Source organism: Kitasatospora sp. NPDC058190 (assembly GCF_042883685.1).
In the GTDB taxonomy this organism is placed as follows: Bacteria; Actinomycetota; Actinomycetes; order Streptomycetales; family Streptomycetaceae; genus Kitasatospora.
In genome coordinates this window covers 1-57,671 of sequence record NZ_JBHVVI010000045.1, presented here as the reverse complement: position 1 = coordinate 57,671, position 57,671 = coordinate 1, and the positions used below count along the sequence as shown (strand labels likewise).

Genomic DNA, 57,671 nt, shown 5'->3' with positions numbered 1-57,671 from the left:
CGCCCGCGCGCCCGGGGTCAGCGAGGGAGAGACAGCGGAGATGAGGACGGACACGCCGAGCGCCGACACCGGGCAGCACTGCGCGGCCGCACGCCGCGGCCGGCCCCGCAGTGAGGCCGCCGAGCAGGCCATCTTCACCGCCGTCGAGGACATGATGGCCGCCGGCACCACGCTCTCCGAGCTCACCATCGAGGGCATCGCCACCGCGGCCGGCGTCGGCAAGGCCACCATCTACCGGCGCTGGCCCAACAAGGAGGCCCTGCTGGTCGACGTGGTCAGCCGGCTGGAGGTCCCGGTGCCGGAGCCGTCCGGCGGCAGTGCCCGGGACGACCTGATCGAGATGATCGACTACGTCCGCCGGCGCGGCCTCGCCAAGCGCACCCGCTGGGTGCTCAAGGCCGCCCTCGGCCAGATGCAGGCCCTCCCCGAGCTGTACACCGCGTACCGCGAGCGGGTGATCAAGCCCCGCCGGGAGGCCGGGCTCGGCCTGATCCGCCAGGCCGTCGCCGAGGGCATCATCCGTGACGACCTCGACCTGGACCTGCTGGGCGACCTGCTGATGGGCCCGATCCTCTACCGCAGCATCCTGTGGGACGACTCCGACCTGGAGGACCCGGACCTCGCCCGCAAGATGGTCGACGCCCTGCTCGACGGCCTCGCACCCAAGTAGCACCCGAGCAGCGCCCGAGCAGCGCCCGAGTGGATCGTGTCCGGACGTGGCCTGGCTCACCAAACCGGGCCACGCCGGAACCCGCTCCCGGGGACGGGCGTCTGTCCCGGCATAGGCTGAGCCGGGTATCCGATCAAACCGGCACCAGTCCGGCACTCCGCCCGTACCCGCACGGACCGGACGCCGGACCGGCGACGGCACGAACGAGGGAGCCACGGCATGACGCAGGCGGACTTCACCGACCGCATCACGGACGCCGGGGGCACGGGCGCCGCCCCCGGCGGCCGTACCGGCGGCTTCCTCGGCCTGCGGGACTGGGGCCGGGACGGCCGCGGCAGCAGCACCTGGCGGCGCGGACTGGTGGTCGCCCTGCTGGCCGTGCTCACCGCCGTGCTGCTGGCCTTCCACGCCGAGGTGCCCAACGGCGTCGGCAACCTCGGCAGCCTGCTGGAGACCTTCCTGCCCTGGCTGGGCCTGGCCGTCCCGGTGCTGCTGGTGCCCGCGCTGCTGCGCCGCTCCGCCACCGCGCTGCTCGCCCTGCTGCTGCCCGCCGTGCTGTGGGCCAACCTGTTCGGCGGGCAGCTGACCGACAAGAGCGGCGGCAAGGGCGACTGGACGGTGGTCAGCCACAACGTCGCCGCCGACAACACCGACGTGCCGGGCACCGTCCGCGGCCTGGTGGCCGCGGACGCCCAGATCGTCGCCCTGCAGGAGCTGGCCGGCAAGCAGCTGCGGGCGTACGAGACCGGCCTCGCCGACGCCTACCCGTACCACGCGGTGGAGGGGACGGTCGGGCTCTGGTCGAAGTACCCGATCAGCGGGGTCTCCCCGGTGGATCTGAAGATGGGCTGGACCAGGGCGTTCCGGGCCCAGGTGGCCACCCCGCAGGGTCCGGTCGCCGTGTACGTCGCGCACCTGCCGTCGGTCCGGCTCAAGGCCGAGAGCGGTTTCACCGTCGACCAGCGGGACGTCAGCGCCCAGGCGCTCGGGGAGGCGATCCAGGGCGAGCAGCAGAAGAAGGTCCTGCTGCTCGGCGACCTGAACGGCACCATGAACGACCGCAGCCTGGCGCCGGTCACCTCGCAGATGCGCTCGGCCCAGGGCGCCGCCGGGGACGGCTTCGGCTTCAGCTGGCCGTCCGCCTTCCCGATGGCGCGGATCGACCAGATCATGAGCAAGGGCGGGCTCAAGCCGGTGGACTCCCGCACCCTGCCCCGGGACGGCAGCGACCACCTCGCGGTGGCCGCCGCCTACCGGTACTCCTCGTAAGGCCTGTCCGGCAGTTCCCGTCGGCCGCTCATCGTCGGACATGGCCCAGCTCAGCCGCGCCGCCAGCGGTTGGTGATCGGCAGTCGGCGGTCCCGGCCGAAGTTCTTCACCGAGATCTTCGGGCCCGGCGGGTACTGGCGCCGCTTGTACTCGGCGGTGTCGACCAGCCGGACCACCCGGTCCACCACGGCCGGGTCGAAGCCGGCCGCGACGATCGCGTCCCGGCCCTCGTCGCCCTCGATGTAGCGGTCCAGCACGCTGTCCAGCAGGTCGTAGTCGGGCAGCGAGTCGGTGTCCTTCTGGTCCGGCCGCAGCTCGGCGGACGGCGGCTTGCTGATCGTGTTCTCCGGGATCGGCGGCACCTCCCCGCGCCGCTCGGCCTCCTCGTTGCGCCAGCGGGCCAGCCGGAAGATCAGCGACTTGTAGACGTCCTTGATCGGCCCGAACGCGCCCACCGAGTCGCCGTACAGGGTCGAGTAGCCGACCGCCAGCTCGCTCTTGTTGCCGGGCGCGAGCACGATGTGCCCCTCCTGGTTGGAGATCGCCATCAGCAGGGTGCCGCGCAGCCGGGACTGCAGGTTCTCCTCGGCCAGGCCGGTCAGCTCGGTGGCACTCAGGTAGGCGTCGAACATCGGGGCGATGGAGACGGTCCGGAAGTGCAGCCCGGTGCGGCGGGCCAGCTCGGCCGCGTCGTCCCGGGAGTGCTGGGAGGAGTAGCGGCTGGGCATCGAGACGCAGTACACGTTCGAGGGCCCGATCGCGTCCACCGCGATCGAGGCCACCAGCGCCGAGTCGATGCCGCCGGAGAGGCCGATCAGCACCGATGTGAAGCCGTTCTTGGTCACGTAGGCCCGGGTGCCGGCGACCAGCGCCGCCCAGATCTCGGCCTCGTCGGACAGTCGCGGCGCGACCCCGGCGTCGAGCCGCCCGGCGGGGGCCTCGGCCTGCTCGCCGTCCAGCCCGGTGCGGACCAGGTGCAGCCCGTCGCTCAGCAGCAGGCCGTCGGTGTGGTCGCTGCTGGCCGCCGGCAGGTCGAGGTCCAGCACCAGCAGGTGCTCCTCGAACTGCGGGGAGCGGGCGAGGACTTCGCCGTCCGCGCCGACCACGATCGAGTCGCCGTCGAAGACCAGCTCGTCCTGGCCGCCGACCATGTTGACGTACGCCAGGGTGCAGCCCGCCTCGGCCGCGCGGCGCTGGACCAGCTCCAGCCGCTGGTCGTCCTTGTTCCGCTCGTACGGCGAGCCGTTGACCACCAGCAGCAGTCCGGCCTCGGCCTCGCGGGCGGCGGTGACCCGGCCGCCGTCCTGCCAGATGTCCTCGCAGATGGCCAGCGCGACGTCCACCCCGTGCACCCGCAGCACCGGCAGCTGGTCGCCCGGGACGAACCAGCGGTACTCGTCGAAGACGCCGTAGTTGGGCAGGTGGTGCTTGGCGAAGCGGGTGACCACCTCGCCCCGGTGCAGTACGGCGGCGCAGTTCTGCGGCGACCCGGCCGGGCGGCCGAAGCGCGGCGAGGCGTGGTCGGAGCGCCCGAGGTAGCCGACCACCACCGGCACCTCGCCCAGCCCGTCGTCGGCCAGCCGCCCGGCCAGCTCGACCAGCGCACCGCGGGAGGCCTCGACGAACGAGCTGCGCAGGGCGAGGTCCTCGACCGGGTACCCGGTCAGGGCCATCTCGGGGAACGCGACCAGCTGGGCACCGGCCTCGACGGCCTGCCTGGTCCAGCGCACCACCTCATCGCTGTTGCGGGCGATGTCACCGACCCAGGGGTCGATCTGGCACAGGGCGAGACGGAGATTGGGCATGCCCCGAGTGTAATCGTCTAACTGACGCAATGTCCCGCGAGGGGGTCCGGAACCGGGGTCGGCACTGCCGGGCGGCGCGATGATCGGCCATGATGGGGGCAGTCGCCGCGCGAGGTCTTTCGGGGGCCGCCCGGGCGTAACACGAGCGTAAAGAGCAGAGGTGAGACTGTCCCCATGGGCAAGCAGCAGCAGTTCGTGCTTCGGACGCTCGAAGAGCGTGACATCCGGTTCGTCCGGCTGTGGTTCACCGATGTACTTGGGTTCCTGAAGTCGGTCGCGGTGGCGCCGGCCGAACTGGAGCAGGCCTTCGAGGAGGGCATCGGCTTCGACGGCTCGGCGATCGAGGGCTTCGCCCGGGTCTACGAGTCCGACATGATCGCCAAGCCGGACCCGACCACCTTCCAGATCCTGCCGTGGCGTTCGGAGACCCCGGGGACCGCCCGGATGTTCTGCGACATCCTGATGCCGGACGGCTCGCCCTCCTACGCCGATCCCCGGTTCGTGCTCAAGCGCACCCTGGAGAAGGCCTCGGACCTGGGCTTCACCTTCTACACCCACCCCGAGATCGAGTTCTTCCTGCTGAAGAACCTGCCGGGCGACGGCACCCCGCCGATCCCGGCCGACCAGTCCGGCTACTTCGACCACACCCCGCGCGGGGTGGGCCACGACTTCCGCCGCCAGGCGATCACCATGCTGGAGTCGATGGGCATCTCGGTCGAGTTCTCGCACCACGAGGGCGCCCCCGGCCAGCAGGAGATCGACCTGCGCTACGCTGACGCGCTGTCCACCGCCGACAACATCATGACCTTCCGGCTGGTCATGAAGGAGGTCGCGCTGGAGCAGGGCGTGCACGCGAGCTTCATGCCCAAGCCGTTCTCCGAGCACCCGGGCAGCGGCATGCACACCCACGTCTCGCTGTTCGAGGGCGACCGCAACGCCTTCCACGAGTCCGGTGCCGAGTACCAGCTCTCCAAGGTCGGCAGATCCTTCATCGCCGGCCTGCTGCGGCACGCCGCCGAGACCGCCGCCGTCACCAACCAGTGGGTGAACTCCTACAAGCGGATCTGGGGCGGCTCCCAGCGCACCGCCGGCGCCGGCGGCGAGGCCCCCTCGTACATCTGCTGGGGCCACAACAACCGCTCGGCGCTGATCCGGGTGCCGATGTACAAGCCGGGCAAGCAGGGCTCCACCCGGATCGAGGTCCGCTCCCTGGACACCGGTTGCAACCCGTACCTCGCCTACGCCGTCACCCTCGCGGCCGGCCTCAAGGGCATCGAGGAGGGCTACGAGCTCCCGCCCGGCGCCGACGACGACGTGTGGGCGCTGTCCGACTCCGAGCGCCGCGCCCTCGGCATCCAGCCGATGCCGCAGAACCTCGGCGAGGCGATCGACCTGATGCAGCGCAGCGAGCTGGTCGCGGAGACGCTGGGCGAGCACGTCTTCGACTTCTTCCTGCGCAACAAGCGCCAGGAGTGGGAGGAGTACCGCTCCGAGGTCACCCCGTTCGAGCTGCGCAAGAACCTCCAGGTGCTCTGAGCCCGGCTCAAACCCCTTCGGGCCCGTTGTCGTTCGTTCGGACGACGGCGGGCCCGCGGTGCGGCGAGGGCGGGTTCGAACGGCCGAGCCGGTCCACCTGCCGGTCATGCCCGGCACCGCGCCGCGCGGGCGCGTAACCTGCTGGGGGACGGACGGAGGGGCCGATGGCGGCGGAGGAGCAGCGGGCCGGGAGCCGGGTCAGCCGGCCCGAGATCAGGCTGGTCCGGCGCGGGTTCACCGACCCAGCGCAGGCGGTGCGGCTACTGGCGGGCCCCGCACTGGTGGGCCTGGCCGACGACCCGGTGGTGCTGGACGCGCTCGGCGCCACCGCCGACCCCGACCTCGCGCTGCTGGGCCTGGCCCGGCTGCTGGAGGCCGCCGACGAACCCGAGCGGCACACCCTGCGCGACACCCTCACCACCTCCAAGCCGTTGCGCGACCGGCTGTTCGGCGTGCTCGGCGTCTCCACCGCGCTCGGCGACCACCTGGCCCGGCACCCGCACGACTGGCACGCGCTGGTCACCTTCGAGCTGCGCGACATGCACCCCGGCCCGGAGGACTTCCGCCGCGCCCTCGCCGAAGGCGTCCGGGACGACACCCTCAGCCCGGCGAACGCGCTGCGGGTCGCCTACCGCCGTTGCCTGCTGGCCATCGCCGCCCGCGACCTCACCGGTACCACCGACCTCGCCCAGACCGCCGCCGAACTCGCCGACCTGGCCGGCGCCACCCTGCAGACCGCCCTGGACCTCGCCGCCGAGCAGGACCCGGAGGCCGCCGCGGCCTGCCGACTCGCGGTGATCGGCATGGGCAAGTGCGGCGGCCGCGAACTCAACTACGTCTCGGACGTGGACGTCATCTTCGTCGCCGAGCCGCGCGAGGGCGTGGACGAGCACGAGGCGGTCAAGGCCGCCACCCGGCTGGCCGCCGCACTCACCCGGCTCTGCTCGGACACCACCGGCGAGGGCACCATCTGGCCGGTGGACGCCAACCTGCGCCCGGAGGGCCGCAACGGCCCGCTGGTGCGCACCCTGGCCAGCCACCTCGCCTACTACCAGCGCTGGGCCAAGACCTGGGAGTTCCAGGCGCTGCTCAAGGCCCGCCCGGTCGCCGGGGACGCCGAACTCGGCACCGCGTACGTCGAGGCGCTCGCCCCGATGGTCTGGCAGGCGGCCGCCCGGGAGAACTTCGTCACCGACGTGCAGCAGATGCGCCGCCGGGTGATCGACTCCATCCCGGCCACCGAACTGGACCGCCAGCTCAAACTCGGCCCGGGCGGGCTGCGCGACGTCGAGTTCTCCGTCCAGCTGCTCCAGCTGGTGCACGGCCGCACCGATCCGGCGCTGCGCAGCGGCAACACCCTGGAGGCGCTGGCCGCGCTCTCCCGCGGCGGGTACGTCGGCCGGGCGGACGCCGCCTCGCTGGACGCCGCGTACCGCTTCCTGCGCTCGCTGGAGCACCGCATCCAGCTGCACCGGCTGCGCCGCACCCACCTGATGCCCACCGCCGAGGAGGACCAGCGCCGCCTCGCCCGCTCGCTCGCGGCGCTGATCAACGACGACACCCGCTCCGACCCGGTGGCCGCGCTGCAGCGCGAGTGGAAGCGGCACGCGGTGGAGGTCCGGCGGCTGAACGAGAAGCTGTTCTACCGTCCGCTGCTCGACGCCGTCGCCGAGCTGCCGCCCGGCGCCGCCGGGCTGACCCCGGACGCGGCCCGGGCCCGGCTGGAGGCGCTCGGCTACGCCGATCCGGCCGCCGCGCTGCGGCACATCAGCGCGCTCGCCTCCGGCGTGAGCCGCAAGGCGGCGATCCAGCGCACCCTGCTGCCGGTGCTGCTCGGCTGGTTCGCCGACTCGGCCGACCCGGACGCCGGGCTGCTCAACTTCCGCCAGGTCTCCGACGCGCTCGGCCGCACCCCCTGGTACCTGCGGCTGCTGCGGGACGAGAGCGCCGCCGCCGAGCAGCTGGCCCGGGTGCTGTCGGCCGGCCGGCTCGCCCCCGACCTGCTGCTGCGCGCCCCCGAGGCGGTGGCCATGCTGGGCGACCCGCAGGGCCTGGTGCCGCGCGGCCGGGCGGCGCTGCAGTCGGAGATACTGGCCGCCGTCGGCCGGGCCGGGTCCACCGCCGCCGCCGTGGCCGCCGCCCGGTCGGTGCGCCGCCGGGAGCTGTTCCGTACGGCCGCGGCGGACGTGCTCGGCCGGCTCGGGGAGGACCCGGGCGAGGCGCTGGACACCGCGGGGGAGGCGCTGACCGCGCTCAACGGCGCCACCCTCCAGGGCGCGCTGCGCGCCTGTGTGGCCGGCTGGGAGGCCGAGCACGGGGACCTGCCGACCCGGATCGCGGTGATCGCGATGGGCCGCTTCGGCGGTCACGAGCTGGGCTACGGCTCGGACGCCGACGTGCTCTTCGTCCACGAGCCGCTGCTCGGCTCGCTGGAGCAGGAGGCGGCCCGGGCCGCCCAGGCGGTCTGCAACGAGCTGCGGACCCTGCTGGCCGCGCCGTCCACCGAGCCGCCGCTGCTGGTCGACGCCGACCTGCGGCCGGAGGGGCGCAGCGGCCCGCTGGTGCGCACCCTGGCCTCGTACGCCGCCTACTACCGGCGCTGGTCGCACGCCTGGGAGAGCCAGGCGCTGCTGCGGGCCGAGCCGGTGGCCGGGGACGAGGAGCTGGGGGCGCGGTTCCGGCAGCTGATCGACCCGCTGCGCTTCCCGGGCACCGGGGTGCCGGAGCGGGACCTGGTGGAGATCCGCCGGATCAAGGCGCGGATCGAGGCCGAGCGGCTGCCGCGCGGGGCCGATCCGACCACCCACACCAAGATCGGCCGGGGCGGGCTGGCGGACGTGGAGTGGACGGTGCAGCTGCTCCAGCTCCAGCACGGGCACGAGCTGCCGGCCCTGCGCACCACCAGGACCAGGGCCGCGCTGGCGGCCGCCACGGAGGCCGGACTGGTCGAGCCGACGGACGCGGAGGTGCTGGACGCGGCCTGGGTGCTGGCCTCCCGGGTGCGGGCGGCGGTGATGCTGGTGCGCGGGCGGCCGGGGGACAGCTTCCCGGGCGAGGCCCGGGAGCTGGCCGGGGTGGCCCGCTACCTGGGGTACGGCGCCGGGCACAGCGGGGAGCTGGTGGACGACTACCGGCGCACCACCCGGCGGGCCCGGGCGGTGGTGGACCGGCTGTTCTACGGGTCCGGCTGAGCCTTCACGGGCATGTGAAAGGGGCCCCTGCGCGAGGGGCCCCTGTTCGGTACGGCTACCGCCGCGCGGTGCTGACCGCCGGCTCGCTCCACTGCTCCGGGACGGTGATCGGCTCCTCCGCCGCCTTCTCCCGGGTGGGTACCCGGGGCAGCTTGTAGACCCACTCGTGGTACAGCCAGCGGGCCGCGAGGAAGCCCAGCATGAGGCAGATCTCGCCGCCGACGGCGTCCATCCAGAAGTGGTTGGCGGTCGAGATGATGACCAGCAGGGTGGCGGCCGGGTACATCAGACCGAGCGCCCTGACCCACTTCCGGCGGGCCAGGAAGAAGATCGCCAGGCCGCACCACATCGACCAGCCGATGTGCATCGAGGGCATCGCGGCGTACAGGTTGGAGACGTGTGCGGCGGGCCCGGAGGCGAACGAGCCCCAGGTGTGGTGGGTCTGCACGGTGTCGATGAAGCCGCCGTCGGTCATCAGCCGCGGTGGGGCCAGCGGGAAGCCGTAGAAGCCGACCAGGGCGATCAGGGTGGTGACGAACAGCACCGTGCGGGCGGCCGCGTACCGGCCGGGGTGGCTGCGGTAGAGCCAGACCAGGACGCCGATCGTCATGATGAAGTGCAGCGTCGCGTAGTAGTAGTTCATCCCGGTGATGAGCCACCCGACGCTGTCCATGGCGTGGTTGATCGAACGCTCGACCGCGATGCCGAGGTTCTGCTCCAGGTCCCAGATCCAGCGCGCGTGCTTCTGGGCTGTCGCTTCCTGTTCCGGGACGGCGTTGCGCACGATCGAGTACAGCCAGTAGCTGATCCCGATCAGGGCCAGCTCGATCAAGATCCGCGGCCGGGCCGGTGAGCGGCGCTGGTCGCGGATGCGGCCGCGCAGAGCGGCGGTGCGGGACTGGGCGGCACGGGTGGCTCCGTCGGGCAGCCGGGCCGGGGCGGCCGCCGCTGCTTCGGAACCGCCACCGTGGGCCGCGTCGGCGCGCCCGGCGTCGCCTCGCTGGATCTCGGTCGGTTCCCCCATGGTCGGCAAGTCTGCCAGACCGCTCGTAGCCGTCTGCTCATCCTCTGGAAGTGGATTCTTCACCGGCTGTCCCCCTTGAGGGCTAGGGGGCGGATCCCACCGGGGTAGGGGGTGCGATCGGGTCTGGTGGTTACCGGTGGAGCGGACATACGTCCCATTGTCAGGCCGGTGGCCGAAAGGGCGTAACCGGGGTGGTCCGGAGCGCCCGTGGCCTGGATTTTCCCGGCACGAAACGCTTTCTGCATCTTGCTGAAACATATTGCAGGCCGCTAGCTTCCTGGGAAATCGATCGCCCTTCCCCCAAGGGAGCCCCTCAGTGGCCGATACGCCGCTCCGCCCCCGACGGAGCACAGCCCGACGGAGCACCGGCCGCCGCAGACCCGGCCGCACGGCCGTGCTGCTGGCCGCCGCACTGACCGCCGCCACCCTCGGCGGCGCCCCCGCGGCCCTCGCCGCCGCCCCGCCGCCCCCGCCCTCGGACGCCGCTCTGGCGGCCACCGCCGGGCGGCACGACCTCACCCGCGAGCAGTTCTACTTCGTCCTGCCCGACCGCTTCGCCAACGGCGACGCCGCCAACGACACCGGTGGCATCACCGGAGGCCGGCTGGACAACGGCTTCGACCCCGGCGACAAGGGCTTCTACCACGGCGGCGACCTTGCCGGTCTGATCCAGAAGCTCGACTACATCCAGAACCTCGGCACCACCGCGATCTGGATGGCCCCGATCTTCAAGAACAAGCCGGTGCAGGGCAGCGGAGCCGACGCCTCGGCCGGCTACCACGGCTACTGGATCACCGACTTCACCCAGGTCGACCCGCACTTCGGCACCAACGAGCAGCTGAAGGAGCTGATAGCCAAGGCGCACGCGCGCGGCATCAAGGTCTTCTTCGACGTCATCACCAACCACACCGCCGACGTCATCGACGACGCCGAGCAGCAGCACGGCTACCGCTCGGTCGGCGCGTACCCGACCCTCGACGCCGACGGCAACCCGGTCGACGAGACCGCGATCGCCGACGCCCGAGCCCCCTGGCCGAAGATCACCAAGGACTCCTTCCCCTACACCCCGGTCTTCCGCACCCCGGCCGACGCCAAGGCCAAGAACCCGTCCTGGCTCAACGACCCGGCGCTGTACCACAACCGCGGCGACTCGACCTTCGTCGGCGAGTCCGCCACCGAGGGCGACTTCAACGGCCTGGACGACCTGGACACCCAGAACCCCCGGGTGGTGAAGGGCTTCGAGCAGGTCTACCAGCAGTGGGTCAAGGACACCGGTGTGGACGGCTTCCGGATCGACACCGTCAAGCACGTCGACATGGCCTTCTGGCAGCAGTGGGCGCCCGCGCTCAAGGACTTCGCCACCAAGCAGGGCAACAAGAAGTTCTTCATGTTCGGCGAGGTCTACTCCGGCGACCCGGCGGTCACCTCGCCGTACGTCACCAAGGGCAAGCTGCAGGCCACGCTCGACTTCCCGTTCCAGGGCGCGGCCCGCTCCTACGTCTCGCAGGGCGGCCCGGCCAGGAACCTCGCCGACGTCTACGCCCAGGACTACCGCTACACCAGCGCCGACACCGACGCGTACGAGCTGCCGACCTTCCTCGGCAACCACGACATGGGCCGCTTCGGCTCCTTCCTGCTCGCCGACAACCCGGGCGCCGACGACGCCACCCTGCTGAAGAAGGACCGGCTCGGCAGCGAGCTGCAGTTCCTCACCCGCGGCCAGCCCGTCGTCTACTACGGCGACGAGCAGGGCTTCACCGGCGCGGGCGGCGACAAGGACGCCCGGCAGGACATGTTCGCCTCCAGGACCCCCTCCTACAACAGCGACCGGGTGCTCGGCGGCGCCTCCGGCCCGGCCGACCGGTACGGGCAGGGCGGCGAGCTCTACCAGGGCATCGCGGGCCTGGCCAAGCTGCGCCGGGACAACCCGGCGCTGGCCGACGGCGCGCAGATCGAGCGCTACGCGTCCGACGGCGCGGGCGTGTACGCCTTCTCCCGGATCGACGCCGGCCAGCAGGTCGAGTACCTGGTGGCGGTCAACAACGCCACCGAGGCGAAGACCGTCACGCTGGACACCTTCTCGGCGGGGATGGGCTTCGACCCGATCTACCCCTCGGCCGGAGCACGGGTCACCAGCGGCGCGGACCGCAAGGTGACCGTGACCGTCCCGGCACTGTCCTCCGTGGTGCTCAAGGCGGGCGCCAAGCTGGCCGCCGTGAACGCCGCGCCGCAGCTCTCGGTGCAGCCGCCGGCGGACGGCTCGACCGGCCCGGTCACGGTCGGCGCCACGGCGGACGGCGGCGGTTTCAACCGGGTGAGCTTCGCCGCGCAGATCGGCAACGGGCCCTGGCAGACCCTGGGTACGGCCGACACCGGGAAGTCCGGCTCCGACGGCCGGAGGCTCTTCGCCGTCACCCAGGACCTGAGCGCGGTCGCGCCCGGCACGGTCGTGCGGTACAAGGCCGTCGTGCAGGACTCCAGCGGACATCTGCGCTCCGCCACCGCGAGCTTCACCACCGGCACCCCCGCGCCCAAGCCGGTGCCCACCGCCGGCGCCCGCCCGTACGCCGTCGTCCACTACAACCGGCCGGACGGCGACTACGACGGCTGGAACCTCTACGCCTGGGGCGACCTCGCCGACGGCGAGGGCACCCAGTGGCCGGCCGGGCACCCCTTCATCGGGCGGGACGCGTACGGCGCCTTCGCCTACGTGCGGCTGAAGCCCGGGGCCTCGGACGTCGGCTTCATCGTCGAGAAGAACGGCGTCAAGGACGTGGACGCCGACCGGCACATCGACGTCGGCGCCACCGGCGAGGTGTGGCTGAAGCAGGGCGACGCGACCGTCCGCACGGCCGACCCCGGCCCGGCGGACACACCGCCGGCGAACACCGCCGTGATCCACTACAACCGGGCCGACGGGAACTACGACGGCTGGGGCCTGCACGACTGGACCGGCGCCGCCAACCCCACCGACTGGGGCAAGCCGCTGATGCCGGCCCGCCGGGACGCCTTCGGCGCCGTCTTCGAGGTGCCGCTCGCCCCCGGGGCGACCAGCCTCAGCTACATCCTGCACAACGGCAACGACAAGGACCTGCCCGCCGACCAGTCGCTGGACTTCGCCGTCAACGGCAAGGAGGTGTGGATCCTCGGCGGCCGTGAGGGCTACCTGCTGCCGCAGAACCCCGCCGCCTCCTCGCAGCTGGACCTCTCCGGCGCCAAGGCCCAGTGGATCGACGCGAAGACCGTCGTCGTCCCGGCGAACTACGGCGCCACCGACCAGGCCCTGGCCGGCGGCACCAGCGCCCAGCTCGTCTACGACCCCGAGGGCGGCATCCGCGCCGACAAGGGCGTGCTGACCAAGCCGGGCAAGTGGATCCGCCTCAACCCCGTGGCCGGCGGGCTGACCGACGCCCAGAAGGCCGAGTACCCGCACCTGGCGGGCTACCGGGCCTTCACCGTGGACGCCCGGGACACCGCCCGCGTCCCGGCCGCGCTGCGCGGCCAGCTGCTGTTCACCGAACACCTGCCGAGCGGCGCGGTGCTGGCCGGGACGGGCGTCCAGACCCCGGGCGTGCTGGACGACCTGTACGCGCGCCGCACCGGCAAGGTGGACTTCGGTCCGGCGTACTACGACGGCAAGGTCGCGCTCTCGCTGTGGGCGCCCACCGCCCAGGAGGTGTCCGTCCAGGTCTTCGACAGCGCCACCGGGGGCACCCCGAGGACGCTGCCGCTGAAGCTGGACGACGAGACCGGGGTGTGGGAGGTCGTCCGCGACAAGCAGGAGTTGGACGGCAAGTACTACCTGTACCAGGTGAAGGTCTGGGCGCCGTCGGTGCAGCAGCTGGTGGTCAACACCGTCACCGACCCGTACTCGGTGGCGCTGTCCACCGACTCCAAGCGCAGCCTGGTCGCCGACCTGGACGCCAAGGAGCTCAAGCCGCAGGGCTGGGACGACCAGCCCCGCCCGCAGGCCGTCCCGCCCGCGCAACAGCAGATCCAGGAACTGCACGTCCGGGACTTCTCGGTGGAGGACACCACCGTCCCGGAGGCCGAGCGCGGCACCTACCTGGCGTTCACCGAGTCGAACTCGGCCGGGATGCAGCACCTCCGGGACCTCGCCAAGGCCGGGGTGACCACGGTGCACCTGCTGCCGACCTTCGACATCGCCACCATCCACGAGAACCGGGCCGACCAGAAGCTGCCGGCCTGCGACCTCAAGTCCCTGCCGCCGGACAGCCCGAAGCAGCAGGAGTGCGTGGCGGCCGTCGCCGCCGACGACGCGTACAACTGGGGCTACGACCCGCTGCACTACAACGTGCCGGAGGGCTCGTACGCGACCGACCCGAACGGGACGGCGCGCACCGTGCAGTTCCGGCAGATGGTGCAGGCGATGCACGCGGCCGGGCTGCGGGTGGTGCTGGACGTGGTCTACAACCACACCGCCGCCAGCGGCCAGGCCGAGCACTCGGTGCTGGACAAGGTCGTCCCCGGCTACTACCAGCGGCTGGACGCCGACGGCAAGGTGACGGCGGACAGTTGCTGCGCCGACACCGCGCCCGAGCACGCCATGATGAACCGCCTGGTGGTCGACTCGGTGACCCTGTGGGCCCGCGAGTACCAGGTCGACGGCTTCCGCTTCGACCTGATGGGCCTCGACCCGAAGTCCACCATGCTGGACGTGCAGGCCGCGCTGCGGAAGATGACGCCCGAGTCGGACGGCGTGGACGGGAAGAACATCTTCCTCTACGGCGAGGGCTGGAACTTCGGCACCGTCGCCAACAACGCCCGGTTCGAGCAGGCCACCCAGCAGAACATGGCCGGCACCGGCATCGCCACCTTCGACGACCGGATCCGCGACGCCGCCCGCGGCGGCAACTTCATGCTCGGCTCGGCGCCGCAGCAGGGCTTCGCCTCGGGCCTGTACACCGACCCCAACGGCTCGCCCGCGAACGGCAGCCCGGAGGAGCAGAAGGCCCGACTGCTGCACCAGATGGACCAGTTGAAGGTCGGGCTGACCGGCAACCTGGCCGGCTACTCCTTCACCGACAGCTCGGGCAAGGCCGTCACCGGCGCCCAGGTCGACTACAACGGCGCCCCGACCGGGTACGCGGCCAAGCCGGGCGAGGCGGTGGAGTACGTGGACGCCCACGACAACACCGACCTGTTCGACGCGCTCGCGTACAAGCTGCCGACCGGCACCGCGCCCGCCGACCGGGCCCGGATGCAGGCGCTCGGGCTGTCGCTGACCGCGCTCACCCAGGGCGCGGGCTTCGCCCAGGCCGGCAGCGACCTGCTGCGCTCCAAGTCGCTGGACTCCAACGCGTACGACTCCGGCGACTGGTTCAACGCCATCCACTGGAGCCCTGCGGACGGCAACGGCTGGGGCCGCGGCCTGCCGATGGCCAAGGACAACCAGGAGATGTGGCCGACCGCCCGATCCCTGCTGGCCAACCCCAAGTTGACCGTGGGTGCGGCCGACATCCGGGCGACCACCGCGCAGTTCCAGGACTTCCTGCGGATCAAGCAGTCCTCGCCGCTGTTCTCGCTCCCCACCCTGGCCGACGTCCAGCAGCGGCTGTCGTACCCGCTCTCCGGCACGTCCGGCGAGACCCCCGGGGTGATCACCCTGCACCTGGACGGCACCGGGCTGCCGGGCGCGGAGAAGGGCGTCACGGTGGTCTTCAACGCCACGCCCACCACCCAGAGCCAGGTCGTCGCCAAGCTGAAGGGGACCGGCCAGGCGCTGCACCCCGTCCAGGCCGCCGGGGTGGACCAGGTGGTGAAGCAGTCCGGCTTCGACACCGCGACCGGGACCTTCACCGTGCCGGGTCGTACCGTGGCAGTATTCGTCCAGAACTGACCCACTGATTCCGACTGTCCGGTAACTCCCGGGCCCCGCACCGCCGTTACGGCCGGTGCGGGGCCCGGTTCCGTTTCGGCCGGGGAATGGCCGGAATCCGGCGGTGGCACGGCCGGAACTGTGACGTGCCGCACCCGCGCGACGCTGCCGCCTACCGCGCGGTAGGCGGCGGAGGGCTGAGTGCTGGTCAGTCACCTCCGGCTGTGATCGAACTTTGCCAGGACCATGAAAACCGTGTTCAAGACTTGGTTATGCCGTAACACAACTGACGACCCGTTGTGCATACGGTTTCGGTAATGAATCGGCCAATCAGTGGCATGCATCTGTCATTGGCGGCGCGTTTGCTGCCACGATTCCTCCGGCTGCAGACGAGGGGGCCCCACCCCCCGGTGCAGTCGCTCCAGTTGAGGTGCAGCGCCTCCCAACCCTGCAACGAGCCCCTGCAACGCCCGTGAGCACCGCAACCGCACCCCCGTCGCACCCGCCGGGGGCCCCCACTGCGCCGCAACCCCGCGGCCCAGGTTCTCTCCACCGTGCGCGAACCGGCGCCGGTCGGAAAAGGAGTCCGCATGTCCCGTTACGCTCACACCCGGAAGGCGGCGGTCGTCCTGGCCGCCACCACCGCGCTGCTGGTCACCGGCATACCCGTGATCGCCCAGGCCGCCCCGGACGCGCCGGCCGCCGTCGCCGCCCAGCAGACCACCCGGGCCGCGCTGATCGCCTCGGCGAACCAGCAGACCGCCTCCCTCGCCCAGGCCCTCGGCCTGGACGGCAAGGAGAAGCTGGTCACCAAGGACGTCGTCCAGGACACCAACGGCGGTCGCCACCTGCGCTACGAGCGCACCTACGCCGGACTCCCCGTCCTCGGCGGCGACCTGATCGTCCACCAGGACGCGGCCGGCGCCACCAAGAGCGTGACCAAGGCCAGCGAGGCCAACCTCGCGGGCGTCGACACCACCCCGGCCCTGGCCGCCCCGAAGGCCCAGGAGGCCGCGCTCGCCGCCGAGCAGGGCTCGGTCGACTCCGCCCCGCGCCTGGTCGTCTGGGCCGCCGACGGCACCCCGAAGCTCGCCTGGGAGACGGTCATCGCGGGCAAGGAGTCCGACGGCACCCCGAGCAAGCTGCACGTCGTCACCGACGCCAAGACCGGTGACGTGCTCAGCAAGGCCGACGGCATCAAGCGCGGCAGCGGCAACGGCGTGTTCGTCGGCCAGGTGCCGCTGACCACCACCCAGAGCGGCTCGACCTACTCGATGAAGGACGCCACCCGCGGCGGCCAGTACACCACCGACATGAGCAACGGCACCTCCGGCAACGGCACGCTGTTCAGCAAGTCGAGCGACACCTGGGGCAACGGCCTGGCCAGCAACCGCGAGTCGGCCGCCGTCGACGCCCAGTACGGTGCCGCCGCCACCTGGGACTTCTACAAGAACACCTTCGGCCGCAACGGCATCAAGAACGACGGCGTCGGCGCCATGAGCCGGGTCCACTACGACACCGGCTACGTCAACGCCTTCTGGGACGACGGCTGCTTCTGCATGACCTACGGCGACGGCTCGGGCGACACCCACCCGCTCACCGAACTCGACGTCTCCGGCCACGAGATGACCCACGGCGTCACCTCCGCCACCGCCAACCTGAACTACTCGGGCGAGTCCGGCGGTCTCAACGAGGCGACCTCCGACATCATGGGCACGATGGTCGAGTTCTACGCCAACCTGCCCAAGGACGTGCCGGACTACCTGATCGGCGAGTTGATCGACATCAACGGCAACGGCACGCCGCTGCGCTACATGGACAAGCCCTCCAAGGACGGCTCCTCGGCCGACTCCTGGTACTCGGGCGTCGGCAACCTGGACGTGCACTACTCGTCCGGTGTCGCCAACCACTTCTTCTACCTGCTGGCCGAGGGCAGCGGCGCCAAGGTGATCAACGGCGTCAGCTACAACAGCCCGACGGTCAACAACATCACCGTCACCGGCATCGGCCGGGACAAGGCGGCGCAGGTCTGGTACAAGGCGCTGACCGCCTACATGACCTCCACCACCGACTACGCCGCGGCCCGCACCGCGACCCTGAACGCGGCCACCGACCTGTACGGCGCGAACAGTGCCGAGTACAACCAGGTCGCGACCGCCTGGGCCGCCGTCAACGTCGGCTCGCTGCCCAACCCGGGCGGGGTCACCGTCACCAGCCCGGGCAACCAGTCCACCGCGGTGGGCGGCTCGGTCAACCTGCAGATCAAGGCCTCGGGTGGCACCGCGCCGCTGTCGTACAGCGCGAGCGGCCTGCCGGCCGGCCTGGCCATCAACGCCGGCACCGGTGTGATCACCGGCTCGCCGACCGCCGCGGGCAGCTCCAACGTGACGGTCACGGTGAAGGACTCGGCCGGCAAGTCCGGGACCACCAGCTTCACCTGGACGGTCACCGGCGGTGGTGGCGGCGGCTGCACGCCGGCGCAGCTGCTGGGCAACCCGGGCTTCGAGACCGGTTCGGCGGCGCCGTGGACCGCTTCGAGCGGCGTGGTCGACAACAGCGCCTCGCAGGCGGCGCACGGCGGTTCGTGGAAGGCCTGGATGGACGGCTACGGCAGCACCCACACCGACACGGTCTCCCAGACGGTGACGATCCCGGCGGGCTGCAAGGCGACGCTGAGCTTCTGGCTGCACATCGACACCGCCGAGACCGGCTCCACGGCGTACGACAAGCTGACCGTGCAGGTGAACGGCACCACGCTGAAGACCTACTCCAACGTGGACGCCGCGGCCGGCTACCAGCAGCGCACCTTCGACCTCTCGTCCTACGCGGGCCAGACGGTCACCCTGAAGTTCACCGGCACCGAGGACTCCTCGCTGCAGACGAGCTTCGTGGTCGACGACACCTCGATCCAGACCAGCTGACGTCCGGTCGGTAGGCGAAGGCCCGGCAGCCATGGCTGCCGGGCCTTCGCCGCGTCCCGGATACTGATGCGGAAACGTTTCTGTCGGTTGCCTTGACGCTGTCTTTCCATGCCTCTAAGTTCTCTGCAAGTTTCCGGCAAGTTACAGAATTTTCTTGCAGGACCATCCAGAGGTTCATCCCGGCTGCCCCACCCCAGCCACCCCCATGGAGACAACGTGGTCACCACCCCCACCCGCCGGCCCGCCCGCGCGGCCGGTGCGCTCGCCGCCTCGGCGGCGCTCGCGCTCTCGCTCACCGGGAGTCTCGGCACCCCCGCCGCCCACGCCACCCCGCCCGCGAACAACGGCAAGGACGTCACCGCCACCCTCTTCGAGTGGCGCTTCGACTCGGTCGCCCAGGCCTGCACCTCCACCCTCGGCCCGAAGGGCTACGGCTTCGTCGAGGTCTCGCCGCCCCAGGAGCACATCCAGGGTCCGCAGTGGTGGACCTCGTACCAGCCGGTCAGCTACCAGATCGCCGGGCGGCTCGGCGACCGCACCTCCTTCAAGAACATGGTCGACACCTGCCACGCGGCCGGGGTCAAGGTGATCGCGGACGCCGTCGTCAACCACATGACGGCCGGCTCCGGGACGGGCACCGGCGGCACGGTGTACACCAAGTACAACTACCCCGGCACGTACCAGGACCAGGACTTCCACACCTGCCGCCAGCCGATCACCAACTACCAGGACCGCACCAACGTGCAGGACTGCGAACTGGTCAACCTGGCCGACCTGGACACCGGCAGCGCCTACGTCCAGACCACCATCGCGCACTACCTGGACGACCTGGGCTCGCTCGGCGTCGACGGCTACCGGATCGACGCCGCCAAGCACATCGCGGCCAGTGAGCTCGCCGCGATCAAGGCCAGGATGGCCAACCCCAACGCCTACTGGGTGCAGGAGGTCATCTACGGCGCCGGCGAGCCGATCCAGCCCTCCGAGTACACCGGCAACGGCGACGTCGACGAGTTCCGGGTCGGCACCGACCTCAAGCGCGTCTTCACCAGCGACAAGCTCGCCAACCTCAGCGGCTGGGGCGCCTCCTGGGGCTACCTGCCGAGCAACCAGGCGCGCAGCTTCATCGACAACTGGGACACCGAGCGCAACGGCTCCACCCTCAACTACACCTACGGCAACACCTACACGCTGGCCAACGTCTTCCTGCTGGCCTCGACCTACGGCTCGCCCAACATCTACTCGGGCTACAGCTTCACCACCAACGACGACGGCCCGCCCAACGGCGGCACCGTGAACGCCTGCTACCAGGACGGCTGGAACTGCACCCACGCCTGGCGGCAGATCGCCAACATGGTCGGCTTCCGCAACGCGGTCGCGGGCACCGGGGTGACCGACTGGTGGTCCAACGGCAACAACGCGATCGCCTTCGGCCGCGGCAACCGGGGCTACGTCGCGATCAACCACGAGAGCGGCGCGATCACCCAGACCTTCCAGACCGGGCTGCCGGCCGGGACGTACTGCGACGTCCAGCACGGCGACCCGCAGCCGGGCGGCGGCTGCACCGGCCCGACGTACCAGGTGGGCGCCAACGGGCAGTTCACCGCGACGGTCGGCGCGGGCGACGCGGTCGCGCTGTACGTCCAGCCCGGGACGAACGTCTCCGGCGCCTCCTTCAACGTCAACGCGACCACTTCGTACGGCCAGAACATCTATGTGGTCGGCGACATCCCCGCGCTCGGCGGCTGGGACCCGGCCAAGGCGCTGCCGCTCTCCTCGGCCGGCTACCCGGTCTGGTCGCTCGCGCTGTCGCTGCCGGGCGGCACGTCCTTCCAGTACAAGTACGTCCGCAAGGACGCGAGCGGGGCGGTGACCTGGGAGTCCGGGGCCAACCGCACGGCGACCGCGCCCCCCTCGGGGAACGTCACGCTGAACGACAGCTGGCAGTCGTAGCCCCGGGACGCCTCGCGATCCCTCGCGACCCCATGGGACCCCCCGTCAGCCCGGGCTGACGGGGGGTCCCTCGTGTGGGTGCCGCTTCGATTCGAACCCCCCGTGGACGGGGGAGCGCTGACACCATCGCGTATCCGCACGACGAGCAGGGCCCCGGCGGGGTGTCCCGGCCGGGTGCCTCAGCCCCGCCCGATGTACGGCATCGCCGTCGCCATCACGGTGGCGAACTGCACATTGGCCTCCAGCGGCAGCCCGGCCATGTGCCGTACGGTGCGCGCCACATCGGCCACGTCCATGGTCGGCTCGGGCGCGATCCGGCCGTCCGCCTGCCGCACCCCGGCGCTCATCGCGGCCGTCATGTCGGTCGCCGCGTTGCCGATGTCGATCTGGCCGCAGGCGATCCGGTACGGACGGCCGTCCAGCGAGAGCGACTTGGTCAGGCCGGTGATCGCGTGCTTGGTCGCGGTGTAGGCGATCGAGTGCGGGCGCGGGACGTGCGCGGAGATCGAGCCGTTGTTGATGATCCGGCCGCCCCGCGGGTCCTGGGCCCGCATCTGCCGGAACGCGGCCCGGGCGCAGAGGAAGGCGCCGGTCAGGTTGAGGTCGACCACCGCCCGCCAGTCCTCGACCGCCAACTCCTCCACCGGGACGGCCGGGCCGAAGGTGCCGGCGTTGTTGAACAACAGGTCCACCCGGCCGTGGCGTTCGACGGCCGTCGCGAACAGCGCGTCCACCGCCGCCGGGTCGGTGACGTCGGTCGGCACCACCTCGGCCGGGGCGGCGCAGAGCGCGGCCGTCCCTTGCAGCGGCTCGGCGCGGCGGCCGGCCAGCACCACCCGCCAGCCGGCCGCGGCCAGCTCGACCGCCACGGCCCGGCCGACCCCGCTCCCGGCCCCGGTGACGACGGCGACTCCGGCAGCAGGGGCCGTTGCGGCGGTGGCGACGGTGATCTGCTCGGACATGGTGCTCTCCTCGGTGGACGGGTACCGGTGCGGTCGCTCTCCGGGCGTGCTGAGGAGATCGTTCCGGATGTGCGGGCCGCCGTCACTGGTCAAAGCACCCAAAAACCGGACGGCCCGACCGGTGGGCGGCTGTGGCCCCCGTCGTCCGGCCCCCGCCGTCCGGCGGGAGGGGTGAAGGCCTTTACCTGATCGCGAACAAACATTGGATTTCCGGTGGCCACCTCGCAACCGGCCCACCCTGGCCCACGTCATAAGATCGCAGGAAGGTGCGCTTCCGTAAGGGACGTCGCGCCCACCACTCCGGGGACCGCACCAGCACCGCGCCCCCGGGCCTGTCCGGCCCCACCGGGGGGCCGCCGCCCGGTCAGACGGACCGGGCGTGACATCGGTCGGAGAGTTCTCACCGTGCTTAGGCAGTCGTCCCGTTCCCGTGCCGTCCTGACCGGCGCCGCCGTCCTCACCCTGGCCGCCTCGCTCGCGGCCTGCGGGAGTTCCGGCGGCGGGAAGGGGAACGCCTCGGCGGACGGCACCCCGGCAGCGACCGGCGGCGCGGGCAGCCCGACCGCCGGCGCCGCCGTCTCGGCCGTGCCCTCCGCCGTGCAGCCCACCGCGGCCAACGGGGCGGTGCAGATGCCGACCGGCCCGGCCCCCGCCATGAACAAGGTCCGGGACACCGCGGCCGGCCCGATCATGATGACCAAGGTGACCGGCGCCAAGTCCGGTGTCACCGGCCAGGTCTGGGTCTGGCTGCCGCCCGAGTACAACGACCCCAAGTTCGCCAAGACCGGCTTCCCGGTGCTCACCCTCTACGCGGGCGGCCAGAGCAACGGATACAACACCTGGACCGACAACCAGTTGCCGATCCAGGAGGAGGACGAGCGGCTGGTCAAGGAGGGCAAGGCCCACCCGTTCATCATGATCATGCCGGTGCAGAACTTCAACAGCGACGAGAAGAACGCGCTGGACTGCTCCGACATCCCGGGCCAGCCCAAGATGGGCACCTGGATGGCCGAGGACATCCCGGACTGGGTCCGCGCCAGCTTCCGCACCCTGAAGGGCCGCGACAGCTGGGGCGTGATGGGCGCCTCCACCGGCGGCTTCTGCAGCGCCAAGATGGCCCTGCAGCACCCGGACGTCTACAAGGCCGCGGTGCCGATCGACGGCTACTTCATCCCGGACTCCGGGCTGTGGAAGGGCCACGACGCCGAGAAGGCGGCCAACAGCCCCAACCAGCTGATCACCCAGGGCAAGGCCGACGTGAAGATGTACGTCACCGCGGGCGGCGCCAACGGCTACGAGAAGGACGTCGTCAAGAGCTGGGTGGCCAAGGCCGTCCCGCCGGTGTCCATCGAGTACTACGAGCAGCCCGGTGGCAAGCACCTCACCTCGGACTTCAAGAAGATGATCCCGGACACCCTGCAGTGGCTCACCAAGAACCTGGCGGGCCCCGCCTCGGACTGATCCGGGGGGTGGTTCGGCGGGAGGGCTTCGGCCCGTGCGCAGGCCCGTGACCTGCGCGTCAATCGGACATTGATTCGCTTCTGATCGACTGCGAGCACCTTGGCTGGGGCGGCCTTCACGGGCCGCCCCAGCCGTCCTGCCACGTCGTGAAGAGAGCCTCATGCCGATCCACCTGCTGCCCCAGCCCGCTCGCTCCGTGCCCGCGCAGGCGGAGTCCGCTGCCGACTCCCGGGGGACGGACACGTACGGGCGGACCGCGGACGAGGAACCGCTCGTCGCCCGGTTCGCCGGGCTGCGGCTGGTGCACGCCGCACTGCGCCGGGACCTCGCCCGACTGCCCAACGCGCTGCGGCTGCTCCAGCCCGAGGAGGAGCACAAGGGCGAGGCGCTGCTGCGGCACTGGACCTTCATGACCGCGATGCTGACCTGCCACCACGAGCAGCAGGACACCCGGATCTGGCCGATCGTGCGGCGCTTCGCGCCCGAGCTGCGGCTGCTGCTCAACTGGCTGGAGGCCGACCACCACAACCTCGACCACTCCTTCACCCGGGTCACCACGCTGGTCCGGATCGCCAGCCGGGACACCGGCAGCGCCTGGCCGGTGGCGTACGCGATGGAGGACCTGGCGGCCCGGCTGGAGACCCATCTGCGCATCGAGGAGCGGCAGTTGCTGCCCCGGATGGAGCGGGTGGTCACCGACAACTCCCGGCTCGGCGGCCTGGGCGAGCTGCTCGACCTGCTGCGCTCGGCGGACGGCCCGGGCACCGCGGACGCGCTGGCCTGGCTGCTGGACGGGGTGGAGCCGGCGACGGTCGAGCGACTGCTGGCCGAGTGCGACGACGACGTGGCCCGCAACTGGCCGCACTGGCAGGCGACCTACCAGCGCTGCACGGCGCCGCTGTGGGGGCCGTCGGGTGACCTGGGCGGGGGAGCCGTCGGCGGCGGGCCGGTCGGCGGCAACCTGAGCATCTTCGGCGAGGGCCCCGGCGGCCCGGGGAGCGTCGTCGACTGACCCGCGGCTGTTTTCGCGGGCCGTTGATCTACGCGCGTGGCACTGGCCTCGGGCATATGACGACATCCGGTCGGTGTGCCCAACTCCTCTGCCCCATGGGGGATCGTGCTCCCGGCGCCCACTCCGGCAGGCGGTTGAGCCACTCCAGCGGAGCGACGATCCGCTCCGCCTCCCTCGCATCCATCATTGACGATCCACCGGAGTCGTCCCCGCCGGTGCGCCACCGCCCGCCGGTGACCGGGTCAGTGCGCGGCGAGCCGGAACTCCAGGTTGCCGAACCGCACCTGGTCGCCCGGCCGGACCGGCACCCCACCCGCTATCCGCCGCCCGTTCACGTGCGTGCCGTTGGTCGAACCGAGGTCGTAGAGCACCCAGCCGCCGTTCTCGTGCCGCAGCTGCGCGTGGTGCCGGGAGACCGAGGCGTCGTGCAGCCGCAGCCCCGAGCCGGGGATCCGTCCGATCGTCAACTGACCGGCCCCGGAGTGCGGGAGGCTCAGCCCGGGCAGTCGCTCGGTGCGCCAGGCCCGGTTCAGCCGGTCGCCGAAGCCGGACACCCGGCCGACCACCCGCAGTACGAAGCGCTCCACCGGCCCGCCGGTGGGCAGCCCGGTCACCGCCGCGTCCAACTCCGCGCGGCTGGTGGCCTGGAGGACGATCTCCATCCGGCCGAGGAAGGTGTCGTGCGACAGCCGGCCGCTGCCCGCGCCCTCGCGCAGCACCCCGAGCGCCGCTTCCCGTTCGGCGTCGGAGGGCCGGGCTTGGCCGGTGGGGAGCTCAGGCTGCGTCATGGCCCGATTGTCGGATCGACCGGCTCGGACTGTCCAGATCGCGCCGTGCTCCGGCGCTCGGTTCGTACGTCACTGCACTCCAGACGCCCGGACCGGGGACGCGGTTCCAGTTCCCCGGACGGGCCGTCAGGCCTTGCGGGCGGCCGCGAGGATCTTCTCCGTGGTGTGCAGGAACCGGGAGGTGACCGACCCCCGGTAGCCCTTGCCGAACATGTCCTTGGTGACCCACTTGCCGTCCTGGAGGTGGACCACGACGTACGCGGCCCCGGGATCGGCACCGAGCACCTCGACGTCGCCCTTCGCCGAGCGGTGCGGCAGGGCGATTTCGGCCGGCAGCGGCTCGGAGAGGAAGGCGACCACCAGCCGCACGTCCGGCGTCACCTCGACGCCCCGGAACGGCTCGGCGGCGAGCAGCCCGGCCACCTCGTCGACCGTCCGCAGCATGACCGGCACCGGGTAGCCGAGCGCCCGCTCCAGGTGCTCCTCGATCCGCCGGGTCAGCGCGGCGCGGTCGGTGTCCCGGTCCGGTTCGTCGGTGCTGAAGAAGACGTTGCCGCTCTGGATGTACGAGCGGACGTTCTCCAGCCCCAGTTCGGCGAAGAGCGCCCGCAACCGCTCCATCCGCACCGTCCGGCCGCCGACGTTGATGGCCCGCAGGAACGCGATGTACGTGGTCGTGGTGGTCGTAGTGGTCACCCCGCCAGTGTGGCACCGGCCGCCGACAACGCCCGGTGCGGACCGCCTGCCGCGCCCGGTCGCTCGTACCCGGCGGTTGTCGGTGTCGGCTGCCAGACTGGCGCCATGGCTACCTGGCAGGATTTCGAGCACGAGGCCCCCGAACTCGCGGCCCTGGTACGGGCCCGGTTCGAGGCGAACAAGCACCACGTCCTGGCGACGCTGCGCAGGGACGGTTCACCCCGGGTGAGCGGGACGGAGGTCGACTTCATCGGCGCCGACGCCTGGGTCGGATCGATGCACCAGGCGGTCAAGGCGCGCGACCTCCAGCGGGACGCCCGCTTCGCGTTGCACGCCCACCCGGGCGACGAGACCATGGCCGGCGGGGACTCCAAGCTCTCCGGCCGCGCGGTGGAGGTCACCGACGAGGACGAGATCGCCGCCTTCTCGGCCGAGCTGCCCGAGCCGCCGCCCACCCCGTTCCACCTCTTCCGGCTGGACCTCCAGCAGGTGGTGCACACCGCCCTGGAGGGCGAGGAGCTGCTGGTCCACAACTGGCACCCGGGCCGGCCGGTGGAGACGACCCGGCTCCACTGACCGGCCCCGACCGTTCCCGGCAGCAGCGACCGGCCGCCGGGAACGGTCGCCGGGAACGGCCAACCGCTCTACGGCAGGACGGACTTGAGGGCCTCGGGGGTCCGGGCCACGACGGCGTGGCCGTCGTCCGCGGTGATGATCGGCCGCTGGATCAGCACCGGGTGCTCGGCCATGGCGGCGATCCAGCGCGCCCGCTCGCCCGTCTCCCGGGGCCACTCCTTCATCCCCAGGTCCTTCGCGACCTGCTCGTCGGTGCGGGTGATGTCCCAGGGCTCCAGGCCCAGGCGCTCCAGCACCTGCTCCAGCTCGGCCGCCGTCGGCGGCTCCTCCAGGTAGCGCCGCACGGTGTACTCCACCCCGGCGCCGTCCAGCTCGCTGAGCGCCGTCCGGCACTTGCTGCAGCGCGGGTTGATCCAGATCTCCATGCCGGCCAGCCTATCGAGGGCCCTTCCCCGGGCCCGGGTCCGAACCGCCCGGGCGGGAACTGCGGCGTACCCGCCGGTGCTTCACGAGTCAGGAACCATCGTCTTCGGAGGGGAGCGCCGGGTGGCCGGCGCGACGATCATCGACCCGCTACGACCGCCCGGAGAGGTTCGACCCGACCCGCACCGACAGCCGGCCGCTCAGGTTCGGCGGCGGCCAGCACTTCTGCCTGGGCTACCAGCTGGCCCGGCTGGAGGCCGAGGTCGCGATCCCGGCGTTGCTCGACCGCTTCCCCCGGCTCGCCCTGGGCGGGGTCCCGACCCGGCGCGACCGCCTGGCGCTGCGCGGCTTCGAGTCGCTGCCGGTGACCGTTCGCTGACCCCGGCTCCCGGCGGCCCTGCGCTTCCGGGGTCGCCGTCGGCCCGTCCGGCCCCGTCGGCCCCGTCGGCCCCGGAATCCGGGACGTTCGGCCGTTCGTGACCGGGCCCGTTCGTGGGGGACCATGGAGGGACGAACCGGCTATTCCGGGCCTTTTCTCCCGGACCGGCCAGGCCGGCCAGCCAGGAGGTCCCCGTCGTGTCAGCACCCCGCCCGCCGCAGCTCGCGGTCGCGCAGTCCCGGGTGCCGCGCTGGGTGCCCTGGCTGCCCGTCCTGCTGCTGGTCATCGACCTGATCGCCGAGTTCGTCGTCCCGGACGCCGTCGCCGCCGGCTTCCTGCTGACCGCCCTGCCGGTGGTGGCCGCGTTCAGCTACGGCCCGGTGCTGACCGCCGGCGCCACCGGCGGCTCGCTGGCGCTGCAACTGCTGCTGGCCCTGCGCGCGGGCCACATCAACGAGCAGCACCACGTCTGGGTCTACATCGCCACCCTGCTCTCCGGGGCGATGGGAACCGTCCTGTCCTGGCAGCGCACCCGGCAGAACCGCAACCTGCTCCAAGCCCGTACGGTCGCCGAGACCCTCCAGCGCACCGTGCTGCGGCCGGTCCCCGAGCGGGTCGGCGGCCTGCGGGTGGCCGGGCTCTACCGCCCGGCCCAGGCCGAGGTGCTGGTCGGCGGCGACCTGTACGAGGTGTGCGACACCCGCTTCGGGGTCCGGGTGCTGCTCGGCGACGTGCGCGGCAAGGGCCTCGGCGCGGTCCGTACGGTGGCCGACGTGCTCGGCGCCTTCCGGGCGGCCGCCCACGACACCCCGGGCCTGGTCGAGCTCGCCGACCAGCTGGACCGCGCGGTGCTGCGCGACGCGGCCGAGCGCGGCGACGACGAGCTCTTCGTCACCGCCGTCCTGCTCCAGTACCGGCCGGGCACCGACTGCGTGGAGATCGTCAACCGCGGCCACACCACCCCGCTGCTGCTCGCCGCCGGCACCATCGCCCCGGTGGCCTGCGCCGACGAGCTCCCGCTCGGCCTCGGCCACCTCGGGCCCGACGACGAGCCCGTCAAACCGACCACCGTCGCCCTGCCCCCGGGCCACACCGTCCTGGTCTACACCGACGGCGTCAGCGAGGCCCGCGACAGCGCCGGCGCCTTCTACCCGCTGGCCCCGCGCCTCGCCGCCCTGGGCGGCGCCGCCCCCGACCGGGTGGTCTCCTTCCTGGCCCAGGACGTCCACCGGTTCGCCGGCCTGCTCGCCGACGACCTCGCCGTCCTCGCCCTCACCCCGGAGTAGCCCCCGGCCACTCCCACAGGTTCGCGAACAGCACCGCCTGCTCGCGCGCGTCGTCCAGTGCGTGGTGCGTGTGCGGCAGGTCCGGGAGCAGCTCCGGCGGCATCGACCGCTTCCCGATCCCGGCGAACGGCACCCCCGCCCGCGCCGCGTACAACGTCTTCAGGTCCAGGCACCCGGAGTGCCCGAACGGGCTGGCACCGGTGAACCGCATCAGGTACCAGTACAGGAACTGCCAGTCGTACACCGCCGGGTAGGCCACCATCACCGGCCGGTACCGCCGCCCCTGCGGCCCGGTCCGTACCCGCTCCACCCACCGCCCGAACTCCCGCAGCGCCGCCCCGGGCTCCGCCCCACCCGCCTCCAGCGCGGCCCGATCCAAGCCCGACACCGCCAGCGCCTGCGGGTCGTACTCCGCGCTGATCGGCCGCAACTCCCGGTAGAACGCCGCCGCCGCCCCCGGCTGCGCCCGCCGGAACCCCTCCCCGTCGTGCCACCCGGCCACCACCGCCCCGAAGCTCACCATCGAGTACGGCCCCGGGATCGGCCCGTCCGCCTCCACGTCCACCGACACGTACACCGTCGGCGTCACCCCGCCGCTCCTGCTTCCCATGCCCCCATCCAACCCACCCCGGCAACCGGATTTCCGGTGGCATGCCCCGCACCCGCGAGCGCGGACCGGCCCCCGTCGGCGAAAACGCCCGCGGGGGCGCGGACGTGGCGTCCGCGCCCCCGCAGGGTGGGTGGTTCCTACAGGTCGTAGTACAGCTCGAACTCGTGCGGGTGGGGCCGGAGGGCGATCGGGGCGATCTCGTTGGTGCGCTTGAAGTCGATCCAGGTCTCGATCAGGTCCGGGGTGAAGACGTTGCCGGCGAGGAGGTACTCGTGGTCGGCCTCCAGGGCCTCCAGGACGGCCGGGAGGGAGGAGGGCACCTGCGGGACGTTGGCGTGCTCCTCGGGGGCGAGCTCGTAGAGGTCCTTGTCGACCGGCTCCAGCGGCTCGATCTTGTTGCGGATGCCGTCGAGGCCGGCCATCAGCATGGCGGAGAAGGCCAGGTAGGGGTTGGAGGACGGGTCCGGAGCGCGGAACTCGATGCGCTTGGCCTTGGCGTTGGAACCGGTGATCGGGATGCGGATCGCGGCCGAGCGGTTGCGCTGCGAGTAGACCAGGTTGACCGGCGCCTCGAAGCCCGGCACCAGGCGGTGGTAGGAGTTCACCGAGGGGTTGGTGAAGGCCAGCAGCGAGGGGGCGTGCCGGAGCAGGCCGCCGATGTAGTAGCGGGCGGTGTCGGACAGGCCGGCGTAGCCCTGCTCGTCGTAGAAGAGCGGCGAGCCCTCGCTCCACAGCGACTGGTGGACGTGCATGCCCGAGCCGTTGTCGCCGAAGATCGGCTTCGGCATGAAGGTGGCCGTCTTGCCGTTGCGCCAGGCGACGTTCTTGATGATGTACTTGAACAGCATCAGGTCGTCGGCGGCGTGCAGCAGGGTGTTGAACTTGTAGTTGATCTCCGCCTGGCCGGCCGTGCCGACCTCGTGGTGCTGGCGCTCGACCTCGAGGCCGGCCTTGGCCAGCTCCAGCGACATCTCGGCGCGCAGGTCGGCGAAGTGGTCCACCGGCGGGACGGGGAAGTAGCCGCCCTTGTACTTGACCTTGTAGCCGCGCACGTCGCCCTCGGCGGCGCCGGTGTTCCAGGCGCCCGCCTCCGAGTCGATGTGGTAGAAGGACGCGTTGGCGCTGGTCTCGAACCGCACCGAGTCGAAGACGTAGAACTCCGCCTCGGGCCCGAAGAAGGCGGTGTCGGCGATGCCGGAGGACGCGAGGTAGGCCTCGGCCTTCTTGGCGACGTTGCGGGGGTCACGGCTGTAGGCCTCGCCGGTGACCGGGTCCTGGATGAAGAAGTTGATGTTGAGGTGCTTCTCGGCCCGGAACGGGTCGAGGCGGGCGGTGGCGAGGTCCGGCACGAGGGCCATGTCGGACTCGTGAATGGCCTGGAAGCCGCGGATCGACGAGCCGTCGAACATCAGGGTCTCGGACGGGTCGAAGGTCGCCGCAGGTACGGAGAAGTGCTGCAGTACGCCCGGCAGGTCGCAGAAGCGGACGTCGACGAACTTCACGTCGTTGTCCTGGATGAACTGCTTCACTTCGGCGGCGTTGTTGAACATCCATCCTCCTCGGCTGGCGAATGGGGCTCACCCTAGGAATGGGTCGTTTCCAGTCGGTGACCCGCTCGTTTCCTAGATGTTAACCGGGACCGCCGAACGGGTGGCAAAGGCGTACGGTACGGGGCAAATCGCCCCGCCGACCTGGAGGCCCTCGGGTAGGTGGTCTAGACCGCCTGGTAACCTCGGTGATCGGGATTCACCCGGTCGGGGCGGGGCCCGGTGCCGCGCCCCGCCCGGAGGGGAGCCGGTGCGGGTGCCCGGGGTCAGCCCGGTTAGTGTGGATTCGTGGACACCAGAGAAGCGTTGGGATCGTGGATCGACGGCCCGAAGGCGGCCGCCGAGAAGATGGGCGCCGACTTCGGCTACCGCGGCGAGCGCCTCGGACTGCCGAAGGAGGGCCCCGGCTCGATCGCCGGCCCCGGCCGACGGATCGGCTCCCTGTTCGTGGACGGCTGGCTGGTCGCCCTGGTCTCCTACGGCCTGATCGCCAAGGGCGACCAGGCCGAGGCCAACCTGTGGACCCTCCCGCTCTACTTCCTGGTCGCCGCCGTCCTGCTCGCCACCACCGGCACGACCGTCGGCAAGCGGCTGTTCGGCCTCCGGGTGGTCCGCCTGGACGGCCGCCGCGCGACCATCCCGCAGGTCCTGCTGCGCACCGTCCTGCTCTGCCTGGTGGTGCCGGCGCTGGTCTGGGACCGCGACACCCGCGGCCTGCACGACAAGGCGGTCGGCACGGTCGAGGTCCGGATCTGACGACGTCCACACGGACGGACGACGTCCACGTGGGCGATCGCGCACGACGGCCGCGACCGCACAACGGCTGAACGCCGAACGGCCCCGCTGAGGAAACTCAGCGGGGCCGTTCTCGTGTCGTCAGGGGAGGGGAGCGGTCAGCGGGCCTGGCCGCCCTTGGGCATCCGGGCGCCCTTGGGCATCGGGCCCTTGGGGATCGGCGCCTTGGAGAGCAGGTCGCCCAGCGCACGCAGGCGGTCGTTGGTCTCGGTGACCTGGGAGGCGGTGATGGCGCGGGGCAGGCGCATCAGGTGGATCTGCAGCTTCTTGAGCGGGATCTCGCCCTCGCCGTTGCCCACCACGATGTCGTGCACCGGCACGTCGCCGACCACGCGGGCCATCTTCTTCTTCTCGGAGGCCAGCAGCTGGCGCACCCGGTTCGGGTTGCCCTCGCCGATCAGCGCGATGCCGGCCCGGCCCACGGCGCGGTAGACCGCGTCCTGGTTACGGGTGACCGCGACCGGGGTGGAGCTGGAGCTCCAGCCGCGCCGGATGTTGTTCAGCACCGCCGCGACGGCGCCCGGCTGCCCCTCCATCTGACCGAACGCGGCGCGCTCGGCCCGGCGCCCGAAGACGATCGCCATGGCCAGGACGGCCACGATGAAGCCCAGGATGCCCAGGTAGACGGGGTGGTCGATCGCGAAGCCGATGGCGAGGAACACGCCGAAGGTCAGCAGGCCGACGCCGGCGATGATCAGGCCGATCTTGGTGTCGACCTTCTTGGTCATGGTGTACGCCAGGCGGATCTGCTTCAGTCGCCCGGGGTTTTCGGATGTTTCCCTCGCCATAACGCTCATGGTACGTGGCGCGGGTACGGGATATCCAAGCCCGGGTACCCGTTCGTCCGAACCGTGACCCGTGTGCCCGCGCACCGTCGCGCACAGCGACGTCGGGGCCTCAGGGGCGTACGGAGCGTGCCCTCGCCGTGCCCGCCGCCGCCCCGCCCGCCAGGGCGTCGTGCCGGCGGTCCGCCGCGTACCGGCGGTTCTCGCACACCGCCGCCCAGGCGTTGAGCCGCGCGTGCCGCTGGCCGGGCGCCAGCAGGACGCTCTCGGCGAACCGCAGCGCCACCCCCACCGACCGGATCCGCATCCGCATGCCGAACAGCTCCTCTCGTGGCTGAGAAGAATCGAACGCTCACTAGGCGTCCATTATCCCCACCCCGTGTTACCAGTCCGTGACCAGGCAGTCAAAGCGTGGTGAAGCTCGAAAGGGCGGAGCCGCAGCTCCGCCCTTCGAATGGCCCAGTGGCCGAAACCCGCCCCGGAACGTCAGACCGCGGCCTGCGCGCGCCGCTCCAGCGCCTGCCGGTACAGCCGGCCGGCCCGGTACGACGAACGCACCAGCGGCCCCGACATGACACCCGCGAAGCCCAGCTCCTCGGCCTCCTCCTGGAGCTCGACGAACTCCTGCGGCTTCACCCAGCGCTCCACCGGGTGGTGGCGCAGCGAGGGGCGCAGGTACTGGGTGATGGTGATCAGCTCGCAGCCGGCCCCGACCAGGTCCGCCAGCGCCTGGCTGACCTCCTCGCGGGTCTCGCCCATGCCCAGGATCAGGTTGGACTTGGTCACCAGCCCGGCCGCGCGGGCCTGGGTGATGACGTCGAGCGAGCGCTCGTACCGGAACGCCGGGCGGATCCGCTTGAAGATGCGCGGAACCGTCTCGACGTTGTGCGCGAGCACCTCGGGGCGGGAGGAGAAGACCTCGGCCAGCTGCTCGGGCACCGCGTTGAAGTCGGGGATGAGCAGCTCGACGCCGGTACGGCCGCCCGCGCGCTCGGCGGTCATCGCGTGCACCTGGCGCACGGTCTCGGCGTACAGCCAGGCGCCGCCGTCCTCCAGGTCGTCGCGGGCGACGCCGGTGATGGTGGCGTAGTTGAGGTCCATGGTGACGATGGACTCGGCGACCCGGCGCGGCTCGTCGCGGTCGAACTCGGCGGGCTTGCCGGTGTCGATCTGGCAGAAGTCGCAGCGGCGGGTGCACTGGTCACCGCCGATGAGGAAGGTCGCCTCGCGGTCCTCCCAGCACTCGAAGATGTTGGGACAGCCGGCCTCCTGGCAGACCGTGTGCAGCCCCTCCTTCTTCACCAGCGACTGGAGGGCGTTGTACTCCGGGCCCATCTTCGCGCGGGTCTTGATCCACTCGGGCTTCCGCTCGATGGGGGTCTCGCTGTTGCGGACCTCCAGGCGGAGCAGCTTCCTGCCGTCGGGCGCGACAGCGGACACGTGCGACTCCTAGAACTAGACGGGGTACCCCCAGGGTACGCCTGTGGTTGTACGGCCTGTGCCGGGCCTGCCGCCCTGCAATCGCAGGGCAACGCGGCTACCGGCCAGTAGATTCCCAGTGGTTGGCGGTTTCAGCTGCATGGGCACCGGGCTTCAGCGGCTGAACGGCGGCGGGCTTCAGCGGCTGAGCGCCGGCTCCGGCAGCTCGGCGAAGACGTCCTTCAGGTGCCGCTCGACGGTCGGCAGCGCCTCGCTGACACCGAAATCGCGCCCCAGCTCGCCGGCCAGCGAGGCCACGCCCGCGTCCCGGATGCCGCAGGGCACGATCTTGTCGAAGTACGTCATGTCGGGGTCGCAGTTGAGCGCGAAGCCGTGCATGGTCACCCCGCGGGCGACCCGGACGCCGATCGCGGCGAGCTTGCGGTCGCCGCCGCGCTGCCCGGCGTTGGACGGGGCGTACTCGGGCCCGGCCAGGCGCGGGTCGATGCCCAGCGGCAGGCCCATCCGCAGGGTCAGCTTGCCGATGTCCACCACCTCGGCCGGGTCCACCACGGCGTCCGGGATGTTCTGGCCCAGCACCCAGACCCCGCTGCGGCCCTCGACCCGGGTGGTCTCGACGCCGAAGTCGGCGGCGGCGCGGATCAGCGCCTCCTCCAGCCGGCGGACGTACGCGATCACGTCGATCGGGTCGGGCAGCTTGATGATCGGGTAGCCGACCAGCTGGCCGGGGCCGTGCCAGGTGATCTCCCCGCCGCGGTTGACCTCCACCACGGGGGTGCCGTCCAGCGGCAGGTCGGCGGGGTTGGTGCGCTTGCCCATGGTGTAGACGGGCGGGTGCTCCAGCAGCAGCACGGTGTCGGGGATCTCGTCCGCGACCCGCAGTGCGTGCAGGCGCTGCTGCTCCTCCCACGCCTCCTCGTAGGGGACGACGTGCTCGCCTATGCCCATCCGCACGAACCGCACGTTATCGCTCACCGCACCGCGCTCCTTGCCAGGCGTTCGGGGCCGGCCTTGCGTTACGGGACCAGCCTCGCGTTCGAGACCAACCTCGCCACTGTACGCCCACGCCCGTACCAGTCGTTCAGCCGCCCGAGAGCAGCTGCAGCCGCAGCGCCAACTGCAGCTCCAGCGAGCGCTCCGGCCGGCTCCAGTCCCGCCCGAGCAGCGCCTCGACCCGGTCCAGCCGCTGAACCACGGTGTTCACGTGGACGTGCAGCTCGTCCTTGGCCCGGGTGAGGCTGCCGCCGCAGTCGAAGTAGGCGCGCAGGGTGCGGACCAGCTCGGTGCCGCGCCGGGCGTCGTACGCGAGCAGCGGGCCGAGCGTCGCGCCGACGAAGCCGTCCACGTCGTGGCCGTCGCCGAGCAGCACCCCGAGGAAGCCCAGCGCGCCGGCCGAGGCGCCCTCCCCGGCGCGGCCGAGCACCCGCAGGGCGCGCACGCAGCGCAGGCCCTCGGCGTACGCGGCGGCCAGCGCCCGGGGGCCGGCGGCGGGGCGGCCGGTGCCGACGGTGACCGGGAAGCCGGCCAGCCGGGCCAGCCGTTCGGCGGCCTGCCGGGCGGTCCCCTCGGGATCGCCGGTCGTGCCCGCTTCGAGCGGTACCAGCAGCACCACCGCCTCGCCGTGCTCGGCGCCGACGCCCCGGGAGCCGAACAGGTACCGCCGGGCGGCGCCCGCGAGCCGTCCCCGCTCGTCGCCGTCGCCGTCCGCCGGTTCGGCGACCAGTACCAGGTGCGGCCGGGCGAGGTCGACCCCGAGCCGGCGGCCGCGCGCGGTGAGCCCGGCCGGGTCGCGCTCGGGGGCGGTGAGCAGATCGGTGAGCAGCTCGCCGCGGACCCGGTTCTCGGTCTCCGCCACCGAGCGGCGCAGCAGCAGGAGCAACGCGGTCACCACGCTGGCCCGCTCGAACAGCCGCCGGTCGGCGTCGTCGAGGTCCGGCCGTCCGCGCAGCACCATGGTGCCGAGCGCGTCGTGTCCGGCCAGCACCGCGCACACCCACAGCCCGCCGTGCCGTACCGACCGGCCCTCGGCCCGGGACGCGGCCGCTGCCCCGGCCAGCTCGGCGGCGGGCGTCGGCCGCCCGGCCAGCGGCTCGCCCTCGGCGTCCAGGACCGCTATCTCCCCGTCCAGCAGGAGTGCGACGGCGGCGGCGACGTCCGGCACCTCGGCGCCGCGCAGGACCAGGTCGGTGAGCCGGTCGTGCGCCTGCTCGGCGCGCTGGACGGCGGCGGAGTGCGCCCGGACCAGCTCGTTGGCGGCGTTCAGCTCGGCGAGCGCGGCCCGGGTGTCGGCCAGGGACTTGGCGGTGTCCAGGGCGATCGCGGCGTGCGCGGCCAGCGTGCAGAGCAGCGCGACCTCGTCGGGGGAGAAGGCGCGCGGCGAGCGGTCGGCGGCGAACAGGACGCCGATGACCTGCCCGCCGAGCAGCAGCGGCACCCCGATGATCGCCACCAGGCCCTCGTCCAGCACGGCCGCGTCGATCGTGCCGGTGTGGTGGAAGCGTTCGTCGGTGCGGTAGTCGGGGGTGGCGTACGGGCGGGCGGTCTGGGCGACCAGCCCGCCCAGGCCGTCGCCGAGGCTGAGCCGCAGGGTCTGGAAGAGCACGGAGACCGAGCCGTCGGTGACCCGCATGTAGGTGTCGCCGGCGGCCTCGTCCGGCAGGGTCAGGTACGCGGTGTCGGTGCCGAGCAGCATCCGGGCCCGGCGGACGATCGCCTGCAGCACGGTGTCCAGCTCCCGGGAGGCGGCCAGGTCCCCGGCGGTGTCGAACAGCGCGGTCAACTCGGCCTCTCGCCGCCGGTGTTGACGCAGCGTGCGGTGCACCCGCAGGGCCTGCCAGGTGGCGTCGTCGATCTCGGCGAGGACGCCGGCCGGCGCCCCGCGGCGGCGGGCGTCGGCCAGCACCTCGGCGAAGTCCTCGGTGGCGGCGCCGGAGGCGAGCAGGTCGAGCAGCCGCCGCAGCGCGGGTGCGGCGCCCTCGTCGGGGTGGTTCATGGTGCGGGCCGCCAATCGGCGTCGGTTCCGACGGTTGCGAGGAATCGCGATGCTATCGGCTCAACCCTCAGGCCACGGCGGGCTTTCCGACCGCGGCACCGTCCGCCGGCTGCTCCGCGGCCTCGGTCAGGTCCTGCCCCCTGGTCTCCCGCGCGCACAGCACCGCCAGCACGGTGATCGCCGCCGCGACGGCCACGTACGCCGCGATGGGGGTGGCGCTGCCGTAGTCCTTGAGCAGCGCGGTGGCGATCAGCGGGGCGGGCGCCCCGGCGGCCACCGAGGCGAACTGGGCGCCGATCGAGGCCCCCGAGTACCGCAGCCTGGTCGCGAACAGCTCGGAGAAGAAGGCCGCCTGCGGCGCGTACATCGCGCTGTGGAACACCAATCCGACGGTCACCGCGACCACCAGCGCCCCGAAGGACTCGGCGTCCACCATCCCGAAGAACACGAACGCCCAGACCCCGACCCCGGCCGCGCCCACCAGGTACACCGGTTTGCGCCCGACCCGGTCGGACAGCGCCCCGAACAGCGGGATCAGCGCGAACTGGATCGCCGAGGCGATCAGTACGGCGTTCAGCGCGCTCTGCTTGTCGAAGTGCGCGTGGTTGACGGCGTACGTGAGCACAAAGGTCGTCATCACGTAGTACGAGATGTTCTCCGCCATCCGCGCGCCCATGGCCACCAGCACCTCCCGCCAGTGGTGCTTCAACACCCCCACCAGCGGCGCCGGTTCGGACTCCGGCTTGTTCGCCACCGCCTGCCGGAACAGCGGCGACTCCTCCACCGCCAGCCGGATCCACATCCCGATCCCGACCAGCACCGCCGACAGCAGGAACGGCACCCGCCACCCCCACGCCAGGAACGCGCTGTCCGACTGCACCGCCGTCATCAACGACAGCACCCCCGCCGCCAGCAGGTTCCCGGCCGGCGCCCCGCCCTGCGGCCACGACGCCCAGAACCCCCGCCGCCGCTGGTCCCCGTGCTCCGACACCAGCAGCACCGCCCCGCCCCACTCCCCGCCGAGCGCGAACCCCTGCACCAGCCGGAGCGTCGTCAACAGCACCGGCGCCGCCACCCCGATCGACCCGTACGTCGGCAGCAGTCCGATCGCCGTGGTCGACCCGCCCATCAGCAGCAGGCTCACCACCAGCAGCTTCTTCCGCCCCACCCGGTCCCCGAAGTGCCCGAACACCAAGGCCCCGAGCGGCCGCGCCGCGAACCCGATCGCATAGGTCAGGAACGACAGCAGCGTCCCGGTCAGCGGATCGGTGTTCGGGAAGAACAGCTTCCCGAACACCAGCGCCGCCGCCGTTCCGTACAGGAAGTAGTCGTACCACTCGATCGTCGTGCCGATCAGACTCGCGGCCACCACTCGCGGGAGTGAGCTGGTCGCCGCCGAACCACGTGCAGGGGCCTTCATGGGTCACCACTTCCAGGTCCAGAGGGGGAGGATGTCGCCACAAGGTAGGAACCCCGCGCCCCCGGGACTATGTGACCGACCCACACAACCCATGGGCGGGAGATGGCCGACCATCCCATAAACCCCTCGGCGCCTGACCGTTGCCCACCCCCACCCCCTGTCACCCGTCGCCGCTCCGGCACCACCGAAGCGGCGACGTCGCCGATCGAGAGGGCCGGGCCCGCGCTCTTCGCGCAGGCCCGGCCCGGATGGGTCCGTTCGTGGGGCTCATGTCGACGGCCCCCGCCCCAGTGCGACTGGGGCGGGGGCCGATGGGCGCTCTTGACCCCGGGAAGTAGGGGAGCTCAGTGCGCCGTCCACCCGCCGTCGATCGGGAGGCTGGCGCCGGTGATGTAGGAGGCGGGTGGGGAGCAGAGCCAGAGGGCGAGGGCGGCGACCTCGGAGGGTTCGATGAGGCGCTTGACGGCGGTGCGGTCGAGCATGACGCGGTCCACGACCTCGTCCTCGGGGATGCCGTGGGCGAGGGCCTGGGCGGCGATCTGCCGCTCGACCAGGGGGGTGCGGACGTAGCCCGGGTTGAGGCAGTTGCTGGTGACGCCGTGGGGGGCGCCTTCGAGGGCGACGGTCTTGCTGAGGCCTTCCAGGGCGTGCTTGGCGGTGACGTACGCGGACTTGAAGGCGCTGGCGCGCAGGCCGTGGACGGAGGAGATGTTGACGATCCGGCCCCACCGCTGTCCGTACATGTGGGGGAGGGTGCGGCGCAGGATGCGGAACGGGGCCTCGACCATGACGCGTTGCATGAGGGTGAAGCGGTCGAGCGGGAACTCGTGCACGGGGGCGAGGTGTTGCAGGCCGGCGTTGTTGACCACGATGTCGGCGTCGTCCGGCAGGGCGTCCACGGCCTCGGGGTCCGCGAGGTCCGTGACGATCGCGCGCCCGCCGATCCGCTCCGCGAGGTCCCGGGCCGTGCCGGCCGCGAGGTCGACGACGTAGACCCGGGCGCCGGCCCCGGCGAAGGCCTCGGCGCAGGCGCGGCCGATGCCCGAGGCGGCGCCGGTCACCAGGGCCGTGCGGCCGTCGAGCGGGCGGGCAGTAGAGGTGTCCATGGCCGAGAACGGTAGGAATCCGGCGGCGCGGCTCCCATGTGGTGGGCCGCTACAGCAGCAGGGTTCCGCATGGCGGAAACCGACATGACGGTCGATCGGCGGTTCGACCCCGGACGGCCAAACTCATCCTGGCCTCGCTTCCCCACAATGGGCGCGGTTGCTTCACCCGTTCGGAGGATTGCTCGGTCAGATCCACCCATAGCGCCCGAATGCTCGCTACATTCACGCCGATTCCCGACAGGGGGCGCCGCCCCAGGCCGCCGAAGTGCTGGTAGAGCCCGGTGCGACGTCCGAGAGGTGTTGACTGACATGCCCCAACGGCCTGCAACCGACAGCCCGGCGTACGGACCGCTCGACCCGCTCGGCCAGCACCGAGGTCCGGTCGGTCGGACCCTTCCGGACGCCCCCGACGCCCTGGCCCCCAACGCCGTGACCGGCGACACGCTGACCACCGACGCCCCGACCGCAGACGAACTGCGGCTGCCCGTGCAGGCCACACCGAACCGGCACGAAGCCACCGCCGCACCCGCCCCCGCGACCACGAGCGGTCACGGCAGCCACACCGGCCACTCCGGCTCGGCCCCGCAGAACGGCCAGCTCGCCGCGCTGATCGAGGAGGCCGGCTTCTCGCACGCCGGCCTGGCCCGCCGGGTCGACCAGCTCGGCCTGGAGCACGGCCTGGACCTGCGCTACGACAAGACCTCGGTCACCCGCTGGCTGCGCGGTCAGCAGCCCCGCGGCGCCACCCCGGCGCTGATCGCCGAGGTCTTCACCCGCCGCCTCGGCCGTCGCCTCACCGCCCAGGACCTCGGCCTGGATGCCTGCGCCCCGGTCTACGCGGGTCTGGAGTTCGCCGAGACCCCGCAGGAGGCGGTGGACATCGTGGCGAGCATGTGGCGCAAGGACAACGGCCCGCAGTCCGAGCTGCGCCGGATCGCCTTCACCCCGGCCGGGCTGGTCGTCCCCAGCCGGGACTGGCTGATCGGCCGCACCGACGAGCGGGTCGCCCGGGACGGCTCCACCCTGGTCCGCCCGGACGCCGCCACCGGCCCGCCGGGCAGCGCCCCCACCGCCCCCACCCCACCGGCGCAGAGCGCCACGAGCGCGCCCGGCGCCCTCGCCGTGAGCCCCGCGCGCGGCCAGGCCCCCGGCGCCCCCGGCTCCCGCAGCACCGCCGGAACCACCGGCACCGCCGCCACCATCGGTCGGGTGCCCACCCAGAGCCGCCGCCCGCCGACCGCCGTCGAGCCGTCGTACACCGACCCGACCCGCGAGGCGCGCCCCGCCCTGCGGGTCGGCCGTGGCGACATCGCCGCCATCCGCGCCGTCGGCGACCTCTTCCGCGCGCTCGACCACGCCTACGGCGGCGGTCACGCCCGCCAGGCACTGGTCCGCTACCTGGAGAGCGAGGCCGAGCCGATGCTGCGCGGCCGCTACGGCGAGCAGATCGGCCGGGCCCTGTTCGGCGCGGTCGCCGACCTGACCAGGCTGGCCGGCTGGACGTCCTTCGACATCGCCGCGCACGGCCTCGCCCAGCGCTACTTCGTCCAGGCGCTGCGCCTCTCCCAGGCCGCCGGGGACCGCGCGCTCGGCGGCTACATCCTGGTGACGATGAGCCATCAGGCCGTTCACCTGGGCCACGGCCGGGAGGCCGTCCAGCTCGCCCGGGTCGCTCAGCAGGGCGTTGGCACCGCCGTCCCGCCCGTGGTCCAGTCGCTGATGCACGCCGCCGAGGCGCGCGGGCACGGTCTGCTGGGCGACGTCCGCTCCTGCACCACCGCCCTGGTCCGGGCCGAGCGCTCGCTCGCCGCCTCCCGGACGGGCGACGAACTTCCCTCCTGGGCGCGGTACTTCGACGAGGCGCAGCTCTCCGACGAGTTCGCCCACTGCTACCGCGACCTCCAGCAGTGGCGCACCTCCGCGCAGCACGCCGAGAAGTCGCTGCGGCTGCGCTCGCCCGCCTACGCCCGGAGCCGGATCTTCTGCCGGCTGGTGCTGGCCACCGCCCGGCTCGGCATGGGCGACCTCGACGAGGCCTGCACGATGGCCACCGACGCGCTGCGGGCGGCGGGGGAGATGCGCTCGGCCCGCTCGCTGGAGTACGTCCGGGACTTCCACCGCCGTCTCACCCCCTACCGGGGCAGCCCGGTGGCCCGCGCCTTCGAGGAGACGGCCCGCCAGGCGGGGGTGATCTGAGCGCGCCTGACGACACCCGGCCACACGGATCACCCGCCCGACCACCCGACGGCCGGGCCGAGACGGACTACCGGCTCTCGGCCCGGACCCTCGGCTGCCCAGCCGAGGGTCCGGGCCGATCAGGCACCGAGCACGATCTCGAACACGACGGTCGGTACGGCGGTACGGCGATCCACCGCGGCAGCCGGTCGGCGGGCAGTGGCGCGGCGACGGCTGCCGCGGGGATCAGGATCAGCGCGGCCGGCTGGGCGGAGGCGCGCACCGCGAGACGGCCGAACGGCGGAAACCATCCGATGAACGGTCAGAACGTCTATATCGGCATTCCGGCACGCCGTCGGTCTGTCACCCCGGCAGACCGCTGGCGTGTTCGGGCGCCCGAGCAGCACGCCCGAGCAGCACGCCCGGACAGCACGCCCCGGGCCTACGGCCTCAGGCCGCCGCCTCGGCCTCCCGTGCGTCCGCCGGCAGCCCGAGGTCGCGCAGCGCCGCCCACGCCGCCCGCCGCCCGGAGACCAGCGCGCCCTGCACGGTGCTGGTGTCCCGGTGGTCCCCGGCGACGTACAGCCCGGCCAGCACCCGCACCGGCCGGCGCGGGTTGTGCGGCGGCGGCATCGCGGGCAGCGCGTCCGGGACGTGCCGCACGTTGAGGAACTGCCAACCCGCCGTCGAGGCGCCGTACAGCTCGGTCAGCCGGGCGCGGACGGCCGGTTCCAGCCCGGCCGGGCCGCCCGCGTCGAAGGAGCGCCGCCCGAGCACGGTGGTGGCGACCAGCGCCTGCCCGGCCGGGGCGAAGGACGGGTGCAGCTCGCTGAGCACCAGCGAGTGCGAGACCAGCGGCGGGTGCCCGTTCGGCCGGTCGCCGTCGAGCAGCAGTACGGCCTCGTTCAGCGGGGCGCGGTCGGCCGCGTGGAAGAAGGTGGTGACGGGGTGGAAGTCCGGCAGCCGTAGCCCGGGCAGCAGTTCGACGGCGGAGCGGGCGTCGGTGGCGACCACGACGGCCTGGGCGCCGATCCGCCCGTGGGCGAGGGTCTCCACACCGTCGGCGGTGACCGAGGTGACCTGCACCCCGGTCCGCACGGTGCCGGCGGGCAGCGCGGAGGCCAGCTGGGCGGGCACGGCCGCGATCCCGTCGGCGGGCAGACAGAGCCGTCCGCGGGCGTAGGAGCGCAGCACCAGGTCGGCGATCCGGCTGCTGGTGCCGAGCGCCGGATCGCTGAGCAGCGCGCTGAGCAACGGGCGCAGGAAGCCGTCCACGGTGCGCGGGGCGAGGCCGTGGCCGGCCAGGGCGCGGGCGGCGGTGGTCTCCGGGCGGGCCTGCAGGCGGCCGGCCGGGGTGGTGGCGATCCGGCCGAGCCAGCTGCCGAGGCGGGCCTTGTCCAGCGGGCTGCCGAGCGGCGCCCGGGTGGCGGCCTGGCGGGCGGTGGTGAGCTGCGGGTCCCCGGCGCGGTAGCGGCGTCCGGCGCTGTGCACCAGCACGCCGGGCGTGAGCTGGCGCAGGTCCAGGCGGTCGAGGTCGAGCGCCCGGCGCAGTTCGGGGAAGGCGGTGTTCAGCAGGTGGCTGCCGTCGTCGAGCCGGAATCCGTCCAGCTCGCGGGTGGCCATCCGGCCGCCGATCCGGTCGGTGGTCTCCAGGACCTGAACGGCGAGGCCGCGGCCGGTGAGTGCGCGGGCGGCGGCCAGGCCCGCGAGTCCGGCGCCGACCACGACGACGTCCGGGTCGGACGGTCGACGGGCGCGGCGGGTGAAGTCGTATGTGGGCACTGGCGTGCTCCCTCCCTGGTCCCGGGGCTCCGGCCGACGCAGGCAGCGGGGTGCCGGGACACGGTCCGTGGAAGGTGATGCCCAGTCAGTGTGAGCGTCAGACAAGCGCAACGGACCGGATGCGGGGGTCGGGAGGGGTTGTGCGGCGCCGGGCGGGGGCGCGGTCACGGACAGTGCGCCGTGGTGGCCGGGATGCGGGGTCGGCGGGCGCGTACGGTCACCGGGGGCGTGCGACGCGCCCGCCATGTGCTCCCGTGCGCCCCCTGCCGGAGCCCCGTCCGACCCCCGCCCGGCATATGCCCCTGGCCAGGGCGAATGCCGTAGGAGGCCTACGCGCGAAGCGGGAGTCAGAGCGCCGCGCGCACCGCCGAGTCCACGTCCGGGTGCGCGAAGCGGAACCCCGCGTCCAGCAGCCGCCGCGGCACCACCCGGTGGCTGCCGACCACCTCGACCGCCAGTTCCCCGAGCACCGCCTTGAGCACCGCCTCCGGCACCGGGAACGGCGTCGGCCGCCCCAGCGCCCGCCCGATCGCCGCGGTCAGCTCGGCGTTGGTCACCGGCTCCGGTGCGGTGAGGTTGAAGGCACCGGAGAGGTCCTCCCGGTCGATCAGGAACCGCAGCGCGGCCACCTCGTCGGGCAGCGAGATGTAGCTCCAGTACTGCCGCCCGCTGCCCAGCCGTCCGCCCAGGCCCAGCTTGAACAGCGGGAACAGCCGCCCGCCCGCCCCGCCGGCGGTGGAGAGCACCATCCCGGTGCGCGGGTGCACGACCCGGATCCCGGCCCGCTCGGCCGGCCGCGCCGCCGCCTCCCACTCCAGGCAGACCTCGGCCAGGAAGTCGTCCCCGGCGGGGGAGTCCTCGTCGATCACCCGGTCGCCGGTCTGTCCGTACCAGCCGACCGCGGAGGCGCTGACGAGCACCCGCGGCGGCTCCTTGAGTTCGGCCAGTGCGACGGCCAGGGTCTCGGTGCCGTAGACCCGGCTCTCCCGGATCTCCCGCTTGTACGCGTCCGTCCAGCGGCGGTCGCCGACCCCGGCACCGGCCAGGTGCACCACCGCCTCGACTCCGGCGAGGCCGTCCCGTTCGACCTGGCCGAGCAGTGGGTTCCAGCCGATCGCCGTACTGCCGTCGGGCTGCGGACCCGTCCTGTCGCGGCGCCGGACCAGCCGGACCACCTCGTGGCCGTCCGCCAGCAGGGAGCGGACGAGTGCCGAACCGATCAATCCCGTGGAGCCTGTGACAGCGATGCGCATGGGCCCCATCCTCGCAGCACTTGATCCCCGCCACGTTCGCACGCGCCTCGTTAGGCTGACGCGCATGCCCCGTGACTCCCATGACGATCTGATCATCCGTCCAGCGCGGCTCGAGGACGACCGCGAACTCGCCGCCCTCGACCGGGCCTCCTGGTCCGCCCTCTCCAGCGTCTCCCCGGAACCGCGGGCCAGCGACGGGATCTTCGACGAGCGGCACACCCCCGACCAGTACCTGCTCGCCGTGCTGGACGGCCGGATCGTCGGCTACACCCGCCAGGTCCCGCCGACCCCGCTGGCCAGCAACCGGCACGTCCGGCAGATCCAGGGCCTCGCCGTCGACGACACGGTCCGCGGCCGGGGCATCGGCCGCCGCCTGGTCGAGGCGGCCTGCGCCGCGGCCCGGGCCGAGGGCGCCCGCAGGCTGACCCTGCGGGTGCTCGGCTGGAACGCCCCGGCCCGCCGGCTGTACGAGAGCTGCGGCTTCGTCGTGGAGGGCTCGCTGACCGAGGAGTTCCTGATCGACGGCCGGTACGTGGACGACATCTGGATGGCCCGCCGACTGGTCGACTGAGGCGTACGAGCTGACGAATCGTCAGCGGACCGGGCGCTGCGGAGTCGTGACGTACCCGCCCTGTCTGGAGCCGCGTCCCGCCGGGTACCGTACGCCCGTGAGCAACTCGACGCCTCCCGGGTGGTACCCGGTCCCCGGTGCGGACGGCACCCCCGGTCACGAGCGCTGGTGGGACGGCAATGCCTGGACCAGCGAGGTCCGGCCGCTCCAGGGCGGCGCCGGACAGCTCGCCGACGCCCCGACCCAGGCCTGGCAGCCGCCGGCCCCGCAGCCCGGCTACGGCTACCCGGCGCAGGGCGGCTCGCCCGCCCCCGGCTACGGCTACCCGGGTCAGGACGCCGGCCAGGCCCCCGGCTACGGCTACCCCGGACAGGACGGCCGGGCCCCGGGCTACGGCGCGCAGACCCCCGGGTACGGCTACCCCGGCCAGGAGGCCCACCAGGGCGGCGGCTACTACCCGGGCCAGGGCTACCCGCCGCCCGCCCCCGCGAGGACCAGGCCCGGTGTGATCATCGGGATCACGGTCGCCGTGCTGGCCGTGGGCGGGATCATCGCCGGGATCGTGTTCAGCCAGGGCGGCGACCCGAAGGCGGGCCCGACCCCGAGCCCCACCGTGTCGGTCAGCCGGAGCGACAGCCCCGAACCGACCCCCTCCCCGACCGAGAGCACGACCACCGTCGCGCCGCCCAAGCCCGTCCCGGTCGTGAAGAGCACCGTCCCGGACGCCCAGCACGCGATAACCGTCCCGGTGTTGGACGGCTGGGACGTCTCGCCCAACCCGGCGCACTCCACGGTCTACCTCGGCAGCGGCCGCTACACCTGCGCGGACGGCAACGCGTGCATCCGCGGCCAGTTCTCGGTGGAGAAGGACACCATCCAGGGCGACTCGCCCAAGACGGCCGCCGACGCCGCGATGCCGGCCTACGCCGGGGGCATCTTCACCGGGATCACCTCGCACACCGACTCCGGCTCAGGCTTCGTCAGCGTCGCCGGCGTGCTCGGCTACGCCACCCGCTGGCACGTCCGCACCTCGGACGGCACCCAGGGCTACGTCCTGCTGGCCGCCGTCCCGGCCAAGGGCGGCGGCTACGTGGTCTTCGAGGGCGGTGTGGACGACGACCCGGCCGCGCCGGACGCCTCGGTGCTGGACCAGATCCTCAAGGGCATCAAGCAGGACGGCAGCTCGGGCAGCAGCACCTGACCGATCCCGATCAGTCCCCGTAGCGCTCCCAGAGCTTGGGGAAGCGTTTCGCCATGACGTCCGGGTCGTCGAAGTCCAGCGCCGCCCCGGCCGGCCGCCCGGCCTGTCGACCGCCCACCTCGGGCAACGGCAGGCCGGTCAGCCGCTCGTACGCCTCGTCGGCCGCGTAGCCGAGGTCCTCGGCCTCGCCGTCCTCCTCCTCGTCGAACTCGGGCAGCAGGTCCGCCAGGTCGTCCGGCTCGGCCAGCCCGCCCTCGAAGACCTCCCGGCCCTGGCCGATCAGCCAGCAGCGGAAGAAGTCGAAGGTGTCCTCGGAGGCGCCGTCCAGCAGCAGGTAGGCCGCGCCCCACAGGTCGTAACGGTAGGCGCGCTGGAACCGGGCCTCGAACAGCCGGGCGAAGTCGATCACGTCGTCCGGGGTCAGCCGGACGAGGTGCTCCACCAGCCGGTCGGCCTGCTCGTCGGGATCGCCCTCGGCGGCCTCCCGGGTCTCGTCGATGATCTGCCAGAAGTCGGTCTCGTCCATCACCGCTCCAGCATCCCCGCTCGGCCGCCTCGGCGCATGCCGCGACCCGAGGAGAAGACGGCGGAATCCCGCGCCGTCCGGGAACGGCGGAACCCCGCGCCGTCCGGGGACGACGCGGGGTTCGGTACGACCGGGGTGCCTTACAGGCCGAGCTCGACCTCGAACTCGCCGGCCTCCAGGATCTCCTTGACCGCGACCAGGTAGCGGGCGGCGTCGGCGCCGTCCACCAGGCGGTGGTCGTAGGAGAGCGACAGGTAGGTCATGTCGCGGATGCCGATGGCGGTGCCGCCGTCGGCCTCGATGACGACCGGGCGCTTCACGGTGGCGCCGATGCCCAGGATGGCGGCCTGGTTCGGCGGCACGATCACGGTGTCGAACAGCGCACCGCGCGAGCCGGTGTTGCTGATGGTGAAGGTGGCGCCGGACAGCTCGTCCGGGGTGATCTTGCTGTCGCGGACCTTGGCGGCCAGCTCGGCGGTCTTCTTCGAGATGCCGGCGATGTTGAGGTCGCCCGCACCCTTGATGACCGGGGTCATCAGACCCTTCTCGGAGTCCACCGCGATACCGATGTTCTCGGTGTCGAAGTAGGTGATGGTGCCCTCGGCCTCGTTGATCCGGGCGTTGACGACCGCGTGGGCCTTCAGCGCCTGGGCGGCGGCCTTGACGAAGAACGGCATCGGGGAGAGCTTGACGCCCTCGCGGGCGAGGAAGCCGTCCTTGGCCTTGGCGCGCAGCGACATGATCTTGGTGACGTCCACCTCGACCACGCTGGTCAGCTGGGCCTGCTCGTGCAGGGCCTTCATCATGTTGTCGCCGATGACCTTGCGCATGCGGGTCATCTTGACCGTCTGGCCGCGCAGGGCGGACGGCGCGGCGGCGGCCTTCGGCGCGGCGGCCGGAGCGGCGGCGACCGGGGCCGGGGCGGCCTTGGCGGCCTCCGCGGCGGCGATGACGTCCTGCTTGCGGATGCGACCGCCGACGCCGGTGCCGGCGACGGAGGACAGCTCGACGCCGTGCTCGGCGGCGAGCTTGCGCACCAGCGGGGTGACGTAGGCGTCACCGGCGTCGGCGGCCGGAGCAGCCGGGGCGACCGGGGCCGGAGCGGCGACCGGAGCCGGGGCGGCGACCGGGGCCGGGGCGGCCGGGGCAACCGGAGCGGCAACCGGAGCCGGAGCAGCGGCAACCGGAGCCGGGGCCGGGGCGGCCGGGGCAACCGGAGCCGGAGCGGCGACCGGGGCCGGAGCGGCGACCGGGGCCGGAGCGGCAGCGGCGGCACCCGGGGCACCGATCAGCGCGAGCTGGGCGCCGACCTCGGCGGTCTCGTCCTCGCCGACCAGGATCTTGACGACGACGCCGGCGAACGGCGACGGGATCTCGGTGTCGACCTTGTCGGTGGAGACCTCGAGCAGCGGCTCGTCGACCTCGACCGTCTCACCCTCGGCCTTCAGCCAGCGGGTGACGGTGCCCTCGGTGACCGACTCGCCCAGCGCGGGCAGCACCACCGGGTGGGCGTCGCCGGCCGGAGCGGCAGCGGCCGGAGCGGCGGCGGCCGGAGCGGCAGCCGGGGCCTCGGCGACCGGAGCCGGAGCGGCGACCGGGGCAGCGGCCGGAGCGGCAGCGGCGGCGGGGGCCGGGGCGGCAGCGGCGGCCTCGGAGCCGTCGTGGATGATCGCCAGCTCGGCGCCGACCTCAACGGTCTCGTCCTCGGCGACCTTGATCGAGGCCAGGATGCCGGAGGCGGGAGCCGGGATCTCGGTGTCGACCTTGTCGGTCGACACCTCCAGCAGCGGCTCGTCGACCTCGACACGCTCACCCTCGGCCTTCAGCCAGCGGGTGACGGTGCCCTCGGAAACGCTCTCGCCCAGCGCGGGCAGTGTTACTGAGACCGCCATGGTTTCAGCGACTCCTATCAAGTCTTGCGTACGGGAAGTACTGGAAAAGGGGGTGGTGGGCGCGATCAGTCGTGCGCGTGCAGCGGCTTGCCGGCCAGCGCCAGGTGCGCCTCGCCCAGGGCCTCGGACTGGGTCGGGTGCGCGTGGATCAGCTGCGCGACCTCGGCCGGCAGGGCCTCCCAGTTGTAGATCAGCTGGGCTTCGCCGACCTGCTCGCCCATGCGGGCGCCGACCATGTGGACGCCGACCACGGCGCCGTCCTTGACCTGGACGAGCTTGATCTCGCCGGCGGTCTTCAGGATCTTGCTCTTGCCGTTGCCGGCCAGGTTGTACTTCAGGGTGACGACCTTCTCCTTGCCGTACAGCTCGACGGCCTTGGCCTCGGAGATGCCGACGGAGGCGACCTCGGGGTTGGAGTAGGTCACCCGCGGGACGCCGTCGTAGTCGATCGGCATCGGCTTCAGGCCGGCCAGGCGCTCGGCGACCAGGATGCCCTCGGCGAAGCCGACGTGGGCGAGCTGCAGGGTCGGGGCGAGGTCGCCGACGGCCGAGATGGTGGGCACGTTGGTGCGCATGTACTCGTCGACCAGGACGTAGCCGCGGTCCATCGCGACGCCGTTCTCCTCGTAGCCGAGGCCGGCCGAGACCGGGCCGCGGCCGATGGCGACGAGCAGCAGGTCGGCGTCGATCTGCTTGCCGTTCTCGGTGGAGACGCGGACACCGGTCTCGGTGTACTCGACGCCCGAGAAGCGGGCCTTCAGCTCGAACTTGATGCCGCGCTTGCGGAACGCGCGCTCCAGCAGCTTGGAGGAGTTCTCGTCCTCGAGCGGGACGAGGTGCGGCAGCGCCTCGACGATGGTGACCTCGACGCCGAAGGACTTCCAGACCGAGGCGAACTCGACGCCGATGACGCCGCCGCCCAGGATGACGGCCGACTTCGGGATGCGGTCGAGCTTGAGCGCGTGGTCGGAGGAGATCACGCGGTTGCCGTCGATCTCCAGGCCCGGGATCGAGCGCGGCACCGAACCGGTGGCCAGGACGATGTGGCGGCCTTCGATGCGCTGGCCGTTGACGTCCACCGAGGTCTGCGAGGAGAGCTTGCCCTCGCCCTGGATGAAGGTGACCTTGCGGGACGCCACCAGGCCCTGCAGACCCTTGTACAGGCCGGCGATGACGTCGTCCTTGTACTTGTGGACGCCGTTGATGTCGATGCCCTGGAAGGTGGCCAGCACGCCGAACTCGGCGGCCTCCTTCGTCTCGTCCGCGATCTCGGCGGCGTGCAGCAGCGCCTTGGTCGGGATGCAGCCGCGGTGCAGGCAGGTGCCGCCCAGCTCGCCCTTCTCGACCAGGGCAACGCTCAGACCCAGCTGAGCGGCGCGGAGCGCCGCGGCGTAACCGCCGCTTCCGCCTCCGAGAATGACTACGTCGAAAACGGTGCTGGCGTCGTTCGCCACGTCACGTCCTCCATGCAATGGGGTGGGTCGCCGGGCCGGTCGCGGTCCGGTGGGTCGGATGCCTTTGTGAGGCGCCCAGTCGTGCCGGAAATACATCTTCGCACTTGTTCGCGGTGGCTGATGTCCGGGTCCGCCCCAGGGGTGTCCCACAGGCTGGTCACCGGGGCGGGAACACCCCCGACGGAAGGGCATCATCGCAGCTCAACGCGGTATTGACAGCCGCCGGACGGGCGCCTTCCGCCCCGTTCGCCGCCGCCTCTTCCGCTCTGTGGAACAAAGTTTCGCCCGTGGCGAACAGAGGTGCGCCTGGGCGTCCCGGCCTACTCGCAGGTAACTCCCGCGGGAACGCCGACGGGGGCCCGGCGCGTGTGCGCCGGGCCCCCGTGGAGGCTCAGGTCCGGTCGGATCAGGCCTTGCCGTTGGCCGCGGTCTGCTCGGCGAAGCGGACCAGGGTGCGCACCGCGCTCGCGGTGCCGCCCTTCGGGGTGTAGCCGAACGGCGCGCTCTCGTGGAACGCCGGGCCGGCGATGTCCAGGTGCGCCCAGTCGGTGCCCTCGGCCACGAACTCCTTCAGGAACAGGCCGGCCACCAGGCCGCCGCCCATCCGCTCGCCCATGTTGGCCAGGTCGGCGATGGTCGACTCGGTGAAGCCCTTGCGCAGCTCGGCCGGCAGCGGCATCGGCCAGGACTGCTCGCCGACCTCGCCCGCGAGGGCGTGCAGGTTCTCGCGCAGCTCGTCGCTGTTGGACATCACGCCGAAGGTACGGGTGCCCAGGGCCAGCACCATGGCGCCGGTCAGGGTCGCCACGTCGACGATGACGTCCGGGTTCTCCTCGCCGGCCCGCACGATCGCGTCGGCCAGCACCAGACGGCCCTCGGCGTCGGTGTTCAGCACCTCGACGGTCTTGCCGCCGTACATGCGCAGCACGTCGCCCGGGCGGGTGGCGGAGCCGGACGGCATGTTCTCGGCCAGCGCCAGCCAGCCGGTGACGTTGACGACCAGGCCCAGGCGCTTGGCGGCCACCACGGCGGCGAACACGGCGGCGGCGCCGGCCATGTCGCACTTCATGGTCTCGTTGTGGCCGGCCGGCTTCAGCGAGATGCCGCCCGAGTCGTAGGTGATGCCCTTGCCGACGAAGGCCAGCGTGGCCTTCGCCTTCGGGTGGGTGTAGGCCACCTTCACCAGCCGCGGCGGGTTGGCCGAGCCGCCGCCGACGCCCAGCAGGCCGCCGTAGCCGCCCTTGGTCAGGGCCTTCTCGTCCAGCACCTCGACCTTGAGGCCGTGCTCCTTGCCGGCCGCCTGGGCGATCGCGGCGAAGCTCTTCGGGTTCAGGTCGTTCGGCGCGGCGTTGACCAGGTCGCGGGCGCGGTTCATCTCCTCGCCGATCGCGGCGGCGCGCTCCACGGCGGCCTTGGCGTCCTTGCTGCCCTTGCGGGCGGCCAGCACGACCAGCTCGCCGACCGGCTCCTTGCCGTTGCCGTTGCCCTTGTACGTGCCGAAGGCGTACGAGCCGAGCAGACCGCCCAGCGCCAGCGCCTCCACGTCGTCCGCGGACTCGGTCGGCAGGGCCAGCGCGGCCTTCTTGGCGCCGGCCAGAGCACGGGCGGCGACACCGGCGGCGCGGCGCAGCGCCTCCGGCTCGTAACGCTCCTCGGCGGCCTCGCCGAGGCCGACCGCGAGGACGAGCGGGGCCTTCAGGCCGGCGGGGGAGGGCACCTTGACGGTCTCGCCCTCGGCGCCGGTCGCGCCCAGGGTGCCGAGGACCTCGGCCAGCTTGCCCTCGAACGCCTCGTTCACGGCCTCGGCGCCGGGGGCCAGCACGATGCCCTTCGGGCCCTTCGCGAGACCGACCACCAGGGCGTCCGCGCGCAGCGAGGCGGCGGAGGAGGTGCTCACAGACAATGCAGTCACGTAATGCGTCCTGTTCTTTCGCGGGTCCACGGCCGGTCGCGGCGTGACTGCCGAACCGGCGCAGCCCGCCGTGGCAGGCCGTCCGCCGGCGGGTCTGCGGGGTCCGGGCCCCCTGGCGCGCGCGTCCGCCGTCGCGGCCGCGCACACCAGAGGACCCGGCTCCTCGGTACGCGCCGGGCGGGCAGAACCTGCCACGGTGCAGGGCTGCGGTGCTCCACGCATGGTAGTCCGCATGGTGGGATCACGCGCCGCCCGGTGTCAGCCGAGCAACGCCAAGGCGAACAGCGTGCCGGTGGCCGCCGTCTCCGCCGTCGCGCCGAGCACGTCCCCGGTGATTCCGCCGAACCGTCGGACACAGCGTCCGAGCAACAGCCGGGCGCCGCCGACGCCGAGCACAACGGCCAACGGAAGCCGAAGAGCTGACCATCCGTCGAACAGCCCGGTCGCGGCGACGGCCAGTGCCCCGAGGGCCGTCCCGGCGGCGGCTCCGGCGGGCGTCACGGTGCTCGCCACCATCGCCCCGAGCCCGCCCGGACGGGCGGCCGGCACCGACCGCAGACAGCCCCAGCCGAGCGCGCACCGGGCGGCCACCGCCGAGGCGAGCACCGCGAGCGCGCCGCGCGGCACCGAGTGCCCGAACTGCTCGGCCAGCGCGGCGACCTGGGCCAGCAGTACGAGAAGGAGGGTCAGTACGCCGAACGGGCCGATGTCGGACTGCTTCATGATCCGCAGCGCGTCCTCGGCCGGCTTCCCGCTGCCCAACCCGTCGGCGACGTCCGCCAGACCGTCCAGGTGCAGCCCCCGGGTCAGCGCGGCGAGCGCCCCCACGGCCGTCACCGCCCCGAGCAGCCCGCCGGCCCGCCAGGCCACCAGCGCTCCCGCCCCGGCCGCGACGGCGCCCAGCACCAACCCCACCGCCGGGGCCGCCGTCATCGCCCGCGCCCCCGCCGCGCGGTCCCACCGCTCCACCCGCACCCGCAGCACCGACAGCGTCCCGAACGCGAACCGCAGCCCCTCGCCCCACGTCGCCCGCTCGCCGCCGCCGGCCATCGCTCCCACTCCTTCACCGCACCGCACCGCACCGCACGAACAAACCCCCGGGCCCCGCACCGACCGCAGCCCCGAGCCCCGGACAAACAGAATCCCCGCGCCCCGAAAGGGACGCGGGGAACTGCGCGAAGCGGAAGGGCCGGGCCTGCCGCCTGAGCACTGACGCTCAGCCGCCGGCGCCCCGCCCCTGCTAGAGCTTCCTGAGCAGATCCGCCGCCGAGGGCAGTTTCGGCTGCTCCTTGGGAGCCGCCGGTACGAACGGCCGCGGTGCCTCGTCCGCGAGCGCGTCGCCCGCCGCTTGGAGCAGCGGCAGCGCCAGCAGCGCGCCGACACCCTCGCCCATGGTGATCCCCTGGTCCTGCAGCGGCGTCAGGGTCAGCCGGTCGTACGCCTTCGCCTGGGCCGGCTCGCCGCTGGACTGCCCGGCCCGCCACCACTCCGGGGCCCGGAAGGCGATCCGCTGCGCGACCAGCGCGCAGGCGGCCGAGACCACACCGTCCAGCACCACCGGCAGCCGACGGACGGCGGCCTGCAGCAGGAAGCCGGTGATCGCCGCGAAATCGGCCCCGCCGGTCGCGCCGAGCAGGGCGATCTGGTCGCCGAGCACCGGCCGGGCCCGCCGCAGCGAGTCCCGGATGGTGGCGCACTTGACCATCCACACCCGGTCGTCGATGCCCGAGCCGCGCCCGCAGACCGCGGCGGCGTCCGTCCCGCACAGCGCGCCGACCAGCACGGCGGCCACCGTGGTGGCGCCGACCCCGAGGTCGCCGAGCAGCACCAGGTCGGTGCCGGAGTCGGCCTCCTCGTCGGCCACGGCGATGCCGGCCCGGAACGCCCGTACGGTCTCCTCCGGGGTGAGCGCGTCCTCGACGTCGATCCGGCCGGAGCCGCGCCGGATCCGGTGGGTGACCACCTCGTCCGGGAAGTTCGCGGCGTCGGTGTCCACGCCGACGTCGACCACCCGCACCTCGGCGCCGTAGCGCGCGGCCAGCCGGGCCACCGGCGCGGTGCCGTCGAGCACCGCCCGCACCCGGGCCGCGGTGCCGCCCTGGGCGGGCAGCCGGGAGACCCCGAGCGCGGCCACACCGTGGTCCGCGGCGAACAGCAGCACCTTGGGCGCCGACACCGGCCGCACCGGGGAGCGCCCCTGTACGGACGACAGCCAGCTGCCCAGCTCCTCCAGCTTGCCGAGCCCGCCACGCGGCCGGCCGGCCTCCTGCCAGCGCTCCTCGGCGGCCCGCCGGGCGCTGTCGTCGGGGCGCTCGACGAGCGAGGAGAACGTATCGAGATCCACGGTCGTGTCCATCGTCCGGAAGGCTACACGCCACAGGTGTTCAGGCTGCGGCTGGCTTGATTGTTACAACCTGCCCGGCCACCACCAGCAGCACACGCTCCGAGGCGTCCGCCACGGACATGTTGAGCCGGCCCAGCGTGTCGCGGAAGCGCCGGCCGGCGGCGGTCGCCGGGACGACACCCATGCCGACCTCGTTGCTCACCGCGACGACCGTCCGCGAGGTGGCCGCCCAGGCCGCGGCCAGCGCCCGGCAGCGGCGCTGCACCGCGGCCTCGCCGCCGTCAGCCCAGGCCCTGTCGTCCCAGGCGTCGCACTCGTCCATCACCGAGGTCAGCCACAGCGCCAGACAGTCGATCAGCACCGGCGCCGGGTCGGCGGCGTCGGTGAGCACGGCCTCCAGGTCGCAGGTCTCGGCGGTGCGCCAGCTCGCCGGCCGCCGCTCCCGGTGCAGCTCGATCCGCTGGGCCCACTCGGCGTCGCCGTCCCGGGTGCCGCCGGTGGCCACGTACAGGACGTCCGGCCGGTCGGCGAGCAACTGCTCGGCGCGGGTGGACTTGCCGGAGCGCGCGCCGCCGAGCAGCAGCGTGCGGGGGAGCGGGGAGTGGGGCGACATGGCGCCCATCCTGCCCGACCAGGCATACGGAAGATCGAGCCGGGCAGGCTATGGTGCGCACCACATAGGCAGCGGGAAGCGCGGGAGGAGCCGGGCATGGTCTGGACGTGGCGGTACGAGAAGGCGGACGGCAGCGCGGTGACGCCCACCGGTGGCCAGGAGGAGTTCGCCGGCCAGGGGGACGCCGAGACCTGGATCGGGGAGAGCTGGAAGCAGCTCGTCGAGGACGGCGTGGACACCGCGGTCCTGCTGGACGACGGTCAGCAGATCTACGCGATGAGCCTGCACGAGGCCTGAGCCCCCCGGGGCGGGCGGGCGATCAGCCGCTACTTCGCCCCGATCACGTGCAGCAGCGCGGCGACCCGCCGGTACGGGTCGGTGCGGGCGGCCCGGTCCTCGGCTTCCAGCAGCTGGGCCAGCTGGCGCCCGTCCACCGGCGGGGTCGCGTCGTCGGGCGCGTTGTCGGTGAAGACCCGCACGCCGTACCAGTGCTTGAGCGGCACCGAGACCTCGGAGAGGGTGACGATCAGGTCGGCGAGCCGGTCGGCCCGGGCGGCCAGCCCGAGTCGGTTGTAGTACCGGTCGCTCTCGAAGGCGTGCAGGGCGGCCCGCCAGTCCCCGGCGGCGGCGGGCCGCAGCGCCAGCGCGTCGCGGTTGCGGACCAGCAGCGAGAGCAGACCGCCGGGCGCCAGCAGCCGGGCCAGCGAGGCGATCATCGGGTCCGGGTCGGGCAGGTACATCAGGACGCCGTGGCAGAGCACCACGTCGAAGCTGCGCGGGCCGAACCAGCGCCCGCACTGGTGGCCGTCACCGCTGAGCAGCTGCAGCCGGCCGCGCACCTCGGGCGGCTCCTCGGCGAGCGCCCCCTGGGCGACGCCGAGCGCGACCGGGTCGGAGTCGATCCCGGTGACGTAGTGGCCGGCCCGCGCGAGCCGCAGGGCCTGGGTCCCCTGGCCGCAGCCGATGTCGAGGACGCGCTGCGCGGTGCGGCCGGTCAGCTGCTCGGCGAGCTGGCGGGAGACGAGCTCCTGGCGGACGAAGTTGCGCAGTCCGCCGAGCCGGTCCAGCCAGGCGCCGGCACCGCCGGCGAAGGAGCCGCTGCGCGAGGGCAGCCGACGCTCCTGGCCGAGCCGGTCGTGGCCGCCGTCCCCCTGTCCGGGCAGCGCGTACAGGCCGGGCCCCTCCCAGGAAGGCGGGGCCCAGCCGGAGTCCACCGGTTCGGCGGTCAGGGCTTCTCCCCGCGCCGCACCTGCGGCTTGGGCAGGCGCAGCCGGCGCATCTGCAGGGTGCGCATGATGCCGTAGGCGACCACGCCGCGGGTGTTCTGCCCGGCGAAGCGCTCGCCCAGCTGCTTGCGCAGGCCGAAGCCGAGGCGCACGAAGTCCAGGATCACCAGGACGAAGAACAGCAGGAACAGCAGCGTCGACAGCAGCTGCAGGGTCTGCACCTTGATGATGCTGAGCACCAGGATGACGACGGCGGCGGGCAGGAAGAACTCGGCCAGCGACCAGCGCGAGTCGATGTAGTCACGGGCGAACTTGCGCACCGGGCCCTTGTCGCGGGCCGGCAGGTGGCGCTCGTCGCCGTCCATCAGGGCCTGGCGCTGCTTCTCGCGCTCGACCCGCATCCGGTCGCGCGCCTGGCGGGAGGCCTCCTTGCGGTCCTTGGGCACCGTCACCCGGGTACGCCGGTTGGCCTCGGCCTCACTGCGCTTGGGGGTGGGGCGGCCCTTCTTGGCCTGCGGGTGGCGGGCCTGGGTCGTCTCGTCCTGCTTCTCCAGCACGGTGGCGGAGGCGGCGGCATCATCTGAACGGCGTCGGAACACACCACCAGCGTACGGGGTGCGTCGCCGCGACCACGGGTCCCCTCGGACCCAAACGCATATCGATCCTCCGGGTCCGGCCCCGAACCGGGTTTCCCGGACCCTTCCCGTAGGGGATCAGTCGGATGGACTATGGGGAGGATGAGAGTCGGATCCACCCGGGGGATGAGGAACTGCCACCGGTCGCTGTAGCAGTCTTGTTGCAGGCAGGTGCACTGCGGCGACGGGCTCGCTGCACATACACTCGTCGTGTCTGGTAACGAGATATACACCGCAGGCCGGAGAAGGGGGCACCCGAGGCCCATGAGCGACGGAATCATGAAGCGTATGGGGCTGATCTTCCGCTCCAAGGCGAACAAGGCCTTGGACCGGGCGGAGGATCCGCGTGAGACGCTCGACTACTCCTACCAGAAGCAGCTCGAACTGCTGCAGAAGGTACGGCGTGGTGTCGCGGACGTCGCGACCTCGCGCAAGCGCCTGGAACTCCAGCTGACCCAGCTCCAGCAGCAGTCCGCGAAGTACGAGGACCAGGGCCGCAAGGCGCTGTCCCTCGGCCGCGAGGACCTCGCGCGCGAGGCGCTGACCCGCAAGGCCAACATGCAGTCCCAGATCAACGACCTGGAGACGCAGTACCAGGCCCTGCAGGCCGAGGAGGAGAAGCTCACGCTGGCCTCCCAGCGGCTGCAGGCCAAGGTGGACGCCTTCCGCACCAAGAAGGAGACCATCAAGGCCACCTACACCGCGGCCCAGGCACAGACCCGCATCGCCGAGTCCTTCTCCGGCATCTCGGAGGAGATGGGCGACGTCGGCCTGGCCATCCAGCGTGCCGAGGACAAGACCGCCCAGATGCAGGCCCGGGCCGGTGCGATCGACGAGCTGCTGGCCTCCGGCGCGCTCGACGACGCGAGCGGTCTCGGCCGCAAGGACGACATCGAGGCCGAGCTGGAGCGGGTGGCCGGCGGCTCCGACGTCGAGCTGGAGCTCGCCCGGATGAAGGCCGAGCTGTCCGGCGGTTCCTCCTCCGGTCCGGCGGCGATCGAGCAGGGGCAGCCGCAGCAGCAGCCCCAGCAGCAGCCGCAGGACACCCCGCGCATCAACTACAACAAGTGATCTGAGCTCGACCCCACGAACCAGGGAGACGCACGGCATGATCATGAGGGTCATGGGTGAGGGGCAGTTCGAGGTGGGCGAGGACCACCTGAACCTGCTCAACCAGCTCGACGACGAGCTGCTCACCGCAGTGGAGTCGGGCGACGAGGAGAACTTCCGCCAGGCCTACGGCAAGCTGCTGGACGCGGTGATGCGCTACGGCACCCGGCTTCCCGACGACGCCCTGGAGCCGTCCGACCTGATCCTGCCGAATTCCGAGGCGACGATCAGCGAGGTCCGCGCGCTGCTGCTGTCCGAGGGCGAGGGCGTGATCCCGGGGTTCCCCGAGTACGAGTAGCTCCTCCGGCTGTTGCCAGACGAAAGGGCGGGCCCCCTCCGATGGGAGGGGGCCCGCCCTTCGCTGTGTTGGTCGCCCGCTCGCCTCCGGGGCGCTCTTGGCCCGGTGCCGACGGTCGGCGGGCACTGCGCCACCTCCTTCGTCGGCGGCTTGGCCCTTCTCCCTTTCGGCACCGGCGCGCCCCTTCGGCTCGGGG

The 57,671-nt window shown here is 72.6% G+C and carries 44 protein-coding genes and 1 pseudogene; 19 read left to right on the top strand and 26 right to left on the bottom strand.

Annotated features, from left to right (window positions below; genetic code table 11):
- Positions 1-40: 40 nt before the first annotated feature.
- Entirely contained in the window at positions 41-670 is a 630-nt protein-coding gene (locus ACFVWU_RS21450; RefSeq protein WP_387623221.1) for a TetR/AcrR family transcriptional regulator, read from the top strand.
- A gap of 219 nt (positions 671-889) precedes the next feature.
- On the top strand, positions 890-1,939 hold the full coding sequence (locus tag ACFVWU_RS21445) for an endonuclease/exonuclease/phosphatase family protein (RefSeq protein WP_387623219.1): 1,050 nt from the start codon (positions 890-892) through the stop codon (positions 1,937-1,939).
- A gap of 50 nt (positions 1,940-1,989) precedes the next feature.
- Here ACFVWU_RS21445 and ACFVWU_RS21440 read toward each other — a convergent pair whose 3' ends face one another.
- On the bottom strand, positions 1,990-3,744 hold the full coding sequence (locus ACFVWU_RS21440; protein WP_387623217.1) for an NAD+ synthase: 1,755 nt from the start codon (positions 3,742-3,744) through the stop codon (positions 1,990-1,992).
- A gap of 174 nt (positions 3,745-3,918) precedes the next feature.
- On the opposite strand from ACFVWU_RS21440, the gene glnA (ACFVWU_RS21435) reads away from it, so the two are divergent.
- Together glnA (ACFVWU_RS21435) and ACFVWU_RS21430 are read left to right on the top strand one after the other, a co-directional pair.
- On the top strand, positions 3,919-5,280 hold the full coding sequence (glnA, locus tag ACFVWU_RS21435; RefSeq protein WP_380609224.1) for a type I glutamate--ammonia ligase: 1,362 nt from the start codon (positions 3,919-3,921) through the stop codon (positions 5,278-5,280).
- A gap of 164 nt (positions 5,281-5,444) precedes the next feature.
- Positions 5,445-8,471, top strand: a complete 3,027-nt coding sequence (locus ACFVWU_RS21430) for a bifunctional [glutamine synthetase] adenylyltransferase/[glutamine synthetase]-adenylyl-L-tyrosine phosphorylase (protein ID WP_387623213.1) — start codon at positions 5,445-5,447, stop codon at positions 8,469-8,471.
- A 55-nt stretch (positions 8,472-8,526) separates the two neighbouring features.
- Here ACFVWU_RS21430 and ACFVWU_RS21425 read toward each other — a convergent pair whose 3' ends face one another.
- Positions 8,527-9,495, bottom strand: a complete 969-nt coding sequence (locus ACFVWU_RS21425) for a phosphatase PAP2 family protein (protein WP_387623210.1) — start codon at positions 9,493-9,495, stop codon at positions 8,527-8,529.
- 316 nt (positions 9,496-9,811) lie between these two features.
- Between ACFVWU_RS21425 and pulA the strand changes: the two genes are divergently transcribed.
- The 3 genes from pulA to ACFVWU_RS21410 all read left to right on the top strand — a co-directional run bounded on the left by pulA (position 9,812) and on the right by ACFVWU_RS21410 (position 20,205).
- Positions 9,812-15,355, top strand: a complete 5,544-nt coding sequence (gene pulA, locus ACFVWU_RS21420; protein ID WP_387623207.1) for a pullulanase-type alpha-1,6-glucosidase — start codon at positions 9,812-9,814, stop codon at positions 15,353-15,355.
- A gap of 569 nt (positions 15,356-15,924) precedes the next feature.
- Positions 15,925-18,255 carry a M4 family metallopeptidase gene (locus ACFVWU_RS21415; protein ID WP_387623204.1) on the top strand — a complete coding sequence of 777 codons (2,331 nt, stop codon included), beginning with the start codon at positions 15,925-15,927 and terminating at the stop codon, positions 18,253-18,255.
- A gap of 216 nt (positions 18,256-18,471) precedes the next feature.
- Positions 18,472-20,205, top strand: coding sequence for a carbohydrate-binding module family 20 domain-containing protein (locus ACFVWU_RS21410; RefSeq protein WP_387623202.1), 1,734 nt, complete (start codon positions 18,472-18,474; stop codon positions 20,203-20,205).
- Positions 20,206-20,384: 179 nt separating this feature from the next.
- Here the strand turns inward: ACFVWU_RS21410 and ACFVWU_RS21405 are convergent, their stop codons facing one another.
- Positions 20,385-21,167, bottom strand: a complete 783-nt coding sequence (locus tag ACFVWU_RS21405) for an SDR family oxidoreductase (protein WP_387623199.1) — start codon at positions 21,165-21,167, stop codon at positions 20,385-20,387.
- Positions 21,168-21,572: 405 nt separating this feature from the next.
- On the opposite strand from ACFVWU_RS21405, the gene ACFVWU_RS21400 reads away from it, so the two are divergent.
- Entirely contained in the window at positions 21,573-22,628 is a 1,056-nt protein-coding gene (locus ACFVWU_RS21400) for an alpha/beta hydrolase (protein WP_387623197.1), read from the top strand.
- A 160-nt stretch (positions 22,629-22,788) separates the two neighbouring features.
- Positions 22,789-23,640 carry a hemerythrin domain-containing protein gene (locus ACFVWU_RS21395; protein ID WP_387623195.1) on the top strand — a complete coding sequence of 284 codons (852 nt, stop codon included), beginning with the start codon at positions 22,789-22,791 and terminating at the stop codon, positions 23,638-23,640.
- A gap of 242 nt (positions 23,641-23,882) precedes the next feature.
- Here ACFVWU_RS21395 and ACFVWU_RS21390 read toward each other — a convergent pair whose 3' ends face one another.
- Both ACFVWU_RS21390 and ACFVWU_RS21385 read right to left on the bottom strand, forming a co-directional pair.
- A complete protein-coding gene (locus ACFVWU_RS21390; RefSeq protein WP_387623192.1) occupies positions 23,883-24,428 on the bottom strand; it encodes an FHA domain-containing protein in 546 nt (181 codons plus the stop codon).
- A 126-nt stretch (positions 24,429-24,554) separates the two neighbouring features.
- Positions 24,555-25,124, bottom strand: coding sequence for a DUF1697 domain-containing protein (locus ACFVWU_RS21385; RefSeq protein WP_387623189.1), 570 nt, complete (start codon positions 25,122-25,124; stop codon positions 24,555-24,557).
- Between the two features lie 105 nt (positions 25,125-25,229).
- On the opposite strand from ACFVWU_RS21385, the gene ACFVWU_RS21380 reads away from it, so the two are divergent.
- A complete protein-coding gene (locus ACFVWU_RS21380) occupies positions 25,230-25,700 on the top strand; it encodes a pyridoxamine 5'-phosphate oxidase family protein (protein ID WP_387623186.1) in 471 nt (156 codons plus the stop codon).
- Between the two features lie 68 nt (positions 25,701-25,768).
- On the opposite strand, the gene ACFVWU_RS21375 is transcribed toward ACFVWU_RS21380, so the two are convergent.
- Positions 25,769-26,125 (bottom strand): arsenate reductase family protein, encoded by a 357-nt coding sequence (locus tag ACFVWU_RS21375; protein ID WP_387623183.1) that lies wholly within the window; start codon positions 26,123-26,125, stop codon positions 25,769-25,771.
- A 59-nt stretch (positions 26,126-26,184) separates the two neighbouring features.
- On the opposite strand from ACFVWU_RS21375, the gene ACFVWU_RS21370 reads away from it, so the two are divergent.
- Together ACFVWU_RS21370 and ACFVWU_RS21365 are read left to right on the top strand one after the other, a co-directional pair.
- Positions 26,185-26,502: a cytochrome P450 gene (locus tag ACFVWU_RS21370; RefSeq protein ID WP_387623251.1), complete on the top strand. Its 318-nt coding sequence runs from the start codon at positions 26,185-26,187 to the stop codon at positions 26,500-26,502.
- Between the two features lie 197 nt (positions 26,503-26,699).
- Positions 26,700-27,788 carry a PP2C family protein-serine/threonine phosphatase gene (locus tag ACFVWU_RS21365; RefSeq protein WP_387623180.1) on the top strand — a complete coding sequence of 363 codons (1,089 nt, stop codon included), beginning with the start codon at positions 26,700-26,702 and terminating at the stop codon, positions 27,786-27,788.
- Here ACFVWU_RS21365 and ACFVWU_RS21360 read toward each other — a convergent pair.
- Positions 27,775-28,398 carry an exonuclease gene (locus ACFVWU_RS21360; RefSeq protein WP_387623177.1) on the bottom strand — a complete coding sequence of 208 codons (624 nt, stop codon included), beginning with the start codon at positions 28,396-28,398 and terminating at the stop codon, positions 27,775-27,777. The genes ACFVWU_RS21365 and ACFVWU_RS21360 overlap by 14 nt on opposite strands.
- A gap of 137 nt (positions 28,399-28,535) precedes the next feature.
- Positions 28,536-29,948 carry a type I glutamate--ammonia ligase gene (gene glnA / locus ACFVWU_RS21355; RefSeq protein WP_355675031.1) on the bottom strand — a complete coding sequence of 471 codons (1,413 nt, stop codon included), beginning with the start codon at positions 29,946-29,948 and terminating at the stop codon, positions 28,536-28,538.
- Positions 29,949-30,233: 285 nt separating this feature from the next.
- Between glnA (ACFVWU_RS21355) and ACFVWU_RS21350 the strand changes: the two genes are divergently transcribed.
- Positions 30,234-30,701: an RDD family protein gene (locus tag ACFVWU_RS21350; protein ID WP_387623173.1), complete on the top strand. Its 468-nt coding sequence runs from the start codon at positions 30,234-30,236 to the stop codon at positions 30,699-30,701.
- 137 nt (positions 30,702-30,838) lie between these two features.
- On the opposite strand, the gene ACFVWU_RS21345 is transcribed toward ACFVWU_RS21350, so the two are convergent.
- The 7 genes from ACFVWU_RS21345 to ACFVWU_RS21315 all read right to left on the bottom strand — a co-directional run bounded on the left by ACFVWU_RS21345 (position 30,839) and on the right by ACFVWU_RS21315 (position 38,483).
- Complete coding sequence (locus ACFVWU_RS21345; protein WP_387623170.1) at positions 30,839-31,537, bottom strand: DUF4191 domain-containing protein; 699 nt, start codon at positions 31,535-31,537, stop codon at positions 30,839-30,841.
- 100 nt (positions 31,538-31,637) lie between these two features.
- On the bottom strand, positions 31,638-31,838 hold the full coding sequence (locus ACFVWU_RS21340) for a hypothetical protein (RefSeq protein ID WP_387623167.1): 201 nt from the start codon (positions 31,836-31,838) through the stop codon (positions 31,638-31,640).
- A 173-nt stretch (positions 31,839-32,011) separates the two neighbouring features.
- A complete protein-coding gene (gene lipA / locus ACFVWU_RS21335; protein ID WP_380609178.1) occupies positions 32,012-32,965 on the bottom strand; it encodes a lipoyl synthase in 954 nt (317 codons plus the stop codon).
- A 177-nt stretch (positions 32,966-33,142) separates the two neighbouring features.
- Positions 33,143-33,913, bottom strand: a complete 771-nt coding sequence (lipB, locus tag ACFVWU_RS21330) for a lipoyl(octanoyl) transferase LipB (RefSeq protein WP_387623248.1) — start codon at positions 33,911-33,913, stop codon at positions 33,143-33,145.
- A 133-nt stretch (positions 33,914-34,046) separates the two neighbouring features.
- Positions 34,047-35,957 (bottom strand): helix-turn-helix domain-containing protein, encoded by a 1,911-nt coding sequence (locus ACFVWU_RS21325; RefSeq protein WP_387623164.1) that lies wholly within the window; start codon positions 35,955-35,957, stop codon positions 34,047-34,049.
- 67 nt (positions 35,958-36,024) lie between these two features.
- Complete coding sequence (locus ACFVWU_RS21320) at positions 36,025-37,377, bottom strand: MFS transporter (RefSeq protein ID WP_387623161.1); 1,353 nt, start codon at positions 37,375-37,377, stop codon at positions 36,025-36,027.
- Positions 37,378-37,721: 344 nt separating this feature from the next.
- Positions 37,722-38,483: a 3-hydroxybutyrate dehydrogenase gene (locus tag ACFVWU_RS21315; protein WP_387623158.1), complete on the bottom strand. Its 762-nt coding sequence runs from the start codon at positions 38,481-38,483 to the stop codon at positions 37,722-37,724.
- Between the two features lie 309 nt (positions 38,484-38,792).
- Between ACFVWU_RS21315 and ACFVWU_RS21310 the strand changes: the two genes are divergently transcribed.
- On the top strand, positions 38,793-40,679 hold the full coding sequence (locus tag ACFVWU_RS21310; RefSeq protein WP_387623156.1) for a regulator: 1,887 nt from the start codon (positions 38,793-38,795) through the stop codon (positions 40,677-40,679).
- A 429-nt stretch (positions 40,680-41,108) separates the two neighbouring features.
- Here the strand turns inward: ACFVWU_RS21310 and ACFVWU_RS21305 are convergent, their stop codons facing one another.
- Together ACFVWU_RS21305 and ACFVWU_RS21300 are read right to left on the bottom strand one after the other, a co-directional pair.
- A complete protein-coding gene (locus tag ACFVWU_RS21305; RefSeq protein ID WP_387623154.1) occupies positions 41,109-42,440 on the bottom strand; it encodes an NAD(P)/FAD-dependent oxidoreductase in 1,332 nt (443 codons plus the stop codon).
- Positions 42,441-42,787: 347 nt separating this feature from the next.
- Positions 42,788-43,702: a TIGR01777 family oxidoreductase gene (locus ACFVWU_RS21300; protein ID WP_387623151.1), complete on the bottom strand. Its 915-nt coding sequence runs from the start codon at positions 43,700-43,702 to the stop codon at positions 42,788-42,790.
- Between the two features lie 55 nt (positions 43,703-43,757).
- On the opposite strand from ACFVWU_RS21300, the gene ACFVWU_RS21295 reads away from it, so the two are divergent.
- Together ACFVWU_RS21295 and ACFVWU_RS21290 are read left to right on the top strand one after the other, a co-directional pair.
- Positions 43,758-44,264, top strand: a complete 507-nt coding sequence (locus ACFVWU_RS21295; protein WP_387623148.1) for a GNAT family N-acetyltransferase — start codon at positions 43,758-43,760, stop codon at positions 44,262-44,264.
- A gap of 97 nt (positions 44,265-44,361) precedes the next feature.
- A complete protein-coding gene (locus tag ACFVWU_RS21290) occupies positions 44,362-45,465 on the top strand; it encodes a DUF2510 domain-containing protein (RefSeq protein ID WP_387623145.1) in 1,104 nt (367 codons plus the stop codon).
- Between the two features lie 10 nt (positions 45,466-45,475).
- Here ACFVWU_RS21290 and ACFVWU_RS21285 read toward each other — a convergent pair whose 3' ends face one another.
- The 7 genes and pseudogenes from ACFVWU_RS21285 to cobU form a co-directional block, all read right to left on the bottom strand.
- Positions 45,476-45,991 carry a DUF4240 domain-containing protein gene (locus tag ACFVWU_RS21285; RefSeq protein ID WP_387623142.1) on the bottom strand — a complete coding sequence of 172 codons (516 nt, stop codon included), beginning with the start codon at positions 45,989-45,991 and terminating at the stop codon, positions 45,476-45,478.
- A 140-nt stretch (positions 45,992-46,131) separates the two neighbouring features.
- Entirely contained in the window at positions 46,132-47,883 is a 1,752-nt protein-coding gene (gene sucB / locus ACFVWU_RS21280; protein WP_387623140.1) for a 2-oxoglutarate dehydrogenase, E2 component, dihydrolipoamide succinyltransferase, read from the bottom strand.
- 65 nt (positions 47,884-47,948) lie between these two features.
- On the bottom strand, positions 47,949-49,337 hold the full coding sequence (gene lpdA / locus ACFVWU_RS21275; RefSeq protein WP_224284763.1) for a dihydrolipoyl dehydrogenase: 1,389 nt from the start codon (positions 49,335-49,337) through the stop codon (positions 47,949-47,951).
- A 406-nt stretch (positions 49,338-49,743) separates the two neighbouring features.
- Positions 49,744-51,249: a leucyl aminopeptidase gene (locus tag ACFVWU_RS21270; RefSeq protein WP_387623136.1), complete on the bottom strand. Its 1,506-nt coding sequence runs from the start codon at positions 51,247-51,249 to the stop codon at positions 49,744-49,746.
- 258 nt (positions 51,250-51,507) lie between these two features.
- The gene (locus ACFVWU_RS21265; RefSeq protein WP_387623133.1) at positions 51,508-52,299 is read right to left on the bottom strand and encodes an adenosylcobinamide-GDP ribazoletransferase; all 792 of its coding nucleotides are present in this window, start codon (positions 52,297-52,299) and stop codon (positions 51,508-51,510) included.
- Positions 52,300-52,489: 190 nt separating this feature from the next.
- Positions 52,490-53,605: a nicotinate-nucleotide--dimethylbenzimidazole phosphoribosyltransferase gene (locus ACFVWU_RS21260; RefSeq protein ID WP_387623130.1), complete on the bottom strand. Its 1,116-nt coding sequence runs from the start codon at positions 53,603-53,605 to the stop codon at positions 52,490-52,492.
- Between the two features lie 28 nt (positions 53,606-53,633).
- A pseudogene (gene cobU, locus ACFVWU_RS21255) lies at positions 53,634-54,182 on the bottom strand (bifunctional adenosylcobinamide kinase/adenosylcobinamide-phosphate guanylyltransferase); the annotation flags it as partial.
- Between the two features lie 120 nt (positions 54,183-54,302).
- Between cobU and ACFVWU_RS21250 the strand changes: the two are divergent.
- A complete protein-coding gene (locus tag ACFVWU_RS21250; RefSeq protein ID WP_387623127.1) occupies positions 54,303-54,503 on the top strand; it encodes a hypothetical protein in 201 nt (66 codons plus the stop codon).
- A 29-nt stretch (positions 54,504-54,532) separates the two neighbouring features.
- Here ACFVWU_RS21250 and ACFVWU_RS21245 read toward each other — a convergent pair whose 3' ends face one another.
- On the bottom strand, positions 54,533-55,255 hold the full coding sequence (locus ACFVWU_RS21245) for a class I SAM-dependent methyltransferase (RefSeq protein ID WP_387623246.1): 723 nt from the start codon (positions 55,253-55,255) through the stop codon (positions 54,533-54,535).
- A gap of 176 nt (positions 55,256-55,431) precedes the next feature.
- Positions 55,432-56,031, bottom strand: a complete 600-nt coding sequence (locus tag ACFVWU_RS21240; RefSeq protein WP_387623125.1) for a DUF3043 domain-containing protein — start codon at positions 56,029-56,031, stop codon at positions 55,432-55,434.
- A gap of 300 nt (positions 56,032-56,331) precedes the next feature.
- Between ACFVWU_RS21240 and ACFVWU_RS21235 the strand changes: the two genes are divergently transcribed.
- Both ACFVWU_RS21235 and ACFVWU_RS21230 read left to right on the top strand, forming a co-directional pair.
- Positions 56,332-57,138, top strand: coding sequence for a PspA/IM30 family protein (locus ACFVWU_RS21235; protein ID WP_387623123.1), 807 nt, complete (start codon positions 56,332-56,334; stop codon positions 57,136-57,138).
- A 37-nt stretch (positions 57,139-57,175) separates the two neighbouring features.
- Positions 57,176-57,475, top strand: coding sequence for a hypothetical protein (locus ACFVWU_RS21230; RefSeq protein ID WP_387623120.1), 300 nt, complete (start codon positions 57,176-57,178; stop codon positions 57,473-57,475).
- Positions 57,476-57,671: the final 196 nt, after the last annotated feature.

Bases quoted from the DNA above. Each gene is read 5' to 3' on its own strand.
- ACFVWU_RS21450 (WP_387623221.1), top strand. From the start codon at position 41: ATGAGGACGGACACGCCGAGCGCCGACACCGGGCAGCACTGCGCGGCC.
- ACFVWU_RS21445 (WP_387623219.1), top strand. From the start codon at position 890: ATGACGCAGGCGGACTTCACCGACCGCATCACGGACGCCGGGGGCACG.
- ACFVWU_RS21440 (WP_387623217.1), bottom strand. From the start codon at position 3,744: ATGCCCAATCTCCGTCTCGCCCTGTGCCAGATCGACCCCTGGGTCGGT.
- glnA (WP_380609224.1), top strand. From the start codon at position 3,919: ATGGGCAAGCAGCAGCAGTTCGTGCTTCGGACGCTCGAAGAGCGTGAC.
- ACFVWU_RS21430 (WP_387623213.1), top strand. From the start codon at position 5,445: ATGGCGGCGGAGGAGCAGCGGGCCGGGAGCCGGGTCAGCCGGCCCGAG.
- ACFVWU_RS21425 (WP_387623210.1), bottom strand. From the start codon at position 9,495: ATGGGGGAACCGACCGAGATCCAGCGAGGCGACGCCGGGCGCGCCGAC.
- ACFVWU_RS21415 (WP_387623204.1), top strand. From the start codon at position 15,925: ATGTCCCGTTACGCTCACACCCGGAAGGCGGCGGTCGTCCTGGCCGCC.
- ACFVWU_RS21405 (WP_387623199.1), bottom strand. From the start codon at position 21,167: ATGTCCGAGCAGATCACCGTCGCCACCGCCGCAACGGCCCCTGCTGCC.
- ACFVWU_RS21395 (WP_387623195.1), top strand. From the start codon at position 22,789: ATGCCGATCCACCTGCTGCCCCAGCCCGCTCGCTCCGTGCCCGCGCAG.
- ACFVWU_RS21390 (WP_387623192.1), bottom strand. From the start codon at position 24,428: ATGACGCAGCCTGAGCTCCCCACCGGCCAAGCCCGGCCCTCCGACGCC.
- ACFVWU_RS21380 (WP_387623186.1), top strand. From the start codon at position 25,230: ATGGCTACCTGGCAGGATTTCGAGCACGAGGCCCCCGAACTCGCGGCC.
- ACFVWU_RS21375 (WP_387623183.1), bottom strand. From the start codon at position 26,125: ATGGAGATCTGGATCAACCCGCGCTGCAGCAAGTGCCGGACGGCGCTC.
- ACFVWU_RS21360 (WP_387623177.1), bottom strand. From the start codon at position 28,398: ATGGGAAGCAGGAGCGGCGGGGTGACGCCGACGGTGTACGTGTCGGTG.
- glnA (WP_355675031.1), bottom strand. From the start codon at position 29,948: ATGTTCAACAACGCCGCCGAAGTGAAGCAGTTCATCCAGGACAACGAC.
- ACFVWU_RS21345 (WP_387623170.1), bottom strand. From the start codon at position 31,537: ATGAGCGTTATGGCGAGGGAAACATCCGAAAACCCCGGGCGACTGAAG.
- ACFVWU_RS21340 (WP_387623167.1), bottom strand. From the start codon at position 31,838: ATGCGGATGCGGATCCGGTCGGTGGGGGTGGCGCTGCGGTTCGCCGAG.
- lipB (WP_387623248.1), bottom strand. From the start codon at position 33,913: ATGGGCATAGGCGAGCACGTCGTCCCCTACGAGGAGGCGTGGGAGGAG.
- ACFVWU_RS21325 (WP_387623164.1), bottom strand. From the start codon at position 35,957: ATGAACCACCCCGACGAGGGCGCCGCACCCGCGCTGCGGCGGCTGCTC.
- ACFVWU_RS21320 (WP_387623161.1), bottom strand. From the start codon at position 37,377: ATGAAGGCCCCTGCACGTGGTTCGGCGGCGACCAGCTCACTCCCGCGA.
- ACFVWU_RS21315 (WP_387623158.1), bottom strand. From the start codon at position 38,483: ATGGACACCTCTACTGCCCGCCCGCTCGACGGCCGCACGGCCCTGGTG.
- ACFVWU_RS21310 (WP_387623156.1), top strand. From the start codon at position 38,793: ATGCCCCAACGGCCTGCAACCGACAGCCCGGCGTACGGACCGCTCGAC.
- ACFVWU_RS21300 (WP_387623151.1), bottom strand. From the start codon at position 43,702: ATGGGGCCCATGCGCATCGCTGTCACAGGCTCCACGGGATTGATCGGT.
- ACFVWU_RS21295 (WP_387623148.1), top strand. From the start codon at position 43,758: ATGCCCCGTGACTCCCATGACGATCTGATCATCCGTCCAGCGCGGCTC.
- ACFVWU_RS21285 (WP_387623142.1), bottom strand. From the start codon at position 45,991: ATGGACGAGACCGACTTCTGGCAGATCATCGACGAGACCCGGGAGGCC.
- sucB (WP_387623140.1), bottom strand. From the start codon at position 47,883: ATGGCGGTCTCAGTAACACTGCCCGCGCTGGGCGAGAGCGTTTCCGAG.
- ACFVWU_RS21265 (WP_387623133.1), bottom strand. From the start codon at position 52,299: ATGGCCGGCGGCGGCGAGCGGGCGACGTGGGGCGAGGGGCTGCGGTTC.
- ACFVWU_RS21260 (WP_387623130.1), bottom strand. From the start codon at position 53,605: ATGGACACGACCGTGGATCTCGATACGTTCTCCTCGCTCGTCGAGCGC.
- ACFVWU_RS21250 (WP_387623127.1), top strand. From the start codon at position 54,303: ATGGTCTGGACGTGGCGGTACGAGAAGGCGGACGGCAGCGCGGTGACG.
- ACFVWU_RS21235 (WP_387623123.1), top strand. From the start codon at position 56,332: ATGAGCGACGGAATCATGAAGCGTATGGGGCTGATCTTCCGCTCCAAG.
- ACFVWU_RS21230 (WP_387623120.1), top strand. From the start codon at position 57,176: ATGATCATGAGGGTCATGGGTGAGGGGCAGTTCGAGGTGGGCGAGGAC.